The 57,671-nt window shown below is 32.5% G+C and carries 51 protein-coding genes (2 of these 51 running past the window's edge); 24 read left to right on the top strand and 27 right to left on the bottom strand.

What is annotated here, in order from left to right:
- On the bottom strand, nucleotides 1–63 hold the 5' portion of the coding sequence (locus AA089_RS04375) for a multidrug effflux MFS transporter (protein ID WP_046755696.1). The gene continues 1,152 nt to the left of window position 1, outside the view; 63 of the gene's 1,215 nt are visible here — the first part of the coding sequence; the start codon lies at nucleotides 61–63; the stop codon falls past the left edge of the window.
- 124 nt (nucleotides 64–187) lie between these two features.
- Here AA089_RS04375 and AA089_RS23470 point away from each other — a divergent pair, with 124 nt between their 5' ends.
- A complete protein-coding gene (locus AA089_RS23470) occupies nucleotides 188–907 on the top strand; it encodes a hypothetical protein (protein WP_082113191.1) in 720 nt (239 codons plus the stop codon).
- 796 nt (nucleotides 908–1,703) lie between these two features.
- Here AA089_RS23470 and AA089_RS04365 read toward each other — a convergent pair.
- A complete protein-coding gene (locus AA089_RS04365) occupies nucleotides 1,704–1,925 on the bottom strand; it encodes a helix-turn-helix domain-containing protein (protein ID WP_046755695.1) in 222 nt (73 codons plus the stop codon).
- 137 nt (nucleotides 1,926–2,062) lie between these two features.
- On the opposite strand from AA089_RS04365, the gene AA089_RS04360 reads away from it, so the two are divergent.
- Nucleotides 2,063–2,260, top strand: coding sequence for a hypothetical protein (locus tag AA089_RS04360; protein ID WP_046755694.1), 198 nt, complete (start codon nucleotides 2,063–2,065; stop codon nucleotides 2,258–2,260).
- A gap of 8 nt (nucleotides 2,261–2,268) precedes the next feature.
- Here AA089_RS04360 and AA089_RS04355 read toward each other — a convergent pair whose 3' ends face one another.
- The 4 genes from AA089_RS04355 to AA089_RS04340 all read right to left on the bottom strand — a co-directional run bounded on the left by AA089_RS04355 (nucleotide 2,269) and on the right by AA089_RS04340 (nucleotide 6,528).
- On the bottom strand, nucleotides 2,269–4,161 hold the full coding sequence (locus AA089_RS04355) for an AAA family ATPase (protein WP_046755693.1): 1,893 nt from the start codon (nucleotides 4,159–4,161) through the stop codon (nucleotides 2,269–2,271).
- Nucleotides 4,148–4,639, bottom strand: a complete 492-nt coding sequence (locus AA089_RS04350) for an ABC-three component system middle component 5 (protein ID WP_046755692.1) — start codon at nucleotides 4,637–4,639, stop codon at nucleotides 4,148–4,150. Before AA089_RS04350 ends, AA089_RS04355 begins: the two co-directional genes overlap by 14 nt.
- A gap of 1 nt (nucleotide 4,640) precedes the next feature.
- On the bottom strand, nucleotides 4,641–5,591 hold the full coding sequence (locus AA089_RS23465; protein ID WP_053002191.1) for an ABC-three component system protein: 951 nt from the start codon (nucleotides 5,589–5,591) through the stop codon (nucleotides 4,641–4,643).
- Between the two features lie 337 nt (nucleotides 5,592–5,928).
- A complete protein-coding gene (locus AA089_RS04340; protein ID WP_046755691.1) occupies nucleotides 5,929–6,528 on the bottom strand; it encodes a DUF6642 family protein in 600 nt (199 codons plus the stop codon).
- 296 nt (nucleotides 6,529–6,824) lie between these two features.
- On the opposite strand from AA089_RS04340, the gene AA089_RS04335 reads away from it, so the two are divergent.
- Nucleotides 6,825–7,385: a DUF4494 domain-containing protein gene (locus tag AA089_RS04335; protein ID WP_046755690.1), complete on the top strand. Its 561-nt coding sequence runs from the start codon at nucleotides 6,825–6,827 to the stop codon at nucleotides 7,383–7,385.
- A 240-nt stretch (nucleotides 7,386–7,625) separates the two neighbouring features.
- Nucleotides 7,626–9,575: a sensor histidine kinase gene (locus tag AA089_RS23460; RefSeq protein ID WP_053002190.1), complete on the top strand. Its 1,950-nt coding sequence runs from the start codon at nucleotides 7,626–7,628 to the stop codon at nucleotides 9,573–9,575.
- Between the two features lie 73 nt (nucleotides 9,576–9,648).
- Here the strand turns inward: AA089_RS23460 and AA089_RS04325 are convergent, their stop codons facing one another.
- The 5 genes from AA089_RS04325 to AA089_RS04305 all read right to left on the bottom strand — a co-directional run bounded on the left by AA089_RS04325 (nucleotide 9,649) and on the right by AA089_RS04305 (nucleotide 15,489).
- The gene (locus AA089_RS04325; RefSeq protein ID WP_046755689.1) at nucleotides 9,649–10,689 is read right to left on the bottom strand and encodes an endonuclease/exonuclease/phosphatase family protein; all 1,041 of its coding nucleotides are present in this window, start codon (nucleotides 10,687–10,689) and stop codon (nucleotides 9,649–9,651) included.
- A 44-nt stretch (nucleotides 10,690–10,733) separates the two neighbouring features.
- A complete protein-coding gene (locus AA089_RS04320) occupies nucleotides 10,734–11,057 on the bottom strand; it encodes a hypothetical protein (RefSeq protein WP_156168896.1) in 324 nt (107 codons plus the stop codon).
- 218 nt (nucleotides 11,058–11,275) lie between these two features.
- Nucleotides 11,276–12,169 (bottom strand): EamA family transporter, encoded by an 894-nt coding sequence (locus tag AA089_RS04315; RefSeq protein WP_046755687.1) that lies wholly within the window; start codon nucleotides 12,167–12,169, stop codon nucleotides 11,276–11,278.
- A gap of 471 nt (nucleotides 12,170–12,640) precedes the next feature.
- Nucleotides 12,641–13,924, bottom strand: coding sequence for a hypothetical protein (locus AA089_RS04310; protein WP_046755686.1), 1,284 nt, complete (start codon nucleotides 13,922–13,924; stop codon nucleotides 12,641–12,643).
- A 182-nt stretch (nucleotides 13,925–14,106) separates the two neighbouring features.
- A complete protein-coding gene (locus AA089_RS04305; protein ID WP_046755685.1) occupies nucleotides 14,107–15,489 on the bottom strand; it encodes an NAD-dependent succinate-semialdehyde dehydrogenase in 1,383 nt (460 codons plus the stop codon).
- A gap of 235 nt (nucleotides 15,490–15,724) precedes the next feature.
- Between AA089_RS04305 and AA089_RS04300 the strand changes: the two genes are divergently transcribed.
- Nucleotides 15,725–16,552, top strand: coding sequence for an alpha/beta fold hydrolase (locus AA089_RS04300; protein WP_046755684.1), 828 nt, complete (start codon nucleotides 15,725–15,727; stop codon nucleotides 16,550–16,552).
- 158 nt (nucleotides 16,553–16,710) lie between these two features.
- Nucleotides 16,711–17,004 carry a hypothetical protein gene (locus tag AA089_RS04295; RefSeq protein ID WP_046755683.1) on the top strand — a complete coding sequence of 98 codons (294 nt, stop codon included), beginning with the start codon at nucleotides 16,711–16,713 and terminating at the stop codon, nucleotides 17,002–17,004.
- Nucleotides 17,005–17,214: 210 nt separating this feature from the next.
- Here the strand turns inward: AA089_RS04295 and AA089_RS04290 are convergent, their stop codons facing one another.
- From AA089_RS04290 to AA089_RS04255, 8 genes are all read right to left on the bottom strand, one after another.
- On the bottom strand, nucleotides 17,215–17,820 hold the full coding sequence (locus AA089_RS04290; RefSeq protein ID WP_046755682.1) for a hypothetical protein: 606 nt from the start codon (nucleotides 17,818–17,820) through the stop codon (nucleotides 17,215–17,217).
- A 604-nt stretch (nucleotides 17,821–18,424) separates the two neighbouring features.
- Nucleotides 18,425–18,943 (bottom strand): peroxiredoxin-like family protein, encoded by a 519-nt coding sequence (locus tag AA089_RS04285; protein WP_241479970.1) that lies wholly within the window; start codon nucleotides 18,941–18,943, stop codon nucleotides 18,425–18,427.
- Nucleotides 18,933–19,988, bottom strand: coding sequence for an NAD(P)-dependent alcohol dehydrogenase (locus tag AA089_RS04280; protein WP_046755681.1), 1,056 nt, complete (start codon nucleotides 19,986–19,988; stop codon nucleotides 18,933–18,935). Before AA089_RS04280 ends, AA089_RS04285 begins: the two co-directional genes overlap by 11 nt.
- A gap of 13 nt (nucleotides 19,989–20,001) precedes the next feature.
- Nucleotides 20,002–21,114: an alkene reductase gene (locus AA089_RS04275; protein ID WP_046755680.1), complete on the bottom strand. Its 1,113-nt coding sequence runs from the start codon at nucleotides 21,112–21,114 to the stop codon at nucleotides 20,002–20,004.
- Nucleotides 21,115–21,238: 124 nt separating this feature from the next.
- Nucleotides 21,239–25,072 carry an NACHT domain-containing protein gene (locus tag AA089_RS04270; RefSeq protein WP_046755679.1) on the bottom strand — a complete coding sequence of 1,278 codons (3,834 nt, stop codon included), beginning with the start codon at nucleotides 25,070–25,072 and terminating at the stop codon, nucleotides 21,239–21,241.
- A gap of 109 nt (nucleotides 25,073–25,181) precedes the next feature.
- On the bottom strand, nucleotides 25,182–25,631 hold the full coding sequence (locus AA089_RS04265) for a YybH family protein (protein WP_046755678.1): 450 nt from the start codon (nucleotides 25,629–25,631) through the stop codon (nucleotides 25,182–25,184).
- Nucleotides 25,632–25,713: 82 nt separating this feature from the next.
- Entirely contained in the window at nucleotides 25,714–28,374 is a 2,661-nt protein-coding gene (locus AA089_RS04260) for an amidohydrolase family protein (protein ID WP_046755677.1), read from the bottom strand.
- Complete coding sequence (locus AA089_RS04255; RefSeq protein WP_046755676.1) at nucleotides 28,361–30,823, bottom strand: hypothetical protein; 2,463 nt, start codon at nucleotides 30,821–30,823, stop codon at nucleotides 28,361–28,363. Before AA089_RS04255 ends, AA089_RS04260 begins: the two co-directional genes overlap by 14 nt.
- Nucleotides 30,824–30,992: 169 nt before the next feature.
- Between AA089_RS04255 and AA089_RS04250 the strand changes: the two genes are divergently transcribed.
- The 7 genes from AA089_RS04250 to AA089_RS04220 all read left to right on the top strand — a co-directional run bounded on the left by AA089_RS04250 (nucleotide 30,993) and on the right by AA089_RS04220 (nucleotide 38,219).
- A complete protein-coding gene (locus AA089_RS04250) occupies nucleotides 30,993–32,168 on the top strand; it encodes a M50 family metallopeptidase (RefSeq protein ID WP_046755675.1) in 1,176 nt (391 codons plus the stop codon).
- Nucleotides 32,169–32,278: 110 nt separating this feature from the next.
- Nucleotides 32,279–32,662 carry a BlaI/MecI/CopY family transcriptional regulator gene (locus tag AA089_RS04245; protein WP_046755674.1) on the top strand — a complete coding sequence of 128 codons (384 nt, stop codon included), beginning with the start codon at nucleotides 32,279–32,281 and terminating at the stop codon, nucleotides 32,660–32,662.
- A 49-nt stretch (nucleotides 32,663–32,711) separates the two neighbouring features.
- The gene (locus AA089_RS23455) at nucleotides 32,712–33,983 is read left to right on the top strand and encodes a M23/M56 family metallopeptidase (RefSeq protein WP_162200408.1); all 1,272 of its coding nucleotides are present in this window, start codon (nucleotides 32,712–32,714) and stop codon (nucleotides 33,981–33,983) included.
- Between the two features lie 99 nt (nucleotides 33,984–34,082).
- Nucleotides 34,083–35,018, top strand: a complete 936-nt coding sequence (locus AA089_RS04235; RefSeq protein WP_046755673.1) for a M23 family metallopeptidase — start codon at nucleotides 34,083–34,085, stop codon at nucleotides 35,016–35,018.
- 69 nt (nucleotides 35,019–35,087) lie between these two features.
- Nucleotides 35,088–35,798 (top strand): hypothetical protein, encoded by a 711-nt coding sequence (locus AA089_RS04230; protein ID WP_046755672.1) that lies wholly within the window; start codon nucleotides 35,088–35,090, stop codon nucleotides 35,796–35,798.
- A gap of 14 nt (nucleotides 35,799–35,812) precedes the next feature.
- Nucleotides 35,813–36,679, top strand: a complete 867-nt coding sequence (locus AA089_RS04225; protein ID WP_053002188.1) for a LytR/AlgR family response regulator transcription factor — start codon at nucleotides 35,813–35,815, stop codon at nucleotides 36,677–36,679.
- 418 nt (nucleotides 36,680–37,097) lie between these two features.
- Nucleotides 37,098–38,219, top strand: coding sequence for an acyltransferase family protein (locus tag AA089_RS04220; RefSeq protein WP_046755671.1), 1,122 nt, complete (start codon nucleotides 37,098–37,100; stop codon nucleotides 38,217–38,219).
- Between the two features lie 57 nt (nucleotides 38,220–38,276).
- Here the strand turns inward: AA089_RS04220 and AA089_RS23450 are convergent, their stop codons facing one another.
- Both AA089_RS23450 and AA089_RS04210 read right to left on the bottom strand, forming a co-directional pair.
- Nucleotides 38,277–39,158 carry a hypothetical protein gene (locus AA089_RS23450; RefSeq protein ID WP_053002187.1) on the bottom strand — a complete coding sequence of 294 codons (882 nt, stop codon included), beginning with the start codon at nucleotides 39,156–39,158 and terminating at the stop codon, nucleotides 38,277–38,279.
- Nucleotides 39,159–39,162: 4 nt separating this feature from the next.
- On the bottom strand, nucleotides 39,163–39,645 hold the full coding sequence (locus tag AA089_RS04210; protein WP_046755670.1) for a T9SS type A sorting domain-containing protein: 483 nt from the start codon (nucleotides 39,643–39,645) through the stop codon (nucleotides 39,163–39,165).
- A 206-nt stretch (nucleotides 39,646–39,851) separates the two neighbouring features.
- On the opposite strand from AA089_RS04210, the gene AA089_RS04200 reads away from it, so the two are divergent.
- Nucleotides 39,852–41,486 (top strand): tetratricopeptide repeat protein, encoded by a 1,635-nt coding sequence (locus AA089_RS04200; protein WP_046755668.1) that lies wholly within the window; start codon nucleotides 39,852–39,854, stop codon nucleotides 41,484–41,486.
- A gap of 11 nt (nucleotides 41,487–41,497) precedes the next feature.
- On the opposite strand, the gene AA089_RS04195 is transcribed toward AA089_RS04200, so the two are convergent.
- The 4 genes from AA089_RS04195 to AA089_RS04180 all read right to left on the bottom strand — a co-directional run bounded on the left by AA089_RS04195 (nucleotide 41,498) and on the right by AA089_RS04180 (nucleotide 45,359).
- The gene (locus tag AA089_RS04195; RefSeq protein WP_046755667.1) at nucleotides 41,498–42,670 is read right to left on the bottom strand and encodes a hypothetical protein; all 1,173 of its coding nucleotides are present in this window, start codon (nucleotides 42,668–42,670) and stop codon (nucleotides 41,498–41,500) included.
- Nucleotides 42,660–43,580 carry a hypothetical protein gene (locus AA089_RS04190; protein ID WP_046755666.1) on the bottom strand — a complete coding sequence of 307 codons (921 nt, stop codon included), beginning with the start codon at nucleotides 43,578–43,580 and terminating at the stop codon, nucleotides 42,660–42,662. The genes AA089_RS04195 and AA089_RS04190 overlap by 11 nt, the downstream gene beginning before the upstream one ends.
- A gap of 5 nt (nucleotides 43,581–43,585) precedes the next feature.
- Nucleotides 43,586–44,302 (bottom strand): hypothetical protein, encoded by a 717-nt coding sequence (locus AA089_RS04185; RefSeq protein ID WP_046755665.1) that lies wholly within the window; start codon nucleotides 44,300–44,302, stop codon nucleotides 43,586–43,588.
- 421 nt (nucleotides 44,303–44,723) lie between these two features.
- Entirely contained in the window at nucleotides 44,724–45,359 is a 636-nt protein-coding gene (locus AA089_RS04180) for a peroxiredoxin-like family protein (RefSeq protein ID WP_046755664.1), read from the bottom strand.
- A 204-nt stretch (nucleotides 45,360–45,563) separates the two neighbouring features.
- Between AA089_RS04180 and AA089_RS04175 the strand changes: the two genes are divergently transcribed.
- Both AA089_RS04175 and AA089_RS04170 read left to right on the top strand, forming a co-directional pair.
- Nucleotides 45,564–48,065, top strand: coding sequence for a T9SS type A sorting domain-containing protein (locus AA089_RS04175; RefSeq protein WP_046755663.1), 2,502 nt, complete (start codon nucleotides 45,564–45,566; stop codon nucleotides 48,063–48,065).
- Nucleotides 48,065–48,469, top strand: coding sequence for a hypothetical protein (locus tag AA089_RS04170; protein ID WP_046755662.1), 405 nt, complete (start codon nucleotides 48,065–48,067; stop codon nucleotides 48,467–48,469). The genes AA089_RS04175 and AA089_RS04170 overlap by 1 nt, the downstream gene beginning before the upstream one ends.
- Before the next feature lie 215 nt (nucleotides 48,470–48,684).
- On the opposite strand, the gene AA089_RS04165 is transcribed toward AA089_RS04170, so the two are convergent.
- Nucleotides 48,685–50,661 (bottom strand): alpha-ketoacid dehydrogenase subunit alpha/beta, encoded by a 1,977-nt coding sequence (locus AA089_RS04165; RefSeq protein WP_046755661.1) that lies wholly within the window; start codon nucleotides 50,659–50,661, stop codon nucleotides 48,685–48,687.
- A gap of 264 nt (nucleotides 50,662–50,925) precedes the next feature.
- Here AA089_RS04165 and AA089_RS04160 point away from each other — a divergent pair, with 264 nt between their 5' ends.
- From AA089_RS04160 to AA089_RS04135, 7 genes are all read left to right on the top strand, one after another.
- The gene (locus tag AA089_RS04160) at nucleotides 50,926–51,876 is read left to right on the top strand and encodes an isopenicillin N synthase family dioxygenase (RefSeq protein ID WP_046755660.1); all 951 of its coding nucleotides are present in this window, start codon (nucleotides 50,926–50,928) and stop codon (nucleotides 51,874–51,876) included.
- 245 nt (nucleotides 51,877–52,121) lie between these two features.
- On the top strand, nucleotides 52,122–52,472 hold the full coding sequence (locus AA089_RS04155; RefSeq protein WP_046755659.1) for a translation initiation factor: 351 nt from the start codon (nucleotides 52,122–52,124) through the stop codon (nucleotides 52,470–52,472).
- Entirely contained in the window at nucleotides 52,473–53,402 is a 930-nt protein-coding gene (locus AA089_RS04150; RefSeq protein ID WP_046755658.1) for a hypothetical protein, read from the top strand. It begins immediately after the preceding gene.
- Nucleotides 53,395–54,282: a nucleoside phosphorylase gene (locus AA089_RS04145; RefSeq protein ID WP_046755657.1), complete on the top strand. Its 888-nt coding sequence runs from the start codon at nucleotides 53,395–53,397 to the stop codon at nucleotides 54,280–54,282. The genes AA089_RS04150 and AA089_RS04145 overlap by 8 nt, the downstream gene beginning before the upstream one ends.
- Nucleotides 54,279–55,133 (top strand): substrate-binding domain-containing protein, encoded by an 855-nt coding sequence (locus AA089_RS04140; RefSeq protein ID WP_046755656.1) that lies wholly within the window; start codon nucleotides 54,279–54,281, stop codon nucleotides 55,131–55,133. The genes AA089_RS04145 and AA089_RS04140 overlap by 4 nt, the downstream gene beginning before the upstream one ends.
- 342 nt (nucleotides 55,134–55,475) lie before the next feature.
- Nucleotides 55,476–55,634, top strand: a complete 159-nt coding sequence (locus tag AA089_RS24560) for a hypothetical protein (RefSeq protein WP_156168895.1) — start codon at nucleotides 55,476–55,478, stop codon at nucleotides 55,632–55,634.
- A 203-nt stretch (nucleotides 55,635–55,837) separates the two neighbouring features.
- Complete coding sequence (locus AA089_RS04135) at nucleotides 55,838–56,212, top strand: hypothetical protein (RefSeq protein WP_046755655.1); 375 nt, start codon at nucleotides 55,838–55,840, stop codon at nucleotides 56,210–56,212.
- 20 nt (nucleotides 56,213–56,232) lie between these two features.
- Here the strand turns inward: AA089_RS04135 and AA089_RS04130 are convergent, their stop codons facing one another.
- Nucleotides 56,233–56,898, bottom strand: coding sequence for a uracil-DNA glycosylase (locus AA089_RS04130; protein ID WP_046755654.1), 666 nt, complete (start codon nucleotides 56,896–56,898; stop codon nucleotides 56,233–56,235).
- A 95-nt stretch (nucleotides 56,899–56,993) separates the two neighbouring features.
- On the opposite strand from AA089_RS04130, the gene AA089_RS04125 reads away from it, so the two are divergent.
- Nucleotides 56,994–57,671, top strand: the beginning of a protein-coding gene (locus AA089_RS04125; RefSeq protein ID WP_046755653.1) for an endonuclease MutS2. 1,494 nt of this gene lie beyond the right edge of the window; only the first 678 of its 2,172 coding nucleotides appear in the window; it begins with the start codon at nucleotides 56,994–56,996; its stop codon lies beyond the right edge, outside the window.

Below are 57,671 nucleotides of genomic sequence, written 5' to 3'. Positions count from 1 at the left end.
AATTGACATTAATGACGCCATTAGGATGATAAATTCTGTTTGCGATTGGGGTTTTGATTGCATCGTGCAAAAATACAGCTAAAAAGAGTTTTTATGTTATAAAATAGCTTTTATTCTACACATATTCTTTGTAAATGAAAATAGCTTCCAATTGATTTTACTATCTTAGTTTTTTTTAAATGCAGCTATGAAATTTTTCAATAAAGAACGTTCAAAATTAATGGGAGGAAAGAATATTAAGAAATACCTAAAGTACGCATTTGGCGAAATTATTTTGGTCGTTATTGGAATTCTGATTGCGGTTGGAATCAACAATTGGAATCAACGAAAACAATTGAATAGTGCCAATGAAGAGTTGCAAAAGAACATAATTAAACAATTGGAGAAAGATATTGCGGCTATCGAAAACTATCAAAGAAGATTGGATACGTTGCAAAATAATTATTTGAATTTTTTAGGAAAAAAGCACGATAAAGACAAGTTACAAGGTGGTAGTCTTTTGGGAACATTGCTATTTCAAGTCAATACGATGGACACCGATACACATGTCATTGATATGATTGACAACGCAAAATTGAATGATTCCAAAGCGACTGAAAAATTGTTGAATCTGAATTCTGCATATAAAATTTACTTGGAAGAGATAAAAGCTGTAGAACGTTTAATTTTTACAACCATTACAGATAATTTAAAAGAAATAGAACGCACACAAGATTGGTATGCGGATTTCATTACAGATTTGGTTTGCACAAATGATTGTATAAATTATTTACGAAACAACAAACTGCATAAAGCAAGAATTGCTTCGTTGCGTTTTTTATATGTAAATGGATATGGGCAGATTATTTCAGCATTAAAAAATGATTTAATTGGTTATCATCGGGATTTACAAGAACTAGCTGAGTAGGGTTCAAATAGTGGTACAGTTCTTTCCTGTATTAAAATATTCTATTTAACATAATATAAATTATGATACAAACACCATATATCGTAAAGTAGGATAATCAGCGTATTTGTAAACCATAATGATATTATGCTAAATATCCCAGAACCTTTGTAGTTGCTACTAGAATCATTGTGCTTGGGTCATGAACCTTATTTAATAGGAACGCTTCGCTAGAGAAAATTTTGTCCAATAATTTGTCGTTATGCAAAATTGCCGCGCGCAAATGCTTTATTGCTTTCATAAAATCAAATTGTTATTACAATTTATTTTATACGCAATTTTCCAACGCTTTCCAGCCGCACAAAAGCTACTTTAGAAATTCTATACAACATTCTATGTATTAGAAACATTTCGTTAGAAAAAGTTTTATAACCTGTACGTTAGCTTGCCGCATACTTATAAAAATTTTTTGCAAAGAATTTTATATAAATATGCTCACTATTCGTTTTACAAAAACCTTTTTGGCTTTTCGTTATGTTAAATAGCTTTTGAGTTTTGATAAGAACCTTTGGTAGTTTTTTATTTTGTCTTTTTCTTGATAAAAAGAAACAAAAATCAAGACTTCATAAAACTTTGGAAACAATTACGGCTCGTTCGCTATATTTTAGAAGCGTTTATAGTTCTTTAGATTATTGTGAATTTCAATTAAAATATAGAGTTCTCAACAACAATGCTGCTTCATCTCTAAAATATGGACGCTCACTCGCCTATTGTTTTGACCAAAGTTTTCTGAGGTCGCTAAAGTTTCGATTGAAATTTATTCTTCGTCTTTTAATTTGAGTTCTTTGCAAATTTCTTTGAAGATATCACAAGGATCAACGTCAATAGCTAAAGCAATTAAATATAATTCATCTGCTCTAAGCTTAGTTTTCTGATTGTTGGCTAGTTCACTAAGTCTAGTTTTACTGATTCCTGTTTTTCTAGCGACATCGGAACGATTCACTGATTTCTTTGATAAGAACAAACCTAATTCAGTCATTATTGTCTGATTTTAAGAACATAAATTTACATAATAAGATAAATTATTCCGATTTTATGAACTTTTAATTTTTATTTTATCCGTTTTTCAATATATTTGTTCTGATAATCGGAATATTTAATCATAAAACAAGAACAATGCCATATCCTAAATATACAAAAGCAGACTTAGAGAAAATCGTTTATACACAATTAGATAATTTGAACGCAATTCATGATTTGTTGCGCATTATGAAAATTCAAAATGAACTTATTGAAAATGCTAATAAGAAACTTAAAGATGAGATTATAGATTTTAAGAAACGTGTTAATTATGGAACTGGGAAGTTTGAGTAATTACAGATTTAACTTCTAAAATTCAAAGACTTATTGTTAGGGTTATATTCTTCTCCAACAGTATATTCATTTATATTTAATGACGAATCTATCATGGAAGTCGTGAAAATTATTTGATACTCTTTGTTATCATAAGTCTTAGATAATTCAACAATGTTTCTTTGAAAAATATGACTTCTTTCTGGGTTCATTCCCTTATCTTCCATATTATCACAAATAATAAATCTTGGATATCTAAAATAGTCATGTTTTAAAGAAGCAAAGAATATAGCAAATCTGATGGCATTTTTTAGATATACCATTGAACTAGCTGAAAAGTGATTTCTATTGTTTAAGTAATAACTATTTTTTACAAAATCAAGTTTTACATAACTCGATGTTTCAAAAAACTTTTCATATCCACCTTCCTTATGCAATAATTCTAGAGCAAACTCTTGAACACTTCTTCTCGCTTCCTGTTCTCTTGTTTTTAATTCATCTTCAAGTTGATCTATTTTTGTTTTCAATAGAGTAACTTCTCCAGAGAGACTTTTTAACCTATCTCCTAAAAAATTGTACTTTTCAACATTTATTAGTTTATCTTCGAGATCTGCTATAATTGACAGAACAAATCCTTTGTCAACCAAAAGCCCTTCTTTGACTCTTTGTGTTTTTGATTTTGTACTGTCAACTAAATTTGAATATTCTTTTTCTATTCTATTTACCTTAGAATTTAAATTTTGCTTTTGAGAAAGTAAATTTTCTAGTCTACTTCTTTTAATCAAAAGTAACCTTTCTGATTCGCTAATCTGCGTTTTAAGCTCAATTTTCATTCGTTCAATTCGCTCTTTACCTTGTTTGTCCAATAAAGGTTCTTTACATAATTTACAATGGTTCTCATCTACAGGTTTTAATTCTTCAAGGCAAGATGGACAATAACTTATCGGTAATTCAGAAAAATATTCTCTCATGATTAGTGATTCTTCCGATGATTCCAAACGATTATTTAATTCTTTGATAAACTCTTCTGAATCTATAATATTAAGCTCTAAACTATATATTTCATCATTTGATAATTTTAATTTTTTCTTTTCATTAGTCAGAGATTTAGCTATCTTATTTAAATCAGTACTTAATTTTGACATAGTGACTTTCTCACTATTATCAATTTTAATTATTCTTTCATCTAATTCTTTTAAAGCTTTTTTATTTTCATTTAATAATAAATTCAAACCTTTAATTGTAGTTGGAGTATCAGTTGCATCTAATACCTTTTTTAGAAATCTATATTCAGAGTCTATTTCATCTAGTATTTTCTTTTTCTTTCTGTACTTAATTTGATTATCATATAATTCGTTTTCATAAGTTCCAAACAATAATGAACCTAACGTTGTTCTTATAAGTGGTGAATCAAAATCTTCATTATTTAATAAGGCAGTAATCGAACTTAATTGATCTAAATAAATAAGCCGATAAATTTGATTTAAAGTAACTGTTTCCCCTCGTTCCGTTTTTACTTCTGGTATTTTCAAAAAATTGAATAGATATTCACTAAAACTTTTTTTATTTTCAGATCTACGGTAACCATAAACTTTCCATCCATCAAAGTTTGATTTAAGTGCTTTATCAATACTTCCATGAAAAATTTGCATTGGTCTCATGGTCTTATCAGAAATTTCTCGTTTAAATGTTAAAATTGAATCATTAATTTCTACTTCAACAATTGTAAAGTCACATTGTAAAGCTTCTGGAAGCCAATCAGTAAATTCACCACCAATAGAATAAAACAATGCATTAGCAATTGTAGATTTTCCAGAACCATTTTCTCCTCTGATAATATTTACACCATCATGGAAAGGTTCATCATAAACAATGTTACCTTGAGATGTAATTATTAACCTATTAACTTTAAACTTTATCATATCTGTATTCAATAAGTCCTGAACGTTCTTTTAATTTATGAATAGGAATATTATTCAAATCATTTTTTATATAATTCAAAATCTTTATTTTTTCTCCACTTTGGTTAGAAATTGATTTTAAAAGATAATCAGGCAATACTAACTCAGTTCTTTTAACAAAACCTTTTTTTAATCTTTCACTTTCAATAATTGAAGTAGAAGCTAATTCATTCAAAGAAATATTATGCATTTTATTCAATTGAGCAAAAACATTTTTTTCAGAATTAATATTATTATATTCATTTACCTTTATACTTTTTCTTATATAAGTATATGCTTGTGGCAATTTCATTTTATGTAAAAAACTTGGATAAAGTAGTATAAAGTCATAGATTTTTAATCTATCAATTTCTATTTCCAAATTATTCAAATTATTAAGTAGCAATAAAAACCTATATGAACAATGATAAGGATCGAAGATTGGTTGGTATAAAATCATATTAAACCCATTTTATGTGACAATTTCCTGTTAAAAAATAAAGCATTCCATTAATGTCATCTTCATAAAGGTTAAGAACATTATCATAACCTAAATAAGAACCAACTTTTGATATAACCTGATCATCAATTAATAATCTTATTTCTTCTTTATTCTTACCATTTCTGATTGCTGAAAGTACGTGCCTTCTAAATGCCATCTGAACCTTAACAAGTAAAAATGCATGTATTTTTTGTTGTGCCAAAGAAACGTCATTTTTTAAAAGCCTCATAGTATATGCTTCTTTAAGTTCAGTAGCCCAATCCGTATCGTCTTTAAATCCACCATCATCTAGTTTTTCAGATAACTCTTGTTTTATCTTATCAATATTAGATGTGAAGTGTCTTATTTTATCAAAAAGCTCTTTAAATTCAGACTTTCCCGAAGCTACTTCTTCTTTGTAATCTTCAACAAGGCTTTTCATTTGATCAAGATCAGACACACCTTTAATCCTCTTTAAGTCTTTTTCAATAACATTAACTTTGCTATAAATTTTTTCAGTGTTCTTCTCTAAACGTTCAATTGTAAATAAAATATCATCAATTGCTTTATAGACTATTTCATCGTCTATTTCTAATTCTGAATCGTTATTTCCATTAACGTGATTTTCTTTCCATTCAAGCAATAATTCTTTAGTAAATTTCCCTTCATTTTTTTTATTATCAATAATACTATGATGCTCATCACATAATAAGATTAAATTATTATATCCTCTTCTTTCTTCATCTGTCATTTCTTTTCTATATCTAGGTCCTTTTGAGCTTGCAGCTTCTATGTGGCAAATTTTACCAACAACAGTAATACCATCCTCTGCAATGACAGGTCTTGCACAATCGGGATTTGAACATTGATTACCAGAAAACGCAAATAATCTTTTAATATCAGAAGGTAAATAGTCACGAGCTTTGACCATAGTAATATTCTTGAATTTTGAGTTATATTGAAGTCAATAAATATACAAAAAATTAACAAGTAATGTTTTACGGAAATCCGTAATCTAAAATGACATTCGTAATACTTGTCCAATTCCACAACTATTCCACTTCGCTCCTACGTCACTTGTGTAAAAATTGTTCCATTACCTTTCATAAAAACGTTTCAGTACTAACTTTTTTTAAAACCTAAAGTATAAACTTTGCTTTTCGCCCAAGGAAAGTTATATACGCAGAACAGTAAAATGTATATTACAGTGAACAAAGAAAGGTGTATGTCTATACTATTTTACAGATGTAAGTGATAATATTTGAATATTAATAATACAATCTAAAATCAAGTAGTTTACACAGATTGTAATGTTTTTGGTGTAATTCTTCAACTACATCCAGCATGTTATCGTCTTCTTTAAATAAGTTAAAGAATGCTTTGTCAAGATTGGAGCTGCTTATGCCATTATATTCGTTGCCGTAGCCAGAAACACCTTTTGCGCCAGTAACGTCCAAAAAATATTGTGCTTCCTCTTCGTCTAAATCTAGCACTTTTGCATTTGAAAAATGTAAAATTTTACCATTCAATTTTCCCTCAAAAATTTCTGCAACTTCTTGTAAACTATAACAATAGTCGTTTAAACAAATACTATTTGCTTCACCTTCTGTAACTAAGTAAATTATTTCATAATCGTTAAAATTATGATCGTCAAAAACCAATGTATTCAAGCTAGTTTCTAAACCTTCAATGGTGTCAAATATATTGTAAATACTTGCTATTCCATACTGTAGCGTCAACTGTTCTAAATTTAGTTGAGTTTCCGTAGTCGTATCTGTTTCTATGTCATTCATCGCTTCTAAACAGTAAATAAAATAGTCGGTATCTGTAAATTGTTCTTGGGGCAATTGCTGTTTTCTATGTAACAAATTTCAAAAAATTTTATGTAGAATATATAAAACACAAAAATAATATAACTCTTTGATTATTTTTTAGTAATTATGCATAGAACTCGTTGAAACTGTATAATTTTGAACGATTAATTCCACTTCACTCCTACACTTCCAAAACTTTATAGATGCGTCTCGTTAGAATCAAAATTTGCTAACTTCCTCACACTAAAACACCTATAAAATCTTCTTTAAAATTGTGAATATCTATTCTCTATTTTGACTTTTTCAGCTCAAACTAAATCCTATATTTGGCATCCTTAAAAACAAAAACTATGAGCGCAACTTGGTACGAATGCAAAGTAAAATATAGAAAACTTGATGAAGTTACAGGAGAACAAAAACTAAAAACAGAACCATTTTTAGTAGATGCTATTTCCTACACAGAAGCCGAAAGTAGAATTACGCAAGAAATGGCAGCGTATTTAAGAGAAGGCGAAGAAATTAAAATTACAAATATTAAAGTAGCCAATTATGCCGAAATTCATCCGTTTGAAAATTCTGATCGATGGTTTAAATGTAAAGTAAGCATGATTTCTTTTGATGAAGAAAGCGGCAAAGAACGCAAATCAAATCAATATTTATTAATACAAGGAAATGATGTCAAAGAAGCATATGAAAATACAATGACGGCAATGAAAGATACAATGGCAGAATATTCCATTCCTGCAGTTTCCGAATCGCCAATTATGGACGTATTTCCTTATTTTTCAGGCGAAGAGAATGAAACAAAAGCATTGGAAAAGTTTGTTGCTTTGAAAGATTCCGTGCCTGAACGAAATGATTTTAATGACGATTTGGAACTAGCCGATGTACTTTCTACGGAAGTAAACTAATCACAACAATAATGGTAAAACCTGAACAGTAGTAGCAACCTATTGTTCAGGTTTTCTGTTTCTAAAAAATATTCTACTACATAGTTATTATAAAAGATGATGCAATAACATATCTTAATTTCCATAAGTCATTTATATTAACTAATTTGCTTGGGTACTATGAATGTCCCAAATTATTTATTTTTTAACGCATTAAGCTTGCCTTGTAAAAACCGAATACTGTTGCTGCTATTGTCTGCAATGTTCTCTATTTGTGTTGCACAAGAATCTTCGCAAACATCGACGACACTAGACATTCAAGAGTTACGCAATGACAGTCACGCAGAAATACCATTAGATCGTAATTGGACATTTTATTGGAACGAATTGATCACTCCAGAAACGATTCCTGCCAACTCAGGAACAGTTGTTTCGCTGGACAATTGGACAAATTATGAGCTCGCTCCAAATGAAAAGTTACCTTCATTTGGTTATGCCACGTATCGCTTGCAATTTTCGCTTCCAAAAGAACGTCCTGTAGTTTCACTATTAATTCCCGCTGGTTTTGCAGCTTCTAAAATATGGCTCAATGGTAACTTAGTTGCCGAAATTGGCACAGTCGGAACTTCAAAAGCTACTACATTACACCGAAGAGCCACACGAATTGTTCCTTTAGATATTCATGAAACTAATTTTGAACTCATCATACAAGTTGCAAATTTTTACCATCACAAAGGAGGAATTAGCACTCCTGTAATTTTAGCTACCAACGAACATTTATTGCACTCCAAAACTAAAAAGACGATTGCAGACATGATTTTCATTGGAAGTTTAGGTTTTATTGGACTATTCTTTTTGCTATTCTTTTCATTTTATTGGAATAAAGATCGTGCAGTACTCTATTTTGGAATCATGTGTGTTTCATTAGCATACATGGCAATTAGCGATCGATATGCACCTTTGGCAGAAGTATTTTCAACCATTAGCTGGAGTTTGCTAACCGTTGTAGAATATATTTCCTTGTTTTTAGCAGGATTTTCGGCAAGTTTATTCTTCTATACCATCTTTAGTAAATTTGCAAATCCAATATATTTAAAAGCCTTGAAAATTGGTTTTTGGACACTTACAGCATTGGTTATCATTCTGCCTGCGCCACATTTTACACGTTTGGTTATACCGTTTTTAATCTTAATGATTATCAATTTAATGTATGTTTTCTACGTCATTTATAAGGCAATAACCAGCAAGCGACACGATTCTATTTTGTTACTGCTTGGTGTGTTGTTTGCCTCGTTTATATTTTTTACACATATCTTCATATTTTTAGGAACTGACGGCAATACGATTGTGTACGTAAATTTCGGTTATATCATCGTTTTCTTATTACTTTCAATGTTATTGATGACACGATTTGCAACTTCATTTCATGCGCTTGAAAAAGCAAAAATAATGGCGCAGAAACAAAAAGAAGAACTCTCCGTAAAATCAAAAGAGCTTTCAATGGTAAATGTCGAATTAAAAGAAAATCTAAACCATTTAGAAAAAATTAATGCAGAACTTGATAGCTTCAATCATATTGTTTCTCACGATTTAAAAGCACCTTTAATTGCCATAAATACGCTGGTTTCGTTTATTGAAGAAGACATTGATGAAACCGTGTTAGACGAAGATACAAAAGATCGTTTTCAGTTGCTAAAAGATAGAGTTTCTAAGATGTACGCACTGATTAATGACTTGTTGCAATACTCTAAAATTACCAAAGGAGAAAAGACGAAAGAAACGTTTTTACTGAACGATTTGCTTGATGAAGTCGTTGAAATTGTGGATAATGAAAAGAAACACACCATCAAATTACCTGAAGATAATGCTGAAATCTTTGCAAGTAAGGTTGAACTGGAACATGTGTTTCAAAATCTAATTAGCAATGCCATTAAACACAATGATAAGCAAAGTGCTGTCATAGCGATATCCTTTGCTAAAACGGAACATGAATATACATTTATCATTGCTGACAACGGTCCTGGAATTGAACCAAAATATCATACCAAAATCTTTGAAATGTTTAGCAAGTTAGAGGCAAATGATGAAGTGGAAAGCACTGGAATTGGACTTTCTATTGTAAAGAAAATTGTCACTGAAAATTACGGAACTATTCGTGTAGATTCTGAAAAAGGTGTTGGAACTACAATTACATTTACATGGAAAGCTTAATGAAAATTAAACAAATAATTTGCTTTTATGTGCATTGTGCTAAAAAAAGTCTGTTGCATGATTATTAAAAAAATTACTCTGTTCTATTAATCAATAACTCCGTATGAATGCCAATGTGATCAGACATATATTCAAATGTAGTAGAGCCCAAATTGTTAAATAACAGCAACCTTCTAGGGCGTGTAATATCGAATACATACGGACAATTGGAGCTTGTAGGTTTTATAAATATGTAATCAATTCTTCGATCACCATTTGACTCATCAATATTTTCATCTACACAAAATCGTGGATTTTCTGGATCTTTGCTATTACACATAACATTAGCATATTTTTGAGATTCTTCTTCACTTAAATCGGTACCACCTGTCGTTCCATTTCTAGTTGCCCAAGCATCAACAAAGCCAAGACTAAGTAATCTATCTCTAAAAAATATATAATTACCATATGTAGAACCTTGAATACCAGTTCCAAGGCCTATATTAAAATCTCCACTTAAAATTGCTAAATTCGTATTTTCATGATGATTAGTAATAAAAGTTAAAATTTCATTCAATTGCGTACTTCTAATATTTCTATCAGAAGCATCAAGATGTGTATTATATAATTCGATACCATGATTATTGTCTAGCACATATTTTGTTAATAATATTCCCTTATCAGCTTCTCTATCTACTAAATGAAGTCCCTTTCTGTACCCTACACTAAATTCATGAAATGTATTTCCTGTAATTTCATCTTTGCTAATAGTCATTAATCCCGAAGAGTCTGGAGTTCTACTAGCAGCATCATCAACAAAAAATAAAGAACCTTCGCCTTCATCCCATGCACTTAATAATTTATCTCTTATAGAATTTTCAAATATTTCTTGAAGTAAGCAAATATCATAATGTGCTTTTATATGTTCGCCCCATAAACCAGCCCTGATTTTTGCATATGGTTTTTTACCAAAAGCTGTTGCATCCATACAAAAAGTATTCTGTGTTAGGAACTTTTTTTCTAAACGTTGATTAGTCGTGTGTCGACGAACAATTTCTCTGAAACTATTATTAACATCGCCTACATGCATACTTAACAATTCCGCCAAACTTTCAGGCGTATCCACCGAATCCATGTACGTAGCTATTTCTCTAAAACTATTTCTCATACCTGTATCTCCTATCTTCTTTCTAGCGTTTCAATTCTTGATTCTAAAGCATCTATTTGCCTCTTGAGCGCCGTTATGATATGTGCTACAGAATCAGTGTCAAATACATTTCTCATACCTTGAAGCCTAATTGTGTCGCATATAGTTGTCCCCTTTATTTTTACGCCACCAGGATAATCTCCATTATAATTTATTGTTAAGCCATCTTGATGATCATGAACAAGTGCGCGTCTATGCCCAGATGGTCTTACGCGTCTTTCTGGATCGTCTAATTTTATATCATGTGTTTGAAGAAATAATTCGTTTCCTTCAACTTGAACTACTCCTCTGCCCAATAATTTTATATCACTTGTCATAATTTAAGATTGATTAGTTAAAGTGTAATAGTAAGCATTCAACGGTAAGGAATAAAGAGTGTTTTCCCCCTAAAAGCAATCAAGTAGAGAAATAAGAGAAATAAGAATTGCCATATGTAAGTTTTTTAGTTGTAGTGATGGAAGCTGTACATATTCAAATTCTTCGCTAACTCAAAATTTGTAACTTGATAAAGTAATCACTTTTTTGATGTAATAAAATACACGCCAATAAGCAAAATAAGCGCTGCTATTAACGATTGTAGGGTTAATTTTTCATCCAATACATACCAACCTAAAAACAACGCCACAACAGGATTTACATACGCTGATGTTGATACTTTTTCAGTAGAAACTTCTTTCAGTAAATAATTAAACGCCGTAAATGCTGCAATACTTCCAAAAGTTATCAGCAGAAACATAGACCATTTTACATTGTAACTCCATTCAAAAGGCGACGTCCAATTTTCTTTTTCTCCTAATGAAATACTTATAATGACCAACATTATACTACCAATAAGCATTTGATATCCTGAACTGACCAAATGATTTTTGGGAATGTCTGCCTTTGAGACAAAAATACTCGCGTAACTCCAACCTAATACACAGGTTAAAATCATGAAGATTCCCAACAATGTTCCTTCGTTGGTAACCAATTCTTTTTGACTTACCAATAAATACATTCCGAAAATGCCCAAAGTGACACCAATAATAGACTTTCTCCGCATTTTCTTGTGGTCTATCAAGCGCATTAGCAACAATACAAATAACGGTTGTGTGGACGCTAATAATGCAGCAAATCCACTATCTACATATCGTAAAGACCAAACGAAGATACCGTTTCCATATACTAAAAATAGAAACCCTGCAATAATGGAGTTGATCAATTGTTTTTTGGTAATACGAATGCTTTTTCCAGTTGCTACGGCAATTCCGAAGATTAATATACTTGCGGTAGAAAAACGAATCGCTGCCAAAAAAAATGGTGGCAATTCTGAAACGGCAACTTTATTCATCAAATATGTACTTCCCCAAATGATGTAAATAGCGATGAATGCTAAAATGATCAGTACTTTTGATGAAGTTGGTTTCATAGGTAAAAAATAAAGCGCAAATGTACAATCTTGTTTTTACTTGTAGGATGAGATTTAGATTTTCTTGACGATCATTTTTAGATGAAATTGTGATAAAATCATGCAATTTTATGTCTGTAATCAAACTTTTTTTTAAAAAAATATATTTTTAGGAAACAAATTGTAAGAATTTAATTGTCAAAATGTTAAGAAGTTATTTTGCACCTTATAAGCGATTCAAAACAGTTGATTTTTTAAACGGAACATAATTGATAACGCAACCTTTTTACATTTCTAGTATCTCTTAAGAAACAACCAAACCAACTAATTATGCACGATATACCACATTTTCCAATATAAACATATACAAAATATCAGTGGAGATTACTTACTTCGAAATCACCACAGGTTTTTATTTATTTTTCATTACAGAAAGGCACATGTTTATGCACCATGTGTCTTTTGTTATTTGTCAAATTTGAGTGTAATGCGTTAATAATCATCAAACAGTAATTTGCCTTTGTATTTCATTAATTGATACTCTTCAATAAGCTTTGCTTTTGTCGTTACGGAAATGGTATCACCTTCGTAAATACCTTCAAAAAGATACCTTTTTTCGTCCAATTTTTTATAGCTGAGTTCACTCCATTGTTCACTTTCTTCTCCAAAATACGGTCGAAACCTTATTTTTTGCGTTGTAGAATCAATTTCAAATTTGAAACGTTTGCCAATATCTTTTCCATTTTTGACACGAAACGTTTCAGGATAATATGACAAACCGTTGAACGACAATTGTTTCCAAGCTTTTTCATTGTTTTCAATTGCAGCTGGAGCTAATGTATCGCCGTTGATCACAAATGTTTCTACCGTTTGCAGATTGGTAAACCATGCATATCTATTTTTAGTATACGTATCTAACAATTCCTTGTAATTTTTCACATGAAAATAACCAATAACCGAGATTAATATGATTTTAAAAATAAGCCTAACTTTTTTATTTTTTACGAGTGGTTCATATGGTTTTGCTTGTGTTTTTTGATTTAAAACTACATACGCAAAAAAGTTTCTCAATTGTGTGCTTATGAGTACCAATAATAAAAATAACAATAAGCTTGCATACAAGGTCACCGTAACGCTGTAACTAAAGTTCATCAATACTACATTTGCCATGACCGCAATAAGGATCAATACACCTAAAAATGTTGTGCGTCTAAATAATAGTAGCACTCCACCAATAAATTCCAACCAACCAGCTGTCATCACCATAAGCTCCGAATAGCTTAGGAAATACCACATTAAACTCATACCGCCTGATGATCCAAGTTGCAATTCTAAAGTATCAATTCCTATAGATCCAAACTGAATCATTAATATTTTTGAAAGCCCATAATCCAAAATAGTAAGTCCTACATGATACCGAAGCATCGTTTGTACAAGAATTTTAAGTTTAGTTGTATATTTTTTCTTGATAAAACGGTCGACAAGAAGCCAAATACAAGTTCCAATAAAAGCGAGCCAGAAAAATAAAATATACCTACAATATTCAAATCGTGAATCGTACCCTATATATAATTGTTCAGTATCAAATTCCCATCCATAGAACGTTTCTCCGATCCAAATGGCGGGTTTTTCCCAAATATTAATTTCCTCAAGATTTTCCGTGATAGAATATCCCATATCGTATGGAACAATATATAAACACGCAAATAGAAATATAAATCTCCAAAAGGCATTATTTGCTACTTTTAAATAGGAATTGTTTCGTGTAGAACTCATGAAATATGTATTGTATCTTAAAGAATAATTTAGCACCTAAAAACCAAATATATACATATATCGAAGAAACGAATTCTATTTTTCACTTTATCACAATAAAAAATCACTACAAAAAGTACTTCGTAGTGATTTTCTAAATAGTTCGTATTTGTGTACGGACGTATATTTTTTCTTAACTATGCTTACGCAGGAATTACAATCGATTTTACATTGATGAATTCTCTAATACCAAATCCACCGTGTTCACGTCCGTATCCTGAGTTTTTAACACCACCAAAAGGCATATTTGGATGCGCTAATCCGAAACCATTGATATTTACCATTCCTGTATCAAAATGATTTTTCGCTAGCGTAATGGCACCTTCAACATCTTTGCTGAAAATACCGCCGCCAAGTCCAAATCTACTGTCATTTGCAATGCGCATGGCATCTTCGTTGTTAGTTGCTTTTATGATAGAAGCCACAGGTCCAAATAATTCATCATCATACGCTGGTTGTCCTGGCGTAACATTATCTAACACCGTTGATGGATAATAATATCCTTTCCCTTCTGGCATTTCGCCTCCACAAAGTATAACGGCACCTTTGGCAACACTTTTTTCTACTTTTTCGTGCAATTCGTCACGCAAATCTTTACGTGCAATTGGTCCAAGTTTTGATTTTTCATCCATAGGATCGCCGTAAGGTTTGCTATTCATGATATTCAAAAACTTCTCTTTGTATTCTTCATACACGCTCTCAACTACAATAAATCGCTTTGCCGCAACACAGGTTTCCCCATTATTATACAAACGTCCTTGTGCTGAAACTTTTGCTGCCAAGTCAATATCTGCATCATCTAATACTAAATATGCATCATTACTTCCCAACTCTAACACGGTTTTTTTCAAGGCTTCTCCTGCTTTTTTTCCAACATGTTTTCCTGCGCCCGAACTTCCTGTTAAAGTAACACCTCTAACGTATTTGTGTGTTATAATTTTGTCTGACAAATCATGATCAATTACCAAAACGGTAAAAATATTTCTATCGAGTCCAGCTGCTTCAAAAATTTCTTTCAATTTCAATGCAGTTCCTGTTACGTTTTTGGCATGTTTTAGCAATACGCCGTTTCCTGCCATTAAATTTACAATGGCATAACGAATAACCTGATACGTTGGGAAATTCCAAGGTTGTATTCCATAAATGACTCCAATAGGCGCATATTGTATAATTCCTCTGCCTCCATTTGGCAACGAACGTTCTTCACTTTGTAAGCGTTTCATGCCTTCTGTAGCTGTATATTTGCATATGCTTGCACACAATTCAATTTCTTGATTAGAGTGTTTTAATAACTTCCCCATTTCATCCGTCATCAGTTTTGCCAATTCCTCTTTGTGTTCATTTAGCGCTTTTCCGATATTTTTGATGATTTTTCCTCGCGCTTCCGCAGATTTTGTTTTCCAGTGTAAAAAAGCTTCGTGACACATATCTACCGCAGTAAATGCTTTTTCCTCAGTCATATATTCATAGGTCGCAATTGTTTCTTCTGTTGCTGGATTGATTGTTTTGAATTCGTTTTCTTTCATAGTATTTTTTTAGATGATTTCTCAGTATTATGATGTAGTATGCAATTTTTATGGAATCAAAAATAATATTTCAACGAGTAGTTCTGTTGCTCTTTTCGTTTTAAAATGAACTCATTTGGACAGGAATACCGGTTATCATCTATTTTTTAAATGAGTTAAATTTTTTTCTTTTTGGACTCTTTTTTTGTGCGATCGTGTTCGAAATTTGTAGTGTAATAATTAAATAAAACAGTACATGGCATTTTTAACACACGAAACAGAAACTCAAAGCGTTGATTTATATTTTGAAGATCATGGACATGGACAGCCTGTAATTTTAATACACGGTTGGCCTTTGAGTCACAGAGCTTGGGAACAGCAAGTTTGGGCAATTGTTGAAGCTGGTTACAGATGTATTACGTATGATCGTCGTGGATTTGGAGATTCTGATGCACCTTGGGATGCTTATGATTATTCTACCTTAGCGGCCGATTTGAATCAGATTATTACACAATTAGAATTGAAAAATGTAATTCTTGTAGGATTTTCCATGGGCGGCGGTGAAGTAGTTCGTTATTGTACAGATTTTGGTACAGCCAATATTGATAAAGTAGCGTTGATAAGTTCAATAATTCCGTTAGTTGCCAAGAAAGAAGACAATCCAGAAGGTGTTCCACAAGAAGAGTTGGATGGAATTATGGATGCCTTAGAATCTGATAGAGTTGGATTTTTGAAAAATTTCCACAAAAACTTTTATAATTACGAAGATAATAAAGAAGAAATAAGCGAAGCACAGTTACATTACGATTGGTCTATTGCGGCGTATGCTTCACCAAATGCAACGATAAAAGCAGCAAAAGCATGGGCAGAAACTGATTTTAGACCAGAATTGAAAAATGTAAATGTTCCTACATTGATTATACACGGAGATGCTGATGCCATTGTTCCCATAGCAACTTCTGGAGAAAAAGCAGCAGCAGGAATTGAAAATAGTACATATAAAGTGTTTTCAAATGGTCCACATGGGCTCAATTTGACACACAAGCACGAGTTAAATAATGCATTAGTAGCGTTTTTTAAATAGTTAAGTTTACAGGGTTAATTTTTGAAAAAGGTTTGCATACTTCAATTTTGCAAACCTTTTTTTATTTGCATCAATTATTCATTTGTTTGCGTTAACCAAATTTGACGTTCCATTGTATCTTGAGTTTGTAAAAGTTTAACTATTTAAAAGAAAAAATTATGGATAACAAACAAACAGATTACAATTCAGATATTACAAAAGATGATTTACAGGCTTTGCGCGATCGAACAGAAAATGTAAGAAGCGACGGTGGAGATGATCGTATGTTGAAAGATAGAGAAAAAGCGGTAGATTTTGCTGGGAAAGATTTGGATGTGCCAGGAAGAGCATTGTCAGATACGAAAAAACCATCGATGCTAAAGGATGAAGAAAATCAATTGTACAGTCAAGGTGGCGATGGAAATGAAGATTTGGAACGAAATTCAAATCATATGGAAAATGTTTCCTCCTAAATTGAAAACGTAGTATTCAATCGAAATTTGAAAAAAAGGTTGTCTGAAAAGCTAAATTTTCGTCAAGCAGAACATGATTTGGTTTCTCATCATTATTGAAAATCAGTGTAATGAGATGCTGAATTGATACTGAATTCAATTCAGTACATTGTTCAGAATGACGTTTTTTTGTAGTTTTTAGACAACCTCTTTATTAATGATTTTAAAGAATTATCTTCTTTCTCCCATATCGAAATCAATTCCCACACTTCTAATTTCTAAGAAGCTATCTTTTGCTCGTTGTGCTCTAATGAGAATAGATACCGAAACTCCAAAATTAATACTTCTGTTAATGTCTTTTCGCCAAATTGCATTGGTATTAGCACGCGCATTTGCATTTGTGGTATGTCGAGGAATTCCACCGTTGTAATCATCGCGCGAACGTTCTGGAGAATTATCGGCGAATATTCTACGATTTCCATCCCAAACATGAACTGCCGCAATGCTAATTTCCTGAATATCTTCAGATTCGTAATTTATTAAAACTCGGCGTGCTGTTGCTCTGAAACCGTCTTCAAATGCAGGTGTTGGAATGGCAAAGTGACACCAAAAATGACCACTTTTAGCATTATTAGCACGTCCGGTATCAAAAATTACAAAACGTGATCCCCAACCCAAACGCAAACAAGCTGCACCACCATGTCCACCTAAGTCGATTAAATCACCATAATCACCATCAAAAGTGTCTAGTACTGTGTCTTTGCTTCTCGCTCCTGGAGAACCTGTGTGTTCTAAGTACACGGAATTTCCATGTACGTATGATCTGTGTAAAGCCATAATTAAATAGTTTTTGGTTATAAAATGTATATATCAAAAATAGTTAAGTAACTGGCTTTCAGTCGTTTGTTTTACCGTATAATTTATCCGTGTAACTCCTTATATTTTAATAGGTTTTTTCCCCTTTTGTAAAAAGTGTTTTTATTGATGAACCGCTATGAAAAGCTTAAAAGAGATTTTATTTTTACATCGTTTAAGTATTTAACGTCAGTTCGATATAAGTGATTCAATTCATATTTATAATTGAACATAGAAAATCTATAATAAATACCACACTTTCAGTATTTTATTTTCATTTTCTTTGCTTTCCCAAAGAAAAGAAACAAAAGAAAGGGAACTTTTCCAGAGGTATTTTTAGTTTTTCTTTTTGGGAAAAACTAAAACCGCATGAATTTTCCTAAATTTTTTCCAAGGCTTCAAAAATTTTTAACGGAAAATCCCTGCTATACTTCGGAAAAGAAAAGTATCGAACTAAATTTTTTACGTCGAAATCAGATTATTTATTTTCAACGAAATTATTGCACAAAAAAACTGTTTCAAAAACCGAAATTAGTATGTATTCGGTTGTTGAAACAGCTTCTTTAAATATGTGTTATTTTCAGTTTTATGCTTCTCCTCTAGCGGGATATTCTTTTTCTAAAATAAAATCAATTCCTGATAATATATGTTTGAAAGTTGGTCGTGCAAAAGGCATCGATTGAATTGATTCCCAATAAATAGTTCCGTCAGGTTTTAGGAGAAAGAATCCTGGTTCGATAAAATGTTCAGGTTCTTTTTTAATTCCTTCCGAAATGAATAATCCCCATGTACGTGCTTCTTCAATTGGGAAATCATATCCGATAGGAACATTTGAAACTTCCCATTCGTCATACGTTTCTTTGGCAACTTTTTCTGTATCCGAACTTATGGCAATTACATTGATGCCTCTTTCGGTAAATTCATCAAGGTTGCTTTGCAATTCTTCCAATTGTTTTTTGCAAAGTGGGCAATGTTTTCCTCTGTAAAATAGAACCATTACAAAGTTTTCAGCAGATTGTTCACTGAATTTCCAAACAGTATCATTTACCAAGTTTATGGTAATTTCGGGTGCTTTTTCTCTAGGTTTTATCATCTTATTTTTCATCTTTTAAACTTTTCATATCTATTACAAAACGATATTTTACATCATTGTTGGTAACACGTTCAAAAGCAGTATTAATGTCTTGCATATCAATCATTTCAACATCTGAAACAATATCATTTTCACCACAAAAGTCTAACATTTCTTGGGTTTCCTTAATTCCTCCAATGAGTGAACCTGCGACTCTTTTTCTTCCCATAATAATACTTCCACCGTGCATTGGCTCTAGTGGTTCAATAGCTCCAACCATTACCATTGTTGAATCGCGTTTTAGTAACTCTAGATACGGATTTATATCGTGCTTTACAGGAACCGTATTGAGTAGAAAATCGAAAGTTCCTTTGTGTTTTTCCATTTCATCTTCATCTTTAGAAATCAACACTGCATCAGCTCCAAGTCGTTTGGCGTCTTCTGCTTTGTCTGGAGATGTGGTAATCATGATGGTTTCTGCGCCCATGGCATTTGCAAATTTGATTCCCATGTGTCCCAATCCGCCAAGTCCTACAACACCTACTTTGTCGCCTTCTTTTACATTCCAATGATTTAAAGGTGAGAATGTTGTGATTCCCGCACATAGTAATGGAGCAACCGCTTTAGTGTCCAAATTTTCAGGAACGCTGAGTACAAATTCTTCACGTACCACAATACTTGTAGAATAGCCACCAAACGTACGCTTATCGGTATGTTTGTTTTCACTGTTATACGTTGCAATCATTCCTTCTTCACAGAATTGTTCTAAATCGTCTTCACAGGCTCCACATTCTTGACATGAATCGACCATGCAACCGACACCAACTAAATCTCCTTCTTTAAAGTTGCTTACATCGCTTCCAACTTCTAAAACACGACCAACGATTTCGTGTCCTGGCACTAATGGATATTGTGCATTTCCCCAGTCATTTTTAGCTGCGTGAATGTCACTATGACAAACGCCACAGTATAAAATATCTATTTTTACATCATTGTCTAGAAGTTCTCTTCTTTCTATTTCTAATTGTTCTAAATCGGCTTCTTCCGACTTCGTTCCGTATGCTTTTATTGTATTCATTATAGTATATTTTTTATTGATTTACAGTAATTTTTGCTTTTGGATAATCTGTATATCCTTCTTTTCCAGTTGTGTAAAAGGTATCTTTATCCCAATCTGCCAACTCGATTTCATGTGCAAAGCGTTCTACCAAGTCAGGATTTGAAATGTATGGTTTTCCAAAGGCAACCAAATCAGCTTCATTGGCTTCTAATACCGTATTTCCTTTTTCGAAAGTGAAATCTGTATTGATGATTAAAGTTCCATTGTACAAAGGTCTAAAGTGTTTTGCGATGTCTGTTACCGCGTGTGGAACATCAGATACATCTGAAAACGGTTCGGATAAGTGTACATATGCCAAATCGTAGTCGTTTAGCTTTTTTATAATGTATTCAAACGTAGGAATCGTTTCTTCATCAATGGTAATTCCAGCCATTACTGAATGTAGTGAAGGATTGAAACGTACGCCAATTTTTTGTTCAGGCATCACTTTTTTCATTGCGTCAAGCGTTTCAAAGAAAAACCGCGCTCTATTTTCAATATTTCCACCATATTTGTCCGTTCTAATATTGGAACATTTGGTAAAGAATTGATGAAATAAATATCCGTTAGACGAATGAACTTCTACGCCATCAAAACCAGCTTCCATAGCGTTTTTACCCGCATTTACAAAGTCTTGAATGGTACGATCAATATCTTCTTGCGTCATTGCGCGTGGTGTCACTGTTTTTTTAGAACCTTCAGGCGTGTACGATTCTCTATTTGGATTGATCGCAGATGGTGCTAAAGGTAAGTCGCCATCATGAAAATCAGGATGCGAAATTCGCCCAACATGCCACAATTGAATGAATATTTTTCCACCTTCATCATGTACGCGTTGTGTAACTTTTTTCCAACCATCTATTTGTGCTTGCGAGTGAATTCCTGGTGTATTGATATATCCGACACCTTCTTCCGAAACTTGTGAACCTTCCGTGATGATTAATCCAGCGGAAGCTCTTTGCTCATAGTATAAACCATGCAATTCGTTTGTAGGAACATTTCCTTCATTGTCGGCTCTACTTCGTGTCATAGGTGCCATAACGACACTATTTTTTAATTGTAAGTTTTTAGAATTATACGGTTTGAGTAAAGGTTTCTTTGCCATATGATTTTATTTTTTTGTTTAAAAATACAACATAGATGACAGAATAAAAACGCATAGAATTGTTCGAGTCAACAATAGAATGAAATGAGCTAAAAATAGTTGGAATGCGGCATTGCAGTAAGTATTACAACGTTCGTTTGAGCAATGATATTTTTAAAGCGATGGGCTGATTTTCATTACTTGCATAGAAGTTTTTAGCAGGTAAAAAGCGAACAGTATCTCCTATTTGTGGGATAAAATCACAGGAAGAAAAGTTGAAATAGTAATCTTTGCTTAGCAAGTTGTTTTTTATAAAACCTTCTTGATATCCAAGTGCGACAACGGTACTTTCAATGTAGCCAATTTTAGTTAGTTTTGCTTCAGCAGGATCATTGATAATGGTAATGAATCCAGTTTCTTCAATGATAATTACATCTTCTTGTTTGTATATATTTTGATCAAATTTATAGCGTAGTTTGGAATAGAATTTTTGCGTCTGTAATGAAAAGTATTTTATATAATTCTCGGTGATGTTGGTAACAATGCCGTAATGTATATTTTTTATATGTTTATGGTAGCGATATGAAATTCCCAATGAATTGATAAACGAAATAATTCTATCATAATTTCTATCCATATAACTGACAAGATTTGGATTTGCTAATATGACATCAGGATGATACATGGTTTCTTTTTTCATAGAAAACAAAAAATTATTATAACATGTCAAGGTTCCTTCTTTTGTAGCAGAGTTTCCATTTTCGCCACGAATGACAAGATTTATAACTTGTTCAGAAGTAGCAGATTCGTTAGCTTTCAACATTTGTGAACGAGGTGTGTTTTGCTGTTTTTTAAAAGTAACTAAGAATGTTTTTTCTCTTGAAAACTGCGTCTTTTTTACGCCTTCAATATATTTAAATTGTGGTTTTTTGAATATATATACTTTTGAACCTTTCTGATTTTTTATTTGAATGGTTGCTTTTTTCTTCTTTAAAGAATTGAACCATTGTACACCTATTGTCTCTTGTTTGTGTGTTGGTTTTAGATAATAGAGTAAATCCTCTTTTACTTTTCGAACTTCCAATGTTGCGTTGTGCTTAATTGGTGTACTATCTTCGTTTTCCTCAGCTGTAGCGGAAGTTGGATGCACGAATCTTTTATTATGAAATACGATTGAATAGGACACATTTTTGTCCACAAAGTTATCTTCAATAGTACGAATAGACGCTTGAAACTTGTCATTAATCGTAACATTTTCATGTCCATTAATAATATATTGCAAGTATTTCTTGTCTATTTGTATGTTATTTGAAAGGGAAGTTAATCTATATGGAATAGAAACAATTACATTTCCTTTGGTAAAAAATGCTTTTAATTCATCAGAAAGAACCTCAAAAGGAAACGTTTTTATAATTTTTATATACTTTTTAAATAAGTCTTTGTGATGATCTTTTATACTTAAAACCAATTCAAATAATGCATCATACAATTCTAAATGAAGAAACTTATTGAGTATTTTTTTGACAAGTTTTGCTTCGTAGGCATCACGTTTCAATTCTCGTAGTAAAATTTCTTGCGCAAGTGGTTTGTTAACATGATGACTTACGATTGTTTTTAAGACAGAATAGTTATACTTACGCGTATTTTCTTCAAAATTATACCGATATATTTCTTCTAAGTTAAATCGTATAAGGCTAGAAAATACAATATAATCCCATTCGTTATTTAAGAATTTTATGAGTTCATTTTCCGAACGTTCTCTTGTGATCGAAGTCTTTAACCGTTTGAATCGCCAATGAATCGATCTTGAAAAACTGTAGGTTTGTATGGCTTTGTCAACCGCAGTATAAAATTTTATAAAATTTGGTGTATGATTTCCAATTGCTTTAAATATAAGAACATCACTTTCCTCCTTTTCTTTTGCTAACTTCTTCACTGGAAGTGTATTGCTAAAAAAGTGATTGTTTTTTTCTTCATACGCTGAATAAAACCAATTGTAAATCCACCATAAGTTTTTGAATACATAATTGATAAGTTTCTCCGAATCTAATGATGAAATGGCGCCAAATATCACATCTAAGGGCAACACCATTTTTTTATCTTTGATATAAATATATTTCCACAAAAGCAATGTATTGTAAAGGTATGTTTCTGCCAAATCATACATTTCTGAACGGTACGTTTTTGAATAATACGCTATTTTACAGGGTAGAATTATATGCGGATTGAAGTGCTTTTCGGTAAATTCTGTAGCATTAATTTTGTTGTTTTTAATGGAAAATGTTGGCTTTTCGTCGGTTTGACCTGCAAATAGGTATGTTAAAAATGACATGTACAGTTGTTTGCTATCGAGTAAGTCGCTACACATCAAAATTGACTCAAACCATTTTACATCAGCAACATTGATAGCAAGTTTTTTATGAACTACGTAGGCGTTTTTAAGATAGATTGCAGCGAAAAATTCTTGATAGGTTTCATGAAAAAATGAAATGTTTTGATTTGCATTCACTTTTACGATCAAGTTGTCTATCAACTCGTTATACACATGATTTACCGCGTAGTTTGAATTGTATTTAGGAATAATTTTCAGAATTAAATCTTTAAATTCTAACAGTGAAATACTCACAACTCCTTTGGAACGCATGATAAAGGCAATTTCTGCTAAAAAATCAAATTTTGTCTCTTCTCGTATGATTCTTGATTTTTCTTTTTTGCGAATCTCTAATTTGTACAAGCAACGAATAAACGCGTTGAAAAGTGAACCTTTGTTTGCAGGAATGGTTTTGTTCTGCTTTATCACAGAAATAATCATGCGCAACGTCAATGGATTGTACGCCAAATTTAGCATAGACGTATTTTTTTCAAGCGCATTCCAAATTGTGATAGGATCTGTATTGATATGATTTTGAATGAATTTTTTAATTTGTTTCTCATTCAATTCTTTCAACTCAAATACAGGAATTGAAAATCGGTTTGTATGATTCTTTTTTCGTTCTGAAACTACAAATGAATTTTCTGGATAGGTATGCAACAGGTAGAGTAATTCTTCGTACGCTTCCGTTTCAAAATGTACATCAATTTCATTTAAACCATCAATTAAAATATGTAGTTCTCCAAGTTTTAATGCGTTAGCAATCCAGTCTTTAGATGCTTTTTCTTCAAGCATTTGTCGAAATGAATTTTCTTTGCTATAATCTTTCGCTTCCAGCAAAAAAGGAATCTTAATATGGGTATTGCCAGCATTTATTTTTTCAGAATTCTTATATACTATTTTCTGAAGTGTTGTCGATTTTCCTGAACCAGGATTTCCAATAATATGTACGTGTGGCGTATCGTTAACGATGGTTAAAATACTATCAATTCGACGTTCTTTGATTTCTTCATCGTCAATATCATCTTCATTTTCAATGTCAATATCGAGTAGACTATCGGGTTTTAGCATGTCTCTCAGCAAATCGTACTCGTTCATTTTTTCCAAGCCAACAACTTCAATATCATCATAACCTTCTTCTCCTAAAAGCTCAACGTATACACGATCGATGCTTTTAAAATCTTGATCGTATATATTTTTCTTTACATATTCTTCAACTTTAAACGTGTAAAAATCAGTCAAAAGATGCTGTAAATCTTCCTTTGAAATTTGATTTTTGAATTCGTTAAAAGCAATATGTTCTTCTCGCCATTGTTTCAGTAGTGCAACCGGAAATTTGCCTTCGTTTCTTTTATTATCGATAATACTATGATGTTCATCACATAATAAAATAAGGTTGTCATAAGCTCTTCGTTGTTCATTTGTCATTTCAAGACGGTAACGTGGTCCGTTTGGACTTGCCGCTTCAATGTGACATATTTTTCCAACTAGCGTATTTCCGTCCTCGCCAACAACTGAACGAGTACAGTTTGGAGCAGAACACTGATTTCCAGTAAGTGAGAATAATTTTTTAATATCTGAAACCAGATACGCGCGCGGATTGACCATAAAAAATCGAAAATAATAGTTTTAAAGATACAAAATAAGAAGGTATTACGTACGCTTTAATTTGATTGATTTTTGGGCTTGAAATTCTATCGTAACGAAGTAATTATCATTAAATAGAATTCCAAATATCTAAGTACATTTTCCACTTCCCGTCTACTCGTTTCCAGACAATTATATATTTCCCTTTCCACGAACTTTCTTCGCCATCAGCTTTCACGGTTGTACCTTCATAATGTCCGTAATCGTAGGCTGTATCTTCAACAACGGTAATTTCACTTGGCGTAATTTTATGATTTTTTGTTTGAAAGCCTTCAGGTAACGTCCAATATTTTACTATAGCTGTTCTTCCAGAAATAATTTTTCCGCGTTGTGGAAATATCTTCGCATCTTTAGTATAGGAAGCGCCAATCATTTCATAGTTAGAACTGTTGACATAGCTTGAAAAATCTTTGGCAAGTTGTTGTATTTGTTCAACATCTTTTTGATGATTAGCATTTTTATCTTCCACGCATTGTATCATTGAAAACGCAATAAATATATATGAAACTAGTCTTTTCATGGTTTTTTAGATTTATTTTTTTGATGAATAAATTTTAGGCTACAAACTATAAAACCTAAATATAAATGTATGTTATGAATTATTATTGTGAGTTAAAACTTTGTTCTAATCCCATTTCACGAATTTTATCTAACCATTCATAAATCATTGCTTGATTATATTTTGGATTACCATTTTCATCTTTTTCTTTCTCTAGAGCTATAGCTAATAATGCGTATTCATTCTCTAAAGATGTTCCAAATATTCCTTGATCATCTGTATTGATGGAAACAAACAATTGCGGGCAGTCTTTAATTTTTTGTGGATCCGTTTCTAAATGTAAATTGTAAAAATCTTTAATAGGATGCTTACTATATTTATCAATTGTTCCTATAAGATAATTCGAAGTTGGATTACATTCAACACCTATATTCAAATCTCTTACATAAAGTTGATATTTCTTTTGAATTTTATCAACCAATTTAATATAAGAGTCAGAAATAGTAAATTGTTTAATTTCTTGTCCTTTAGACTTAACTTTATGATTGAAATGATATTGTTGATATAAAAATTTAATTTTAGAATCCTTTCTTACATTTGAATTTTTCGGATAAAAATAATTAATCTTACATCGTTCCCAATAAGTTATATTTGGGATTTGATTGATGTCATTTTCAATGTTTTCTATATAGAGATAAGGATCATCACCACGTAATTTCCATGCGTCATAATAAATATCATGTGTGAAGCTCATCGCTGCAAAATTGATATTTTGATCAAAATTTACTTGATATATTTCACGAAACAGTGAATCGAATAGTTTTTCTAATTTATAAACTTCACTGGGAAATTCATTGATGTTGTATTTTCTTATTTTAGCTAATAACCAAGCAATATTGTCTATTAAAATTTCTTTTGGAATCATTATTTTTTTTCCCTTCAAATCAAAATACTCTTTGACATCTATTCCGAGTGCAAGCGCATGTCCTATTCTATCGCCAGGCGAAAACTTTAAAAACTTAATAACTTCATCAATACTTCTAATACCATCGACTATATCATAAAAATCTTCTCCCGCATGAAATGTTGCTGATAGCTTATTTTCAACTATTTTATCCTTTAAGTAATTAAATTCTCCTTGTAACTTATGATCTTTAAGGTATCTGAATACTTGAGCGAACACTTCTGGTCTTGTATTAAATTCTGATGAAGCAGCATCAATTCCTTTTATTAAACTCGCCTTTTTAGCATAAGACTCACGCAATTGAACTATTACTTTTCCTTGTATTTCAATTTCTTTTCTTAACTTATGATGTCTAGGTAAGCCTCTTTGCACAATATAAGAATTCACTTTTTTTTCTTTCTTCTTTATAAAGTGTAAAGTGTAAAAGTGTTTTTCTTTTTTGTGTTTATTGAATAGTTTTTTTTTAGGTGTTTTTATTGTACCATGATGTGTTAATGAATTAGGATTACTGTTTCGATGGTACTTTTTTAGACTCTCGTTTAATTCTTTAGAAGAGCTTTTGGGTGCTATTCTAGTTTCAAAAGATATTATATTTTGAAATTTTCTACTATCATTTATGGTCATTTGGTACATTGCTGTTTCATAAATGCTATTTGCAGTAATAAAATATTCCTTTCGATCTTGATATTTTGAAAAATTTGAAAAACCAATTCTTTTATTTATTTGGATCAATTCTGCTCTAAATTCATTCTTAATAGACAAGTAAATATGTAAAAGTTTTGAAATGTGTTCTGAGCTTTTGCCCTCAGCGTATATGTGTTTTAATGTATTATATAATAGCTTACGTTCGCCATAAAGTAAAAACGCCCCTTTAAAATTATGAATATGCATATTTTCTGTGATTGCATAATCCGCCACTTTTTTATTACCTTTATGATTGAATTTATAACCATATAGAAATTTATTTTGGCTTACTTCATTTTGTAATTCTTTTAAGCTTAATATTACGTCAAAAGAACTTTTAATACTTGATGTGGGTTTTAAAAAAAAATCATAATCATTTATGTTAATTTCTTTCGTTTCCGAATTGATAAACTCGAATAATATCAAGCGTATTCTGCAAGCCTTGTAGACTAAAATATCTATTTCCTTTACATGATTTTTGAAAGAATGGGATACTTTTCCATTTAATTTAATATCATTTTTTAAGATTTTAAAGGCCTCATGATGTTGGTTAATAGAGTTCATCAAAGCAATCCATGAAAGATCAAATATTGGTGCCGAACCTTTAAAATGAAAGTGATTTTCGGCAACTCCTTTTGATAGCATTTTTTTTAGGCGATTATTAGTAGAAAAAATTACAGGTTGCCATGCAAAATAATCACGATTTCTTGTAGCACGATTATCCATGTAGGCAAAATATGAGCATGTAAATAAATCTTCACCTAAAGTAAATGATAAATCGCGCCATCTTAGTAAATGTTCATAACTGACTAGTGGTTTATTATTTCGTTCTTTTAAAACTTGCTTATTAAAATGTAATAGTAAGTTATAAATAGATTTTCTCTTTTTATGATTTTCATATACATCAAAAAACCAATCTTCTTCTAACTTTTTATGAAGATTCTCAATTTCATCAAAACTTAAATTATTAAAATTTTGCAATCCATTTTCTAAAAAAGGTTTTTTTATGATTGTTTCTTCATTTTGGAAGCTAAAACTATTATATAAATCTTGAATTAATTGATCGGGACACATTTCCCCAAAAATAACTTGTATAGACTTTCTAAGATTGTCCATTGGCTAGTTTTATTAAATATTCTTCAATCCTTTTCAATGCTTCAAGCATATTCCTATCCATTAAGTGCCTTAGTTTCCATAGATAATTTTGTACAGAAGGAAAATCTTTAAAATCTTTAGCCAAATTATTCATAGCTCTTTTTGCTCCTTGTGGAGAAAATTTTCTTCCACTAAAATATCTTCCTCTGTAATAATTTAAATTATGTTTAGCTAAATGTTTCAAACTATCTTCCTTTTGTAAATTTTGGTTACTTTCTGATTTCAAATCTGTAGTAATGGATTGATGAAGAAAATTAATTTTTTCTGAAAATCCATTCTCAAATTCTTTTGTAATAGCTTCTATAAATTCGTGTTGTAAAAAATAATCTTGTAATGAAATTCTATCTGTAGCTAACATATCATCAACTTCTGACAATACATCTTTGATTTTACCTACAACTTGTTTGTCAATTATTTCACTGTATGTATAATTTCCAGAAAATCTAGCTTTATTAAAAATCATATCATTTAGAATAGTTTCAATTAAGTCTACACTGAAAAATGGTATGATTTCGTTTTTAAAGTTAAACCGACTTTCATGGACATCTTTTTCAAAAATTCTACTAAAATGATTTTTATAAAAAAACATATTTCTAATGAATCCAAGTAAAGAAAAAATCACATTATTACTATCACGTTTTAAGTTATATAAATAATTTGCTTCATCATTTTTCCTATTAATGTCTTTCTTTTTAGAAATTACAAAAGCTCCAATAAGTTCATTAATTTTTGTTTGTTTGTCTTTTATTTCTCGAAGCTCAAAAGTCCATAAATCAGTTGTTTTTTCATTATACATTATCCTAGAGCTATTAGGATAAACCGTTAATCCTATCATTTTTTCTGCACTATCTTTATTCTTTTTGTATACTGAAGTTAGTTCAATTGTATAATATATTTTTATGGCTGATAGAAAAATAGTGTCTCCTAAATCATATACGGCTCTCATGTAAAAATTTAATATTTTTAATACATCGCCAAAAGAAATATTTAAAGAGTTATTTTCTAAATTTTCAATATCACTTATAGATTCAAAATGTTCATCAATTAGATTATCGCCTTTAAATTTATCTCTGGAATCTCTTTTGTTTTTATCTAGTTCTAAATCTCTATAATACTTTTTTAAATAAATTATCAATGATTTATTTTTATTTCCATAGTCAATTTCATCTAATTCTTTTAGTATTTGAAATTGTTTTTTGTTTAGATTATTGTAACACCATACATTAAAAAAATAAGCTTTAAAAGCTTCTCTATTCGATTCGTTTAATTTTTTGCCCGAGCTAGATTTCTTTAAATCATAAATGAATTTAAAAAAATGTACGAACTCACGCAAATTCCTTGGGATTAAGTAATTTACATTTGTCTCTTTTTTAATAAATAAAAAACCCGTAGCTTCATAAATATTCTTAAGTATATCATTCTCAATAGAATCAGCATTAATTTTTTTACCTAAGTATGTAAAATTAATGTTCGTATCCGAATAATTGATGGAAGGCAAATAACAACGCCTATTTACAGGAAAGAGTTTGAAAAGATATTTAGAAGCCATATCTCCTGGATCGTCAGATAGCAGCTTCATATCTTTATGAATCATTACCTTAAATTCTTTTCTGATTTTTTGTTCAACAGCATCATTTAATTGTTCAATTTTACAAGCAACACATACTATGATATTGTCTTGAATTAGAAATTGACGTAAATCCTCTAACATTTCATAAGCATTGGATATGTTTAGGTCAAAATCATCTATTGGTATTATAAGAAAGTTTTTGACTTCTTTTGTTTTTGAAAAGCCATAAATACATTCTAAATACTTTTTTACTAATTTGTTAAATGTGGTTTTTAGGTTTGTACCATAAGCTAAAGCACTCAATAATTCAATTGTTTCACCACTATACACAGATGATTTTTCACTATTCAATGTTTTTAGATTTTCGAATACTTTTTGAAACCTCTTGATTAATTCTCGCTTATCATCTTCACTTAAATTAGATTTTTTTTGCTTTAGTTCATGCTGAAATTTTGCAAACATTTTAGAAATCACAATTTCCAATAAAGTATCTTTATCTCTAAATAGAGAAGGGTCAACAATATCTAAAGAAGCGCAGTTTATTGATTTTAGTTCTTTATAATTATTAAAAAACGGTTCATTTTTTTCATTTACAAGTGCATCTACAAAAGAGATCATAGAAGAACTTTTCCCAGTGCCACGTTCTCCTGCGAATGCAATGACATTATTATAATCATTTGTGCTAATACTTTTATGATCTTCTGTGCTTGAATAACTTATGATTTCTACAACCGCTTTGGTAGCTTTTGTATAAACTTCTTTAAAAAGAGAAGTTTCAAATACTTTAACATCTTCTTTTTTAATTTTATATTCGTCACTAATATTTATTGTTATTGCCATTCATCAAGTTTTAAGTAAATTTTTATTATAACTGTTTAAATATATTTAATTAAAAAATGTTTTTTACTACAGACTATATAAGTTTATTAGTGATTTATCAACATGTATTCCTAATGAGGAAAATACGATTCCAAAATTTCCCATACCTTTACATATTACATTTCAATTAATGCCAAGAGAATACATTTATACGTTACTATTTGCATTACTTGCATTTCGCATGCTAGTGATAGTCTTTCACGAATTGGGTCATGCAGTTGCATCGTTGTTTCATTCCGATGGAAAAGTAAGTGTGTATATAGGTTCGTACGGAAATCCAAAGAAATCTTTTCAGTTTCAAATCAAACGGTTAGAATTTTTTGTAAAATACAATCTATTTGCATGGAAAGGTGGATTGTGTATTCCACACGGAAAGAAAGTTACTTGGAAAGATAGGATGTATATTAGTCTTTTTGGTCCGTTAACGACACTTACTATAGGAATCATTTCTGGAATTTTACTCTTCGTTGTTGAAAAATTTAGTTTGCCAAGCATTTTACTTTTTGCCTTAGCTTTTTCATGTATTCTAGACTTTCTGTTCAATATCATTCCACGGCGAACACAGATAAAATTACACGATGGAACCTTTGCCAATAATGATGGAAAACAATTAGTACATCTTTGGAACATTCGAAAAGTATACGAAACTTATAACAAAGCGTCCAATCATTATGTAGCAAAAGAGTATATAAAAGCTGCTGAATTGTTTGAAAAATGTATCGATGATGTTTCTGAAAATAAAGAAATATACCGGTTCATAATTAGCGCATACATACAAGCAAAAAACTACCAAAAAGCAAGCGTCTTTCAGGAAAAATATACTGAAAATTACGATATGTACTTTAATGAACATGATTTCGTAGCTGTTGGTATTATAGAAATTTACAAGCGTAATTATGCAAAAGCCTTGGAAGCATTTGAAGAAGTAAATGACTTACTGCCAAATAATTATTTGATTCTAAATAATCTTGGATATATTTTAGGGTTACTAAAAAGATATGATGAAGCAATTGATTATTTAGATGAATCTGTCTTACTAGACGAATCATTTAGTTATGCTATTGATAATAGAGGTTATTGTAAAATAATGCTGGGAAAACTTGAAGAAGGTTATGCAGATTTGCAAACAGCACTAGAATTGGACGATCAAAATAGTTATGTATATTTCTACTTAGGCATTTATTATTTTAAGAAGAATGCGTATCAAAAAGCACTTGAATACTATCAAAAAGCTTTTGAATTAGATCCCGAAACACATAGAATTCAGGAATACATGGATGAAGTTCTTGAAAAATTACAACATTAAAACATGTTTAAATAGCTGAATATCAATCTTAAAAGTTAATTTATGACTACATTTATAGTTTTATGACTATTTTTATAGTCATAAATAAAATATTCTTCTATATTTGCAGCATGAACGAGTTAACAAAAGCTGAAGAACAAGTGATGCAATATGTGTGGAAACTTGACAAAGCCTTCTTAAAAGATATTGTAGAACAATTTCCTGAACCCAAACCTGCGTATACTACAATTTCTACGGTTGTTCGTGTATTGGTTAAGAAGAAGTTTCTGAATTTTGAAACTTTTGGAAAAATCAGGCAATATGCGCCAGCGGTTTCGAAAGAACGCTATTTTTCACAACATATGAAGCAAGTCATCGGGAACTTTTTCAATGGCTCTACGCGTAAGTTTGCTTCCTTCTTCGCAGAAAGTGATACGCTCAATTTGACCGAATTGGAACAAATGAAAGCCATGCTTGAAGAGAAAATAGAAACCTTAAAATCTAAAAATGAATAGCTTTTGTATCTATATATTTCAGGTCAGTTTGGTCTTTAGCGTCTTTTACATGCTGTATGTTTTGTTGTTTTGTAAACTTACGTTTCATAGTGTAAATAGAACTGTATTACTTTTACTGCTTCCATTGTCGTTGCTGCTTCCGTTGAGTCAAAATTGGTTTCCAAAGTTGCAACAATTTACGGTTGAAATTCCTTTTGTAGCAGATTTTACAACACTTACAAACACCGTAACTTTTTCGGAAGAAACATTAAGTTCAGCGCCTTCTCCTATTGATTACAGTATTTGGATTTTTGGAATTTATGCAATTGGCGTTCTTTTGTGTTTGATTCGTTTTGCACGAACAACGTTTCGTTTGATTCAACTAAGAAACAATGCAAAAAAAGTTGTATCAAATGGTGTTACCGTTTATATGTCAGAAACTCCTGAAGTATTTTCATATTTCCATTGGATATTTATCCCAACAACAAAAACACTTCCGTTTGACGAATTGATCATTACACATGAAAAAGCACACGTTCAACAATGGCATTCTTTCGATGTACTTTTCGCAGAATTATTCATCGCTTTTTGTTGGTTTCATCCACTTGTGTATATGTACCGAAAATCTTTAAAATCTGTTCATGAATTTCAGGCAGATGCTTTTGTGATTGATCAAAACATAAAAAAATCAACCTATTTGGAACTGCTTTTACAAAGTCTTGAACCTAAAAACACCAATCCTGTGTACAGTTATTTTTCGCATCCAACACTCAAAAAACGAATAGAAATGATTACAAAATCACAATCAAAAAACAGCTTTAAACTAACGTATGTATTGTTAATTCCCGTCATTGTACTTGTATGCATTGCATTCCGATCAGCAGATATTGACACAAGTGTACATCCTGAATTTTCACAAGAAGCAACAGTTGTCAACGGAAGTCCGTCCATCTCTCCCATTCTAAAGAAAGATGTAAAACGGATTTCATCAACATTTGGCGTACAACGAAAACATCCAAAATTAAAAAACACACAAAAACACAGCGGAATTGACATGGTAGCAGCTATTGGAACGCCAATAATGGCAACTGCTGATGGAGTTATTACAAAAGCAACACTTGAAGGCAATTGGGGAAATCTTATCGTAATTTCTCATGCCGATGGTTTTGAAACATGGTACGCACACCTAAAAGAGTTCAATGTCGAAACACAAGCAACCGTTACAAAAGGCGATATTATTGGTTATGTGGGAACTACTGGTTTGTCTACAGGACCACATTTACACTACGAAGTACGTCAAGACGGAAAGCCGTTAGATCCGATGAAATATATCGCTAACTAATTCACAAAAATCAGCATACAATTAATTCTAAAGGATTGCGTTATACATGCAGATCCCTAAACACTATTTTTCTAAAACTAAATTAAAAGAGTATTACTAATGAAATCATTTTATATGATCGTATTAACGCTTTGTTACAGCGTTAACGCATTCTGCCAGACAGAAGACAGCTTATCCATTGCCACAAAAACAACTCCAAAAATAACGTTAGAAACTTCATTTCCAATTGTTTCACTTGCGCTACTCAACTTTCAAAATACGAGCGATCGCATACAATCGAAAGACTGGATTGCCGAAAATTGGAATACAAAAGTATTCAATCCGTATAAAAAACAGCGCAAACAATATCCATTACACATTACATTTGACGATAGTACGTACGCTTCTCCTATTCCACGCAACAAAGTAGTGACTTCGCGTTACGGTTGGCGAAATCGCAGAGCGCACAATGGTATTGATATCGATTTGATTACGGGCGACAGAGTTATGTCGATGTTTGACGGTGTTGTCCGTTATGTAAATCGTCATTCAGGACATGGAAAAACGATCGTTGTACGTCATTTTAACGGTTTGGAAACGGTCTATGCACATTTATCCAAACAATTGGTAAAAGTGAATGATACGGTACGAAAAGGACAAGTTATAGGTGCTGGCGGAACAACTGGAAACGCACGCGGAAGTCATTTGCACTTAGAAATTCGTTTTAAAGGAATTCCTATTCATCCAGAATATCTATTCGATTTTTCCGATGAAGAAAACATTGTCAGAGCCAATTCAATTTGGATCAATGAGAAATGGACAACGGCGTACAGACACAATTCAAAACGAAAGTCTAATGTTGAAGTTTGTACTACTGAAGCAGAAGCCGCGCAAAGTAAAGCGGATGAAAAGAAGATTTATACCGTACGACGCGGCGACACTTTATCGAGAATTTCTAGCAAATACAATGTTTCTATTGCGACTTTATGCAAAGAAAATGCGATCCGAAAGACCGCTACATTGCGAATTGGTCAAAAATTGATTGTGACGCAATAAAAAAATCATTTTCTTAGTGTATTTTAGTAGCATCAATACAAACATTAACCATAAAACTGATATACACTTATGAGAACCTTTGCTTATCTTTTAGTACTCTTTACATTTACGTCGTGCGCTGTGGGAACTCAAGTAGGACAAAATTCGGGATATCCAAGTCAAGCGAGTTATGAAGCTGAAACGCCAATTACAAAATCGTTGTTCAATGACCGATCTGCCACAATTTCCGAAGAAAATATTCAACGAATTTTGGACGGAAACTACACATTGCCACAAAATTTACGTGTTTCATTGGTAAAACTTGAAAGTACACAAACGCAACAATATTATTATAGAAACAATGAAGCATACTTAAAATCACAACAAGAATATTTAGATTTATTCACTTCTAAATTCGGCGAGTCTGATCGTGTGACGAAAGTTTCACAAATTCCAGACATTCTTATTTCTAACAATCCAACATTTACAAACATTAGAGAAGCGGCTGTACGAACACAATCGGACATTGTTGTCATTTATGCTATCAACAGCGATTTGTATGCGCGTTATAAATTATTTTCAAAATCTGATATCAAAGCTTTTGCCACAACACAATTGATTATTTTAGATGTTCGCACTGGTTTAATTCCGTTTTCTACGATTATTACCAAAGAATTTCAATCAAAAAGGCAACAAAATGAATTGAATGAAGCAGAAGCTGCCAATCGAATTAAAAACGAAGCGATTCTATTGACAATCAACGAAATTGGAAAACAGATTAACTCATTCCTAAAAAAGTAATGTACGCCTAGCAATTGATATCAAAAATCATAAAATATCTCCAAGAACCGTATCCGTATATTTATAAAAACACCAAGTATTTAGTATTCGTTTTACTACTAATTGTCATATTGAGTTTCTTGTTTTCGTATACATTTGATCCGTTTGAAGTCAACGTTGACGAGCACAAAATAGCGTACGTTTGGATTTTGTGGATTCATGCTGCATTGCCTTTTCCAATTGCCTTTGGATACTTTTTAGTGCTCAATAGTGTCGTAAAAGACGATTCGCGTTGGATATTAGGAAAAGAACTATTTCACTTATTTTTTCTGTTAATTTTAATTGGAATTGGAAGCTTTTTGGTCAGAGACATTATTTATGACAATTCAAACAATTGGTCGTTTCATTATTTAATTGAAGAAGTTCGCAATTCGTTTCTCGTTGGTGCATTGTTGCTGCTTATCATTCTTCCGTTAAATTTAGAACGACTCATTCGGAAACACAGCAAAACTTTAGAAGGTTTACAACTCAAAACACCAACAACGACAGTTTCGTCGCAACGTGTTCAAATTCCGCATCAAGCAGAAACTTACGAATTTGATATTGAACAATTTCTATTCGCCAAAGTAGAAAGTAATTACACAGAAATTTACATTCATGACAATGCGGAAGTCAAAAAAGGGTTGTTTAGAATAACCTTAAAAGAATTGGAAACACATCTTGAAAAATTTCCACATATTTACAAAACACATCGCTCCTATTTGGTCAATTTACACAAAATAATCGCTTGTGTCGGAAACGCACAAGGGTATCAATTATCGTTAAGAAACTACTCAAAAACGGTTCCGGTGTCGCGGTCAAAACTGAAAGAATTTAATGCGTATTTTGCGCTTATATCGTAAAAATGCTTTCAAATCGTATTAAAATACCTCTAGAAATGCTGTGCATTCATGAATACTTTAATTTAAAATATAAATGACATGAACTAAAAGTTCCCTTTCTTTTGTTGACGCCTGTGCTGAACTTGATTCAGTATTCTTTGGGTAAGCAAAGAAATCAAAGATTCACGAATTCTTATTTAAGAAAATAAAGTCATATGAGCTAAAACGAAAATAAAAAGCTATAAATGTTGCTTACAGTAGAGAGTTTCTAAACTTAATTACGAATAAAAATTGAATTAGTTATTTCAAACTGAAGTTGAATAAAAACAATCGTATTTGTAAGCTTGCATTTCGTCACAATCCTTTGTAAACAGTCACTTTCAAAAATAATGCACTGAATTCGTTTGTATGTTTGTGCTATCAAAAAAACGAATAATTCATGACTTCACAAACACGCAGATACGATTTAGATTGGTTACGCGTCATTGCCATTTTAGCTGTATACATTCATCATATTGGAATGCCGTTTAATGGCGACGATTTTCATATAATGAATACGGAATCGAGCAAAGTATTAGATGATATTATGGTGTTTTTTGAGCAATTCCGCTTGCCATTACTCTTCCTAATTTCTGGAACAGGAACCATCTTTGCATTTTCAAAACGTACTTGGATTCAGTTTGTAAAAGAACGTGCAATTCGCTTACTCATTCCGCTGGTTTTTGGAGTGTTGTTCATAGTGCCACCACAAACATATTTTGAACATAAAAACGAAGGATTGTCTTATCGTGATATTTACACAAATTTTGACTTTGGCGTGAATCATTTGTGGTTTATCGAAAATCTGTTTTGGATGTCACTTGTGCTGATTCCGTTTATATTATTCTTAAAATCTTCAAAATCGACTATATTTATTCAGTTATTTCAACGATTGACGGCTAGAAAATTGGGCGCATTTCTCTTGGTCATTCCGTTACTCTTGATCTTAATCATATCAAAAATCTATTTTCCTAGTGATAGCAAAAGTCTGTTCAATCTTTCGTCAACTTGCTACTACGGCTTTTTCTTTATGATTGGTATGGTGTTCGCTTCCGCAGAATTGACTTGGAAACATTTGAAGTTGTATCGAAAACGAAATGCAATTTTATTTCTAGCGAGTACCATTCTTTTCTACACGTATTATTTGATGCCACACGAAGCGCTTTTACCCTATTTTTCAGAAACTGTCCTTTGGAATCTTTGGTATATTGTCTGTGGTTTGGTCGGTTGGAGTTTCGTAATTACGTTGGTAGGTTACGGACAAATTTGGTTGCACAAAAAAAGTGTGCTTGTACAAAAACTCAATGAAGCAATTTATCCGTTTTACATATTGCATCAAACGGTTATTATTGTTTTTGCGTATTACATTGTTCAGTTTGACTTAAGTATATCTCTGAAAATCATCATATTACTACTTACATCTTTTCCTGTAATTGTTTTGATTTACAGGTTTCTAATCTATCCGTTTGCCATTCCTAGAATGCTATTTGGCATGAAAAAGAAACAAAAAAAGACACGCTAAACGCGTGTCTTTCCACTAAACAAAACTATAAAAATTATAGATTTTGAATCGCAACAATTAGCTTTTACTGTAAAATTCAAAGGAAATTGAAGCACTAACACTTCCCCATGATAAATACAATGTATTTCCAGAATCTTGGAACAAGCGAATATCAAATACTTGTCCAGGAGTTACAGGAATGTATTGTGTAGTTGTATTAAACCCGTATTTTGAATTAAACTGATTATACGTTTGGTATCCTTGATTTGACAAACTAAATGGAGTTCCATCTTGATAAATTGCAATGGTAGAGATACTATCACCTGTTCCAGCTTCGTAAATAATAGCCGAATTAATTTTAATATGTGTCACACCAGCTGGAATGGTAATTTGTGTATTATTAGTTCCACCCAAACTAGAAGCATAATTATCTGAAACACCTAGCCAACGTAAAGTTGTCAATGCAAAACTTGGAATTTCATTGTTAGGATTTGGATTTGGAGTTCCTTGGTTTTTCGCACGAACAGCTCCTAAGTAACGAAAAGTATCTTTAGTCGTTGTGCTCGATTTTGCATGCAATGCATATGGAACACTTACCAACTGACTTGTTCCAGTGATGGTGTATGCTGTTCCGCCCAAAAGATCTGTTTCAGTTTTGATAAAATACGTACCACTTGCCCAGTTAATTGTATTAAAAGTTCCCGTTCCAGGAGTTCCATTTCCAATTTCAAGACTTACCAATCCGTTATCATTTGTGGTCGTAGTATGTGTTTCTGAATAAATTACGGGACCGTTTGTTGTACCATTCAAAATACTAATTTGCATTCCTACAGTTTGGTTGGTGACCAAATCGTTAGATGCATTTCGTACCACTGCTTGATAGCTTATTTTTTCTGGCGATTGCGCGTAAACACTAAACGTAAGAATAAAGGCGAATAATAAAGTAATGTTTTTTTTCATGATGCTATTTTTTAATAATTTTGAAGGTCTTAATAATTTTGTTCTCTTTAAATACTGAAATAAAATACGTTGCGGCGGCTAATTGCTGCATGTTTATTTTTGTCTGATCGGCTGTAATTTTTTTAGCAGAGAGAACTCTTCCAGAAATATCCATTACCTGAAATTTCAAGTTCGATTTTTCAAGTTCTTTTAACTGTAAATTGACATAATTAGTTGTTGGATTAGGAAAAACGACCGCGTTGAGTTCAATGTTAGTTACTTCAATTCCTAAAGTTGTAGAAATTTCGAAACTTTGTTGTACACCTTGCGCTACGGATCCATTTGTTCCTGTCTGTGTTGTGTACATCAACTGTCCAACGGAAAAACTCGTATTTCCATTGGTGCCAGTTCCAGTACCACCTGTTGCATTTACCGATTCTTGTGCACACAGAAATGTGGTTCCTAATACACAAAAGGCAATAAAAAATTTGAATTTGTTGTGATTCATATGTATAATATTAGTTTTATAATGCGTTACAAAGCCATCTGCTTTTTTGCATCATTTTTTCATAGTGTAAAAGTAGCTGTAGCCAACATAGAAAGCCGTTTTATGCATACGCACTTGCTACGTATCAGATACGCAATAGGTACGCAGCAAGTGATTATCTTACATTTTTTGATGGTTTTGCTTCCGAAACAACTTACATTAGCTTTATGAAGTTCAAAAAACGATTTATTGTATGCTTCGTTTGGTTGCTATGTTCGCTACATGTAGTTATAGCGCAATCTAACGCGGATGATGTTGTACAAATTATTGATTCGATCAAAATACTCAAAAACAAACCTGCGCAGCGACTTGCGTATGTAACAACCATTGATCATTTGTACATAGAATTATACGCACCTGAATTGTATACCTACGTAAAAAAAGAATTTGATGCAGCCGATAAAATCACTGATTTAACAATCAAATATGATCTATTTCATTTGATGGAAGCTATTTATTATGCGTTAAGTGATTATGAAAAAGCGGCACCAATTGCATACGATTTATTAAAAATTGCACAACAAACCGAAAACCCAAAACACTTTTATTACGCCTACTCTTCCATTGCGGCAGATGAAGCAGGATTGGGAAATAATTACAAGGAAATTGAATTTTTATTACTTGCACATCCATATGCAAGCTATCATATAGCGGTAGCAGCCAAATCTAACATAGAATTGAGTAGTGCTTTTATGGCCATAAATGATTATGATAAAGCTAAAAAGTATATTTTGGCAGGTATCGAAAAAGCATTGGAAAGTGAAGATTCCTATCATATCATTTACGCGTATGCTGTAATGGCTGATTATTGTTATGAAACTGATCAATACCAAGAAGCGCTAGCATATGTTAAAAAAGTAGATTCAATTGCTACAGTAAATACACATTTGTACGATTCTCGAGATATTCTTGAAACAAGCCTTGTTGCAGGCTCAATTTACATAGAAAAAGAACAATTTGATATTGCAGAAAACTATTTGCAAAAAGCACTTACTTTTACCACTAAAGCCAACGATTTAGATTCGAAAGCACAAACTCTTGAAATATTATCGGAACTTGAAGAAACAAAAGGAAATTACGCGAAAAGTTTAACCTATTTTAAAGAAGCGTTCGCCTTAAAGGATTCCGTATTCAGTGACGAAGCGCGCAAAGAACTCAACAGGCTAAAAGTGACATATGAATTGAAAAAGAAAGACGCCGAAATTGTCATTGCACAGACAAATGAAGAATTCTCCAAAAAACAAACTTGGTATTTATTGGGCATTGGAATTACGCTTATCGCGATTTTACTCCTATCGCTCCTCTACTCTAGATCAAAACTAAAAGCGTCTAAAATTGCTTCCGAATTGACAAATAAAGAGAATAAACTCAATCAGATTGAAATAGAAAATTTAGCATTGGAAGTACAATTAAAAAATAAAGAACTTGCCGATTTGTTTCTCCACCAGTATGAAAAAGCACAGTTACTAACCAATGTGATTGACAATATTGATCGTTCTAATGATGCGTTGAAGGAAAATCTTCAAGAACAACTGAATAAAAGTGAAGATTGGACCAATTTTAAGCTTCATTTCGACAAAGTACATGAAGGATTCTTTCAAAAATTAAACACGATTGCGTCAAATCTTACCACAAAAGACATTCGGTATTGTGCGTATATTCGAATGAATTTGACTTCCAAAGAAATTGCCATTATGCTTGGTATTTCACATAGAACTGTACAAGGAATTCGCGGACGAGTTCGTAAAAAATTAGGCTTGGAATCCAGTGAAGATTTGGTATTGTATTTAATGAATTTGTAAAGAAACCTTAATTATTCTCGTACTTCAATCAAAAATAGCTTCGCATTTGGCGTTTTCAAAATAATCTTTTCCAATGGTTTTGGTGCTTCTGGAAGTGGTTCTGAAGAAAAATTAAATGCAAAAGGTTCCATAGAATACGCAAACTCAAGTTCTAGATAATTTCCACCAAGAATGTTTTCTATTGTAAACCAACCAGGATTTACCGTGGAAGGAATTTCTTGGTAATACGATTTTCCATTCGGACCAATGTCTGTCATACGAATTCCCTTGGGTGTTATGGTAAAATTAGCATTTAAAAATCCTGTCATTTTACCAGTTGGATCAAAGGATAACAACAATTGTTCTTGTTCAATAAATTCCTTTTTTTCACGTGTATTTGTGGCTAACAATTCCACTTTTTCAATCCGCCATGTATGTTGTATGATTGTAGGAAATGACAATAAATTATGATTGATGTTGTCTTCTTTCAGTTTTTTTAAAATTTCTTGTAGTTGCAATACTTTGGCAAATTCGTCAGATTCTGTGAGCAATATTCCAGAAAAGTAACCATCAACATACACAGGAGCTCCAGAATGACCTGATGTAATCCGATTGGGCGATATTTTAAAAAAACGCGTATCATCAAAAAAATCAATCGTATGAATTGTATTTTTAAATGCTTCTAGACTAATTGTTGCCGCCGCAGGATATCCTTGAATCACAACTTCTACAGCGTTATTAAGATAAAAAGATGGCACAGTTCCTTTGATTGCTACATCGTAAATTCCAACGATTTTGGCCTTTTTGTCATAAAAACGCTTGGGTAAGGTGTGTTTTACTTTTAAAATTGCCAAATCAATGGAAGCATATTCTTTTATCACTTCGAAATCTTCGGTAATAAAAGCATTTGTTATTTTTGGATTTATCGCAATTAACCGTTTTTTAAAATTGAGCTGAAATTTAGGAGCTGTATCGCTGTCACTATCTTCAATATGTGCACGATCAACCACATGTGCCGCCGTTACAATATACATATGAGAAGCATCAATCCCGACAATGAGTCCGTTTCCGTTGGTACACATGCTTGTACATTGAATTTTCACAATATTTTCCAAGGTTTCATTGTCTGCCAAATTTTGCGCCTGTACTTGCGTTAGCAACAATAAACTTACGGCAAACATCAACAAGCGGTAACTATTTCCCATCATTTGAAAATTTTATAATTGAAATGATAAACGTGAGTATAATTAAAAATGTATTGATCAACGTCAGCAGGAAATTATTATTTGATAGATAAAACAACAATGACGGCGCGATATTTTTTCGATTCAATCCATAATATAATTTGCTTGTAAAGCCTTCTAGTGTAATGAAAATTTTTCCATCTTTTATTTTCAAATTCATCACTTGAAGTTCTGTATCAGGTGTGAGCGCGATTGAAGAATTTTGTGTAATTGGATATTTCTTTGAAATGTCTAACAACGAAATTGTTCCCGATTTTATAGACGAATACGACTTTCCATTGATGTTTTTTTGAAATAAAATGTTGTTTGCAGCAATTACTTCTTCTTCCTCTAACGGCGTTTTTTTGTGCATGCTAACAAACATTTTTAGCATTTTTTCAGAAGGCGTTACTGCAACTATAGGATCAAAAGTGTTGATGACTTCGTTGTTAACTTTTAGTCGCAAACTGTCTGTATTCGATTTAAAAACAATTGGATTTCTGTTATTAGAAATTTGAAATACATACTGTAAAGAATCGTATTTGTTACTTCTAATGTTTATCGTAGCTTCCTTTTCAATAGGAATTGAATTAATTCCAGCATCATAAAAAGTAATTTTATCGGTAATATCTGTCGCAAGGACAAAATTGTCTTCACTTTTTAGATCATCTTCATAATAAAAAAGCGAATCGTATGATTGTACACTGATCTTTTTAATTTTATTATAACTATTTTCAAATGAAAACAAATTATCTATAGGTTCTTGTGACGTAAACGAAACTTCTGTTATTTCCAATTCCAAACGAATCAACGTTTTATAGGGTATAAAAGCCAAAATAAAGATTGGTAGAATAATGATAAAAGCAAGAAGGAATATGTATTTTAATTTCATTCGGTTTAGGGTGTATGATGATGATAAAATCTGAATGTTTTGGTTGATTTCATGCCCGAAATCCATTGAATTTTTACGACAAGTTTATATGTGCCAGCCACTTTGTTTTCCATCGCTAAATTCAATTTAAAGGAAGAAGTCGCGTCAATATCTTCCAGCGCATCTTCACTTACAACTTCATTTGTAGCAATATTAATCACTTTATAAGTAAGTTGGGTAATATTGGCAGGTGTAAAAAAGTGTACATCATAATTATTACCTGTATTTGTAGGCATTTGTGATGTTTTCGTAATAAAAGCAGGCAAATATATTTTGTCTTTTCGTTTGATTAAGACGCCCAAATTTTTCGCTTTAATGTTCTTCTTTACAAGTACATCATTCGTTGGCCAAGGTTCAAAAACATTCCATCCTTCATTCCAAGTTTGATTTTTTACCAACATTTGATAATTTGTATTGTCTTGAATTATCTTAGAAGAATTTATTTTTGCCTTCGCAACGGCATCATGTGCATAAAAATGTATTTTCAACGTATCATTTTCACTATACGATGCAGGTTTTGCACTCGTAAATGAAACAATTCTAAATGAAGCAGAAACATTTTTGGAAAGTGAAGCTTCCCAACGATTGTTATAAAAGTGTTGAGGATCTTTTAAGACTCCATTTTGAGAAAAACCAAATGCTGTACATAATAGCAGCAGTACAAGATTTGAAATATTTTTCATCGTTTATAGGATTTAAATTAACGTTAAATATACAGTAAAACCGTAAAAGTTAAAAAAAGAAAATAGGGAACATAAAAAAAGATCGTTTGCACGATCTTTAGTAACTAACGTAAATTGGATATAAATGATTCAATTCATATTTGTGATTGAGCTTAGAAAATCCTTACTAAACAACAAATTTTCAGTGTTTTATTTTCATTTTCTTTGCTTTCCCAAAGAAAAGAAACAAAAGAAAGGGAACTTTTCCAGAGGTATTTTTAGTTTTTCTTTTTGGGAAAAACTAAAACCGCATGAATTTCCCTAAATTTTTTCCAAGGATTCAAAAATTTTTAACGGAAAATCCCTGCTATACTTCGGAAAAGAAAAGTACCGAACTAATTTTTTTATGTCGAACTCAGATTAACCACTAATTCTTCAAATTTTATAATACTTTCAAAATGTCTTTCGGATCTGCACGAAGCTTATAATCTTCTTCCAAAAAGTGATACGAAATTGTACCATCTTTTTCTACAACATACGTGGCTGCTATTGGTAATTCGTGTTTTGCATTTCCTTGACTTTCTTCAAGATTAATTCCAAACTTTTTATACAATTCTTGCAATTCTGTTGGCAATTTATAGACTAAATTCATGTTTCTGGCAACAATCATGTCAATATCTGAAAGGACTTCAAAGGTTAACTCATTCTTTTCTTTTGTGGTTAAAGAATTATCAGGCAATTCAGGTGCAATAACCACTAACTTCGCTCCTTTTGCTTCAAATTGTGGAACAGCTTCTTGCAATGCACGCAACTGAATATTGCAATATGGACACCAATTTCCACGATAAAAAGCAATGATCACTTTATGTGTTTTCAAAATATCATTCACTTTTACTTCATTTCCCAACGCATTTCCTAAAACAATTTCGGGAAGTGTATCGCCAGTTTTATAAGCGTTTCGAATCATATCTGTAGCTACCAAATCGTCAATAGCTTGTTTCATAATAGTTTGCGCTTCTCCTGGATGTCTTTTTACACTAGCATCGGCAAATGCTTTCAATTCTGCTGTTAAGCTCATATTTTTTCTTTTCTTAGACAGTAAAGTTTTACAAACATTACAAATGCAGCTCATTTTTTATAAACAATCTTTCATTGCTAAATTCATTGTAGAAGTCATAAAAAAATACAAAGTCAATTAATTTAAAGTATAAAAAGTAGGGTGTTTTCAAAATAAGCTGTTTAACTCGAAAGAAATTGCTAAACTAAAAAACTACACAACCACATGAACAAAAAACTATGTTTAACCCTTACTGGAATACTAGCGCTTGGGTTTTCTTCACTTGTACATAGCCAAAATTGGCGTACTTCTGTACTTGATGAAAACAGTAACTATTTTGAAATCGTTGAAGAAGAAAATGCTGTCCTTGCTCCTATTCGAACTAACACTGACAGAAAAAGTAAAAAGAAAATCAAACAATTTGAACGTTGGGCTGCGTTTTGGAAAGATCGTGTATTACCAAATGGAACCTTTATGCCAGCTTCACACACAGCCAATCTTTGGACTAGCGAACTTGCACGACAAGGAAATGCGCCAGAAACTGTTGCTGATGTACCTTGGACACTGTTAGGTCCGGTAACTCCGCCAGTTTCAAATATCGGATTTTATCCAGGAATGGGACGTATTAATGCAGTTGCCTTTACAGGAAATGATACAAATACAATGTACATTGGCGCGCCAGCAGGTGGCGTTTGGAAAACTACTGACGGTGGCGCAAATTGGACACCACAAGGAGATCAATTTCCAAACATGGGCATCTCTGACATTGTGATTGATCCAGTAAATACAAATACAGTATATGCCGCAACTGGCGATGCTGACGGATTTCAGAATAGATCTGTTGGCGTATTAAAAACTACAGATGGCGGTGCCAATTGGGCATTAACAGGATTGTCGTTTACTCTGGGAGAAAATGATATCATTTCAAAATTATTAATTGATCCTAACAATGTAACTACAGTTTTTGCCACAACACGAAATAATATCAAACGTACAACCGACGGTGGAACTACATGGACAGATGTATTCACTGAAGTAGGTGCAATTTTTAATGATATTGGTTACAAAGAAGGAAGCAATACCATTATGTACGCAACATCAAGAAGCGGACGTTTTTACATTTCTACAGATAATGGTGTAAATTGGGCAGAAGCTTCACGACCAGCATTTAGCCGATTAGATTATGCTACAACAGCTGCAAATATAGATTTGATTTTATCAATAGATAATGGCGGAAGAATTAGAAGATCTACAGATCAAGGAAGCAATTGGACACTTATCGGAAATATAGCAGGTTTTAGCTCTCAAGGTGGCTATAATGTTACATTAGCAATTTCGCCAATCAATGAAAACTTAGTTTTAGCTGGTGGCGTTGACGGATGGCGTTCTAGCGATGGTGGCGCAACTTGGGAAAAATATCTTGACGGATATTGGCAAGCAGGAAATCCTTATTTCTATGTACATTCTGATCATCATGATATGAAATTTGTCCCTGGAACCAATACAGCGATTTCCGTAAATGATGGTGGAATTTTTATGGGAAATGCGCAATTTGATAATCCTTGGGCAGATTTATCTTCAGGAATTGCCATTACACAATACTACAACGTATCTGGAACACCACAAAATGCAAACTTATTAATTGCTGGTGCGCAAGACAATGATATTGGGCAATATGACGGAAATGACTGGATTGGAAGAAATCCTGGAAGTGACGGTGTAGAAGGATTATGGGATTATTCAAATAGTGATATTGCTTGGACATGTAGTCAGGCAGGAACAATGTTTAGAACAATTAACGGATTTGCTAGTTCACAATTTGTAAATACGCCTTTTGGAGCACCATTTGTGTGGGAATTAGAGATTCATCCAACTGTGCCTACTACAATTTTTGGTGGTTTTAACGATGTGTACAGATCTACAAATCGTGGAGACAATTGGGTAAATCTTAATTCGGGTGTAGGAACTATAGAGTTCATCTCAATTTCTCCTTCTGATCCTGATGTAATTTATGTTTCAGGAACCAACGGCGTGCGTAGAACCAATAATGGTGGAACTTCTTGGACGCCAATTTCTTTACCACAAGCTGGAAACGTAAAAAGTATAGAAGTACATCCAACCAATCCAGCAGAAATATACATTGCATATTCAGGCTATCAAGCTGGAAAAGTATACAAATCTACCAATAGTGGTTTTTCTTTTACAAATATTACAGGTTCATTGCCAAACATTCCGACACACAAAATCATTTATAAAACAGGAACTACCGATGGAGAATTATTCTTAGCAACAGATTTAGGTGTATACTACAGAACAGATACTGCTGGCGATTGGGAACGTTTAGGACAAGGATTGCCAAACGTAATTGTATACGATGTCGAAATTCACTATGCAACAAATAAACTAAGAGCAGCTACGTACGGACGTGGCGTTTGGGAAGTTGCTGTGGACGAAGCTTCACTTTCTGTTGGAGAAAACGAATTGCCACAAAATTCTGTTACGATCTATCCAAATCCAACAGTAAACAAAAAATTCACCTTGTCTTTGCAAGATATAGCTGGAAATACAAACATTTTGGTATATAACTTAATTGGCTCGGTTGTTAAAGAAATAAACACCACCGCAAACGAAGAAACCATAAATTTAAATGGTTTTGCAAAAGGTTTATACATGGTAAAAGTTACCAATAACGGAAAAAGTATTACAAAGAAAATTGTTGTTAATTAATGAAACGGTTCTTACTATTATGTGTGCTAACGCTCAATATAATGGCGTGTGATGAAGGTATCAAGCTACTATCTTCAACGAAGCAAACCATTGTACAAGGCACACATATGACCAAGCCGTACACTAACTATCTTTTTGAGATAACACTGTTAAACGCTATCGACCTTCGTGTCGATAGTGTTTTAATTTATGACCATCGCAAAGCATACAAAGTGAATCATTACCTATCGAAAAGAAAAAACAATAAAAACTACATACTTACTGCTGCTTTAAATGAAGGTAATTATACAAGTTCAGATGCTGAAACTGACATTGAAGAAGCAATCATTTATTATCAAGTAAATGAAAAAAGCGGTGTACTAAACATTACAACCTTCAAGGAAGAAACAGTGACGCGACGGTAACTTAGTTGCTTGTTTTTACTTATTGTAGAACTACAGAAATTTTGAATCAAAGTGCTTCCTCCTGATGGATCTCGACACAAATGTGCTCCACAAATTCACTCAATTTGACGATACTATTGAACTTTCAAAGACTTTCGAATTGGAGTGTATAGTTTAAACTTTAAATTCTTGAATCCTTGAATCTTTGAATTTTTGAATCGTGCGCAAAAGCGAACCTAATACGCCAAAACTTCTTTTAATGCCTCTTCAAACTCGTTTTTAGCTAAATATTGCTGTTCTAAACCTTGATCAAAAGGAATTGGAGTTTCCATACTTGCCAAACGTTTTACAGGTCCGTCAAGATATTCAAAACAATTTTCCATAATCATGGCCGAAATATCACTAGAAATACTGCCAAATAGCGAATCTTCTTGTAAAATAATGGCTTTTCCTGTTTTCTGTACAGAAGTATAAATAGCTTCCGTATCTAACGGTTGCAACGAACGTAAATCGATCAAATCGGCAGAAATATCAGGATTCTTCTCTAAAGTATCTAATGCCCAATGTACAGCAGCTCCGTAGGTAATTATCGTAATATCATTTCCTTCTTTCAATAAGGAAGCTTTTCCTAATGGCAAGGTGTAATAATCCGTCGGAACATCTTGATACACGCTTCTATACAACGCTTTATGTTCAAAGAATAATACAGGATTCGGGTCATTAATAGCAGTTGCTAACAAACCTTTTGCATCTGCAGGAAAAGCTGGATATACAACTTTTAAACCTGGTGTTTTGGTAAACCAAGCTTCATTGGTTTGTGAATGAAAAGGTCCAGCGCCAACACCTGCGCCACAAGGCATTCGAATTACAACGTCTGCATGTTGATTCCAGCGATAGTGGGATTTTGCTAGTAAATTCACAATCGGATTGAATCCACTTGATACAAAATCCGCAAATTGCATCTCCATCACAGCTTTCATTCCGTTTACAGAAACGCCGTATGCCATGGAAACTATTGCAGATTCACAAATTGGTGTATTCCGCACACGATCTTTCCCAAACTGATCTATAAATTTATCTGTAATTTTAAAAACGCCGCCGTATTCAGCAATATCTTGTCCCATGATAATTAAATCATCATGTTGTTCCATGGATTGTTTCAAACCTTGAGAAACCGCATCTACAAAACGTATGTTTTCAGTTGTTTCATTTTTTTCAACTTCCTGATATGTAGCGTCTTGAAAAACATCACTTAATTCGTTACTTTTAGTGGAAGAAATCTTGTCTTCATCAAAAGCTTTTTGCAAATGTTCATTGATTTCGTTACTAATTTCTTTTTTGAAAACATCATCAATCTGTGACGTTAACAAACCTTCAAAAATTAAATAATTACGAAATGTATCGATCGGATCTTTCTTTGCCCATGCTTCCATTAATTCATCAGGAACATATTTAGTACCGCTTGCTTCTTCATGTCCGCGCATTCTAAAGGTTTTAAACTCCAATAAAATAGGTCTTGGGTTTTCTCTGATACTTTCAGCCAATTCAGAAACGGTCGTGTATACTTCTAAAATATTATTTCCATCAATAATATGCGATTCCATTCCGTAGCCTTTTGCTCTATCCGCCAAATGTTCACAAAAATATTGCTCAGAAGTTGGTGTGGAAAGTCCATAACCGTTATTTTCGATACAAAATAACACAGGCAAACTCCACACAGACGCAACGTTTAGCGCTTCATGAAAATCTCCTTCACTTGTTCCGCCTTCACCTGTAAAAACGGCGCAGGCATGCTTATTAGCTTTCAATTTATTCGCCAAAGCAATTCCGCTAGCAACGCCCATTTGCGGTCCTAAATGCGAAATCATTCCTACAATATTAAACTCTTGCGTTCCAAAATGAAAACTACGATCGCGTCCTTTTGTAAAACCATTGGCTTTTCCTTGCCATTGTGAAAACAAACGATATAATGGAATTTCTCGTGTGGTAAACACACCCAAATTACGGTGCATTGGTAGTATGTATTCGTCTTTGGTCAATGCAGCTGTAACACCAACGGCAATGGCTTCTTGCCCAATTCCGCCAAACCATTTTGAAATTTTCCCCTGACGAAGAAGAATTAACATCTTCTCTTCTATCATTCGCGGTTTGAGCATTTTTTTATATAATGAAACCAATGTACCACTGGTCAAATTCCCTTTTTTATATAACATGAAGTTTTATCTGGTTGCTTCCTTAAAAAAGCTGGTTAAATTGTAATATCAAAAATCATCAAAAAAAACGGTTCATCAAAATACATTTTAAGAATTTTCATAATTGTTAATAACTCTCTTTTTTCAACCGTATATTTTTAGCTACATTTGTATCTATAAGCTATGAAAGGCTATAAAGTTATTAACAATTGGTTTTACTAAAATCACGATTGTTTCCGTTTTTGACAGCTTATATGTTTTACAAATATTAAAAACCTGAATTACATGAAAAATATTCCAAGTGTAAATCTTCACGATTTCTTATCCGATGATCCTGCTAGAAAACAAAAATTTGTAGATGAAATAGGGAAAGCCTATGAAGATATTGGTTTTGTTGCTTTAAAAGGTCATTTTTTAAGTGATGAATTGGTAGACAATTTATATGGGGAAATTAAAAACTTCTTTTCGTTACCTGTAGAAACAAAACATAAATATGAAATTGAAGGCATTGGCGGACAACGTGGATATGTCTCATTTGGAAAAGAAAGCGCCAAAGGACGAAAAGTAGGAGATTTAAAAGAATTTTGGCACTTTGGACAATACGTAGAAGACAATGATGCTTTAAAAGCAGAATATCCTGATAATGTCTTAGTTGAAGAACTTCCTGAGTTCAATAAAGTAGGGGAAGAAACGTACAAAATGCTTGAAAAAACAGGTGTTTACGTATTAAGAGCTTTGGCTATTTACTTAGGATTGGATGAATTTTACTTTGACAAATTTATCAAAAACGGAAACAGTATTTTACGTCCAATACACTATCCACCAATTACTAGCGAACCAAAAAATGCAGTGAGAGCTGCTGCGCATGGAGACATCAACTTAATTACTTTATTAATGGGATCGCATGGAAAAGGATTGCAAGTGCAACGTCATGACGGCGAATGGTTAGATGCCATTGCTGAGCCAGACGAATTAGTGATCAATGTTGGAGATATGTTGTCGCGTCACAGTAACAATAAATTAAAATCAACAATTCATCGTGTGGTAAATCCGCCAAAAGAACTTTGGGGAAGTTCACGTTATTCAATACCATTCTTTATGCATCCTATTAGCGAAATGCCGTTAGATTGTTTAGAAAATTGTATTGATGAAGACAATCCTAAGAAATTTGCAGATATTACCGCAGGACAATTTCTAAACGAACGTTTGATTGAATTGGGTTTAATTAAAAAGTAAAAAGAAAGATCCTGAAATAACACAAAAAGAGGTTTCTGAAAAATTAAATGTACGTCAAGTCAAACTTGATTTGGTTTCTCATAACAATTGAAAATCAGTTCAATGAGCATCTGAAACAGATTCGGAAAGGCATTATTATAATTTTTCAGACAATCTCTTACTTGTTTTAACGCATAAATATAAGCTCCCCTATTTACTAATTATGTATATTTAATATTACAAACGAACTACAAGTATTTGCATACATGGGAAAGAAAAAAATGAATAGTTTAGAAGATTTAGGAGGATTTGTATTTTCTACTAATGATGATTTTGAACTCGAAAATGACACTATTGAAGAAACACTCGCGCCAAAAAAACAACAACTAGAAGCACACTTTAGTAACAAAGGTCGTGGCGGAAAAATTGTAACGGTTGTCAGAGGTTTTGTAGGGTTAGAAGATGACTTAAAAGCATTAGCAAAACTCTTAAAAGTAAAATGTGGCGTTGGTGGAAGCGTAAAAGACAATGAAATCATCATTCAAGGAAACTATCGTGATAAAATCATTCAAATACTGCAAAAAGAAGGATACAATGTAAAACGTGTTGGAGGATAAATGGAGGATAAAATACTACATATAGTAAATGGCGATAGTTTAGTATCACGATTGCACACCTTAGGAATTAACGACGATCAGTTGGTTTGGCGCGAAATGCTATGCGAAGGAAAAACGGTATTTCATTTAGATTCGGAAGAATTTAAAACTGCGCGTGTCTCCTACTTGGAAAAATTTAGTGCAACGGAAAAAACCTATGTAGATTCATTTCTAACGCCTTTACTAGAAACAGCATACAACACGTATACATCTATTGTATTATGGTTTGAATACGATTTGTTTTGTCACATCAACATGATGGCAGCATTAAGTCATCTAAAAAAACAAAAGTTAGACACTCCAATATATTTAGTCTGTAGCGGCTGGATTGAACACGAAGCCAATTTAAAAGGATTGGGAGAATTAACAGACAAACAATTACAACAACATTACGACGACAAAATTTTGCTCACAAATGACGATATCATGTTAGCGAATGAGTTATGGCGTTTGTATTGTGCTGACGATCACACCTATTTTAAAGAATTTGTAACGGATTCGTCTTCGTTTCCATACCTTTCTAATTGTATAAGTGCGCATTTGAAACGTTTTCCAGACATCACAAATGGATTGAGCAGACTGGAAACTAATATTTTAAATATCATTCACAAAGAAAAAGTAAACGACGTTCATCATCTTACTGGATATGCGTTGCAATACCAAGGATTCTATGGTTTTGGCGATTTACAAATAAAAAAAATAATAGACAAATTAGCCATCTTTTTTGAAACACAAAACGAACAACTCGTCTTAAACAGAAAAGGACATTTAGCATTGGAAAGTATCCGAAGTTTTTATGAAGAAGTTTCCGATGGCACTACTTTTGGTGGTTGCAAAAAATATGAATTTTGCTATCATCCTTCACTACAAATATTGACAAAACATGAATAGAATAGGCGAATCAGAGTTAATTTTAAATCCTGATGGAAGTATCTATCACTTAAATATTCTTCCAGAAGATATTGCTACAACGATCATTACAGTAGGCGATCCTGACAGGGTTTCTTCCGTTAGTAAATACTTTGATACGATCGAAGTTCAAAAAGGAAAACGTGAATTTGTCACACACACAGGAACCTACAAAGGAAAACGGATCACGGTAATTTCTACAGGAATTGGCACTGATAATATAGATATTGTATTCAATGAATTGGATGCGCTAGTGAATGTTGATTTCAACACGCGACAAGTAAAAAACACACACCAACAGTTAGATATTATTCGGATTGGAACATCTGGTTCTATTCAAGAAAATATTCCGACGGACAGCTTTTTAATCAGTGAATATGCGGTCGGATTTGACAGTCTACTCCACTTTTACGACAGTGAACATGTACAACATACAGCAATTGCCGAAGCTTTTGTAAAACATGCTGATTGGTTTGTAAAAAAATCAATGCCATATGTGGTAAAGGCTGACAAAGATTTAGTTGATCAAATTGCGTCTGATAAAACCGTTTTAGGATTTACAGCGACAAATGTTGGATTTTACGGGCCGCAAAGTCGTAAAATACGCTTAAATGTGCAAGATGAAGATTTGAATGACAAATTAGCTTCTTTTAATTACGAAGGAAAAAAATTGACCAACTTAGAAATGGAAACCGCTGGTATTTATGGTTTGGCAAGTTTATTAGGACATCGCGCTATTTCGATGAATGCCATCATTGCAAACAGACCTTTAGGACAATTCAGTAACACACCAAAACAAACGGTAGATCAATTAATTCAATATACTTTAGAAAAATTAGTATCACACAAAAGCCTCAAATGAAAAAAATAAATATCGGTGGCGTACCTGAGCACTTTAACCTCGCTTGGTATCTAACACTAAAAGAACGTGCCTACGAAAAAGAAGGAATCAGCTTGCGCTGGAAAGATTATCCAGGTGGAACTGGCGCTATGTGCAAAGCACTTCGAAATGAAAAAATTGATATTGCGGTGATTCTTACCGAAGGAATCATCAAAGATATTATTGATGGAAATCCTTCCAAAATTGTACAAACGTTTGTGCAATCGCCATTAATTTGGGGAATTCACGTTGCAGCCGATTCAAAATATGAAACCATAGACGATTTAGAAGGTACAAATGCTGCCATCAGTCGTTACGGTTCTGGTTCACATTTAATGGCGTATATAAATGCTGAAAATAACAATTGGGACACAGACACGCTTGGATTTGAAGTCATTAACAATTTAGAAGGAGCTATTAATGGTTTAAACAAAGGAAAAGGCGATTACTTCATGTGGGAACATTTCACGACAAAACCATTAGTAGATCAAGGAATTTTCAGAAGAATTGACGATTGTCCAACACCGTGGCCGTGTTTTGTCATTGCAGTTCGAAATGAATTATTGCAAGAAGATGAAGCAACTGTGAAAGCAATATTACGTATTATAAATACTATGACACGTGATTTTAAACAAATTCCAAACATCGACGAACAGATTGCCGTGCGCTACGAACAACAACTAGATGATGTGCAAAAATGGTTGTCGTTAACCGAATGGAGTCAAGAAATCATTGATGAAGAAACCATTGCCAATGTACAAGACAAACTACTCAGTCTAGATATAATTCCTGAAAAATGGGACTATAATGATCTGACACACAAAATACTATAAGTAAAAAAGCGAGCTGAAAAGTTCGCTTTTTTTATGCGATATATCGTAAAAACCAAATTAGCTACAAAAAATACACACGTACATTTACCTGTTTTCTTAGGGGCTTTTTCCCCTTTTTAAAAGAGGGAAAGTGTCGACGAATGGTTATTTTCCCTCTGCGAATAGTCAAAAAAGAGCGTTTTTGTGTAATTTATCGAGAATTTAAACAGCTAAACGATTAAATGTTTCGATTAACGGTCGACACTATACATTTGTTATCAGAAAGTAATAAGGGCAAAATATTGCTTTCAGGCTTAAAACAAACCAATTTATCAGATTATTAACATTACAACTACTATCATTATGAAAAAATCATTATTACTTATCGCAGCAGCAGGATTATTATTAGCATCATGTGGATCTAACTGTATGGGTAAAGGTGTTAATTTCGCAGACGCAGACGATGCAAAAGAAAATTACATCATGACCGCTGAAGACACTTCTTGTGTAGAAGTTTACTAAGAAAAACTATCCAATTATATATACTTTCAGGTTGCAACAGTTATTGTTGCAACCTTTTTTAGTGCTATAAATTTACCTTAAAAAGCTAATAATAAACATATTAGACCGAAATAAAAAACGAATTCACTCGCCATAAGTTGTGTAAAAGATTATAAAAAGCTATCTTAGTTTATTCAATAGCCAAACTAACTACTTTATAAACAATGAAAAAGCTACTCATCGTATTATTAGTTCTTCTTACTTCTTGTTCTACAAGTCTTGAAACAGATATTTCAAGTGATAGAGATTTCAGTAAATTACTTGGGAAAAGAATTACTGTAGAAGGAACTGCAGCCAATACAAAATTTGGTGCACTTGTAATTACCAATGACAACGCTTCTATATGGATTGACAAATTAGAAAGTTGGCCAGCTCAGTACAATGCTGAAGGCGATAATGGAAAAACCGTAATTGTCACAGGTGTCATTATTGAAAAGTTTGATTTGCCAGTTGTAGTAAACAAAAATGGACAATCGTCAAAAACATCTAGTCGCAAATATGTACTAACAGAAGCTATTTGGGGATTACTTCCTGACTAAAAAATCAAAAAGTACTGAAATTACCAGCGAATACCTTCAATACGTTTACTTACCAAATAATCGTTACAACGGCTAAAATGCTTGTTATCAAACCAAAAACCTCTATTGGCACTCAATGGAGACGGATGACCAGAAGTCAACACATAATGTTTACTCGTATCGACCTTTGCTCCTTTTTTCTTTGCATAACCGCCCCAAAGTAAAAACACTACGTTTTCTTTTTTATCAGAAATTGTTTTAATCACTGCATCTGTAAACGTTTCCCAACCTTTTCGTTGATGACTTCCCGCTTCATGTGCCCGAACCGTTAAAGTTGCGTTTAATAACAAAACACCTTGTTTTGCCCAGCGTTCTAAATTTCCACTTATTGGCGGATTAATGGCAATATCACGTTTAATCTCTTTAAAAATATTTTGTAACGATGGCGGATGTGGAACACCATCATTTACAGAAAAACACAAACCATTAGCTTGTCCAACACCATGATACGGATCTTGACCAATAATAACCACTTTTAACCGATGAAACGGACAATGATCAAATGCAGCAAAAATATCTTTTCCTTTAGGGAAACACGTATGATTACTGTATTCAGATTTTACAAAATTGATTAACTCTTTAAAATATGGCTTTTCAAACTCATCTTGTAAGTGAAATTTCCAGCTTTCTTCAATTTTTATGTTCATAGAATTCTATTTCAAAATCAATAGATAAATAAGTACCTTTGCAATCGGCTAAAAATCCGCGCTATTGCAGAGATTTAAATTAGCTCAAATTTACAATGATTAAAATACATTCCAAAACATTAGACGACTTAGAATTTGAAACGGTTTTACAACAAGTTTCAGAACATGCTGTTACGACTTACGGAAAGCAAAAAATTAACAATACAGAACCTTTTAAGGATAAGGAAATATTGCGTACGCATTTGGCATATGTCAATGAATATTTAGCGTCTTTTGAAAACGAAAACGTGATTCCTAATCATGGTTTTGAAGGTATTTCACTAGAAATTAAACTCTTAGCTATTGAGAATAGTTTTTTAGAAATCATAGGTTTTCGAAAAATTTCAGCAATTTCAAGTGCTACGAATCTACTAATTAAGTTTTTCAAGAAATTTAAAGAATACTATCCAACGTTGCAATCGCGTTCGGAGCAAATTGAATTTACAAAAGTACTCATTACTGAAATTGACAATGTAATCAATCGTTTTGGAGAAGTAAAAGATACTGCTTCGCCAGAATTGGCACGAATTCGACGTGGAATTTTAAGCATTCGGGGGAAAATAAATCAAAGTTTCTCTTCCGCGTTAAGCAGATACAATCAAGCAGATTACTTAGATGAAATTCGTGAAACGGTTGTGGACAATCGTAGAGTTTTAGCGGTAAAAGCCATGCATCGTCGTAAAGTGAAAGGTGCAATTATGGGCAATTCTAAAACAGGAAGTATTGTATATATC

Origin of the sequence: Kordia jejudonensis (genome assembly GCF_001005315.1) — a bacterium.
GTDB classification, from domain to species: Bacteria; Bacteroidota; Bacteroidia; order Flavobacteriales; family Flavobacteriaceae; genus Kordia; species Kordia jejudonensis.
Note: the sequence above shows the minus strand (reverse complement) of the source record. Positions and strands in the feature narration are given on the sequence as shown.

What these genes read in the sequence shown, in the direction of transcription:
- AA089_RS23465 (WP_053002191.1), bottom strand. Translation starts at nt 5,591, where the DNA reads ATGGTCAAAGCTCGTGACTATTTACCTTCTGATATTAAAAGATTATTT.
- AA089_RS04230 (WP_046755672.1), top strand. Translation starts at nt 35,088, where the DNA reads ATGAGAACCTTTGCTTATCTTTTAGTACTCTTTACATTTACGTCGTGC.
- AA089_RS04245 (WP_046755674.1), top strand. Translation starts at nt 32,279, where the DNA reads ATGAACGAGTTAACAAAAGCTGAAGAACAAGTGATGCAATATGTGTGG.
- AA089_RS04210 (WP_046755670.1), bottom strand. Translation starts at nt 39,645, where the DNA reads ATGAATCACAACAAATTCAAATTTTTTATTGCCTTTTGTGTATTAGGA.
- AA089_RS04355 (WP_046755693.1), bottom strand. Translation starts at nt 4,161, where the DNA reads ATGATAAAGTTTAAAGTTAATAGGTTAATAATTACATCTCAAGGTAAC.
- AA089_RS04250 (WP_046755675.1), top strand. Translation starts at nt 30,993, where the DNA reads ATGCCAAGAGAATACATTTATACGTTACTATTTGCATTACTTGCATTT.
- AA089_RS04190 (WP_046755666.1), bottom strand. Translation starts at nt 43,580, where the DNA reads ATGAAATTAAAATACATATTCCTTCTTGCTTTTATCATTATTCTACCA.
- AA089_RS04275 (WP_046755680.1), bottom strand. Translation starts at nt 21,114, where the DNA reads ATGGCAAAGAAACCTTTACTCAAACCGTATAATTCTAAAAACTTACAA.
- AA089_RS04255 (WP_046755676.1), bottom strand. Translation starts at nt 30,823, where the DNA reads ATGGCAATAACAATAAATATTAGTGACGAATATAAAATTAAAAAAGAA.
- AA089_RS04325 (WP_046755689.1), bottom strand. Translation starts at nt 10,689, where the DNA reads ATGGATTCGGTGGATACGCCTGAAAGTTTGGCGGAATTGTTAAGTATG.
- AA089_RS04295 (WP_046755683.1), top strand. Translation starts at nt 16,711, where the DNA reads ATGGATAACAAACAAACAGATTACAATTCAGATATTACAAAAGATGAT.
- AA089_RS04220 (WP_046755671.1), top strand. Translation starts at nt 37,098, where the DNA reads ATGACTTCACAAACACGCAGATACGATTTAGATTGGTTACGCGTCATT.
- AA089_RS04260 (WP_046755677.1), bottom strand. Translation starts at nt 28,374, where the DNA reads ATGGACAATCTTAGAAAGTCTATACAAGTTATTTTTGGGGAAATGTGT.
- AA089_RS04195 (WP_046755667.1), bottom strand. Translation starts at nt 42,670, where the DNA reads ATGGGAAATAGTTACCGCTTGTTGATGTTTGCCGTAAGTTTATTGTTG.
- AA089_RS04265 (WP_046755678.1), bottom strand. Translation starts at nt 25,631, where the DNA reads ATGAAAAGACTAGTTTCATATATATTTATTGCGTTTTCAATGATACAA.
- AA089_RS23470 (WP_082113191.1), top strand. Translation starts at nt 188, where the DNA reads ATGAAATTTTTCAATAAAGAACGTTCAAAATTAATGGGAGGAAAGAAT.
- AA089_RS04290 (WP_046755682.1), bottom strand. Translation starts at nt 17,820, where the DNA reads ATGGCTTTACACAGATCATACGTACATGGAAATTCCGTGTACTTAGAA.
- AA089_RS04130 (WP_046755654.1), bottom strand. Translation starts at nt 56,898, where the DNA reads ATGAACATAAAAATTGAAGAAAGCTGGAAATTTCACTTACAAGATGAG.
- AA089_RS04310 (WP_046755686.1), bottom strand. Translation starts at nt 13,924, where the DNA reads ATGAGTTCTACACGAAACAATTCCTATTTAAAAGTAGCAAATAATGCC.
- AA089_RS04180 (WP_046755664.1), bottom strand. Translation starts at nt 45,359, where the DNA reads ATGAGCTTAACAGCAGAATTGAAAGCATTTGCCGATGCTAGTGTAAAA.
- AA089_RS04270 (WP_046755679.1), bottom strand. Translation starts at nt 25,072, where the DNA reads ATGGTCAATCCGCGCGCGTATCTGGTTTCAGATATTAAAAAATTATTC.
- AA089_RS04280 (WP_046755681.1), bottom strand. Translation starts at nt 19,988, where the DNA reads ATGAATACAATAAAAGCATACGGAACGAAGTCGGAAGAAGCCGATTTA.
- AA089_RS04165 (WP_046755661.1), bottom strand. Translation starts at nt 50,661, where the DNA reads ATGTTATATAAAAAAGGGAATTTGACCAGTGGTACATTGGTTTCATTA.
- AA089_RS04170 (WP_046755662.1), top strand. Translation starts at nt 48,065, where the DNA reads ATGAAACGGTTCTTACTATTATGTGTGCTAACGCTCAATATAATGGCG.
- AA089_RS04360 (WP_046755694.1), top strand. Translation starts at nt 2,063, where the DNA reads ATGCCATATCCTAAATATACAAAAGCAGACTTAGAGAAAATCGTTTAT.
- AA089_RS04160 (WP_046755660.1), top strand. Translation starts at nt 50,926, where the DNA reads ATGAAAAATATTCCAAGTGTAAATCTTCACGATTTCTTATCCGATGAT.
- AA089_RS04235 (WP_046755673.1), top strand. Translation starts at nt 34,083, where the DNA reads ATGAAATCATTTTATATGATCGTATTAACGCTTTGTTACAGCGTTAAC.
- AA089_RS04335 (WP_046755690.1), top strand. Translation starts at nt 6,825, where the DNA reads ATGAGCGCAACTTGGTACGAATGCAAAGTAAAATATAGAAAACTTGAT.
- AA089_RS23460 (WP_053002190.1), top strand. Translation starts at nt 7,626, where the DNA reads ATGTTCTCTATTTGTGTTGCACAAGAATCTTCGCAAACATCGACGACA.
- AA089_RS04350 (WP_046755692.1), bottom strand. Translation starts at nt 4,639, where the DNA reads ATGATTTTATACCAACCAATCTTCGATCCTTATCATTGTTCATATAGG.
- AA089_RS04300 (WP_046755684.1), top strand. Translation starts at nt 15,725, where the DNA reads ATGGCATTTTTAACACACGAAACAGAAACTCAAAGCGTTGATTTATAT.
- AA089_RS04185 (WP_046755665.1), bottom strand. Translation starts at nt 44,302, where the DNA reads ATGAAAAATATTTCAAATCTTGTACTGCTGCTATTATGTACAGCATTT.
- AA089_RS04140 (WP_046755656.1), top strand. Translation starts at nt 54,279, where the DNA reads ATGAAAAAAATAAATATCGGTGGCGTACCTGAGCACTTTAACCTCGCT.
- AA089_RS04200 (WP_046755668.1), top strand. Translation starts at nt 39,852, where the DNA reads ATGAAGTTCAAAAAACGATTTATTGTATGCTTCGTTTGGTTGCTATGT.
- AA089_RS04305 (WP_046755685.1), bottom strand. Translation starts at nt 15,489, where the DNA reads ATGAAAGAAAACGAATTCAAAACAATCAATCCAGCAACAGAAGAAACA.
- AA089_RS04175 (WP_046755663.1), top strand. Translation starts at nt 45,564, where the DNA reads ATGAACAAAAAACTATGTTTAACCCTTACTGGAATACTAGCGCTTGGG.
- AA089_RS04135 (WP_046755655.1), top strand. Translation starts at nt 55,838, where the DNA reads ATGAAAAAGCTACTCATCGTATTATTAGTTCTTCTTACTTCTTGTTCT.
- AA089_RS04155 (WP_046755659.1), top strand. Translation starts at nt 52,122, where the DNA reads ATGGGAAAGAAAAAAATGAATAGTTTAGAAGATTTAGGAGGATTTGTA.
- AA089_RS04365 (WP_046755695.1), bottom strand. Translation starts at nt 1,925, where the DNA reads ATGACTGAATTAGGTTTGTTCTTATCAAAGAAATCAGTGAATCGTTCC.
- AA089_RS04145 (WP_046755657.1), top strand. Translation starts at nt 53,395, where the DNA reads ATGAATAGAATAGGCGAATCAGAGTTAATTTTAAATCCTGATGGAAGT.
- AA089_RS24560 (WP_156168895.1), top strand. Translation starts at nt 55,476, where the DNA reads ATGAAAAAATCATTATTACTTATCGCAGCAGCAGGATTATTATTAGCA.
- AA089_RS23450 (WP_053002187.1), bottom strand. Translation starts at nt 39,158, where the DNA reads ATGAAAAAAAACATTACTTTATTATTCGCCTTTATTCTTACGTTTAGT.
- AA089_RS04315 (WP_046755687.1), bottom strand. Translation starts at nt 12,169, where the DNA reads ATGAAACCAACTTCATCAAAAGTACTGATCATTTTAGCATTCATCGCT.
- AA089_RS04285 (WP_241479970.1), bottom strand. Translation starts at nt 18,943, where the DNA reads ATGAAAAATAAGATGATAAAACCTAGAGAAAAAGCACCCGAAATTACC.
- AA089_RS04150 (WP_046755658.1), top strand. Translation starts at nt 52,473, where the DNA reads ATGGAGGATAAAATACTACATATAGTAAATGGCGATAGTTTAGTATCA.
- AA089_RS23455 (WP_162200408.1), top strand. Translation starts at nt 32,712, where the DNA reads ATGCTGTATGTTTTGTTGTTTTGTAAACTTACGTTTCATAGTGTAAAT.